At 72.0% G+C, this 48,898-nt stretch carries 39 protein-coding genes; 23 read left to right on the forward strand and 16 right to left on the reverse strand.

The features are described 5' to 3' along the window. Nucleotides 1–288: 288 nt before the first annotated feature. The 3 genes from IMZ11_RS33070 to IMZ11_RS33080 all read right to left on the reverse strand — a co-directional run bounded on the left by IMZ11_RS33070 (nucleotide 289) and on the right by IMZ11_RS33080 (nucleotide 5,342). Nucleotides 289–687, reverse strand: a complete 399-nt coding sequence (locus IMZ11_RS33070; RefSeq protein WP_228646335.1) for a hypothetical protein — start codon at nucleotides 685–687, stop codon at nucleotides 289–291. Nucleotides 688–994: 307 nt separating this feature from the next. After that, nucleotides 995–3,388 carry an LCP family protein gene (locus IMZ11_RS33075; protein WP_228646336.1) on the reverse strand — a complete coding sequence of 798 codons (2,394 nt, stop codon included), beginning with the start codon at nucleotides 3,386–3,388 and terminating at the stop codon, nucleotides 995–997. 400 nt (nucleotides 3,389–3,788) lie between these two features. Continuing rightward, nucleotides 3,789–5,342: a phospholipid carrier-dependent glycosyltransferase gene (locus IMZ11_RS33080; RefSeq protein WP_228646337.1), complete on the reverse strand. Its 1,554-nt coding sequence runs from the start codon at nucleotides 5,340–5,342 to the stop codon at nucleotides 3,789–3,791. A 162-nt stretch (nucleotides 5,343–5,504) separates the two neighbouring features. Between IMZ11_RS33080 and IMZ11_RS33085 the strand changes: the two genes are divergently transcribed. The 5 genes from IMZ11_RS33085 (at nucleotide 5,505) to IMZ11_RS33105 (ending at nucleotide 11,701) form a co-directional block, all read left to right on the forward strand. Further along, entirely contained in the window at nucleotides 5,505–7,664 is a 2,160-nt protein-coding gene (locus IMZ11_RS33085) for a hypothetical protein (RefSeq protein ID WP_228646338.1), read from the forward strand. Nucleotides 7,665–7,673: 9 nt separating this feature from the next. Next, nucleotides 7,674–8,573 carry a permease-like cell division protein FtsX gene (locus tag IMZ11_RS33090; RefSeq protein WP_228646339.1) on the forward strand — a complete coding sequence of 300 codons (900 nt, stop codon included), beginning with the start codon at nucleotides 7,674–7,676 and terminating at the stop codon, nucleotides 8,571–8,573. Between the two features lie 253 nt (nucleotides 8,574–8,826). After that, on the forward strand, nucleotides 8,827–9,621 hold the full coding sequence (locus IMZ11_RS46445) for a permease-like cell division protein FtsX (RefSeq protein ID WP_228646340.1): 795 nt from the start codon (nucleotides 8,827–8,829) through the stop codon (nucleotides 9,619–9,621). A 69-nt stretch (nucleotides 9,622–9,690) separates the two neighbouring features. Further along, nucleotides 9,691–10,620: a glycosyltransferase family 2 protein gene (locus IMZ11_RS33100; protein ID WP_228646341.1), complete on the forward strand. Its 930-nt coding sequence runs from the start codon at nucleotides 9,691–9,693 to the stop codon at nucleotides 10,618–10,620. A gap of 4 nt (nucleotides 10,621–10,624) precedes the next feature. After that, the gene (locus tag IMZ11_RS33105; protein ID WP_228646342.1) at nucleotides 10,625–11,701 is read left to right on the forward strand and encodes a glycosyltransferase family 4 protein; all 1,077 of its coding nucleotides are present in this window, start codon (nucleotides 10,625–10,627) and stop codon (nucleotides 11,699–11,701) included. Here the strand turns inward: IMZ11_RS33105 and IMZ11_RS33110 are convergent. Next, on the reverse strand, nucleotides 11,671–12,618 hold the full coding sequence (locus IMZ11_RS33110; RefSeq protein ID WP_228646343.1) for a lysylphosphatidylglycerol synthase domain-containing protein: 948 nt from the start codon (nucleotides 12,616–12,618) through the stop codon (nucleotides 11,671–11,673). The genes IMZ11_RS33105 and IMZ11_RS33110 overlap by 31 nt on opposite strands. Before the next feature lie 155 nt (nucleotides 12,619–12,773). Here IMZ11_RS33110 and IMZ11_RS33115 point away from each other — a divergent pair, with 155 nt between their 5' ends. The 6 genes from IMZ11_RS33115 to IMZ11_RS33140 all read left to right on the forward strand — a co-directional run bounded on the left by IMZ11_RS33115 (nucleotide 12,774) and on the right by IMZ11_RS33140 (nucleotide 21,821). Continuing rightward, nucleotides 12,774–13,619 carry a class I SAM-dependent methyltransferase gene (locus tag IMZ11_RS33115; protein ID WP_228646344.1) on the forward strand — a complete coding sequence of 282 codons (846 nt, stop codon included), beginning with the start codon at nucleotides 12,774–12,776 and terminating at the stop codon, nucleotides 13,617–13,619. Between the two features lie 58 nt (nucleotides 13,620–13,677). Then, on the forward strand, nucleotides 13,678–14,700 hold the full coding sequence (locus tag IMZ11_RS33120; RefSeq protein WP_228646345.1) for a lysylphosphatidylglycerol synthase transmembrane domain-containing protein: 1,023 nt from the start codon (nucleotides 13,678–13,680) through the stop codon (nucleotides 14,698–14,700). Nucleotides 14,701–14,862: 162 nt separating this feature from the next. After that, a complete protein-coding gene (locus IMZ11_RS33125; RefSeq protein ID WP_061253432.1) occupies nucleotides 14,863–15,951 on the forward strand; it encodes an NDP-sugar synthase in 1,089 nt (362 codons plus the stop codon). A gap of 86 nt (nucleotides 15,952–16,037) precedes the next feature. Beyond that, the gene (locus IMZ11_RS33130; RefSeq protein ID WP_228646346.1) at nucleotides 16,038–17,018 is read left to right on the forward strand and encodes a DNA-3-methyladenine glycosylase; all 981 of its coding nucleotides are present in this window, start codon (nucleotides 16,038–16,040) and stop codon (nucleotides 17,016–17,018) included. 315 nt (nucleotides 17,019–17,333) lie between these two features. Next, nucleotides 17,334–19,961, forward strand: coding sequence for a bifunctional FO biosynthesis protein CofGH (locus IMZ11_RS33135; RefSeq protein ID WP_255707451.1), 2,628 nt, complete (start codon nucleotides 17,334–17,336; stop codon nucleotides 19,959–19,961). A gap of 96 nt (nucleotides 19,962–20,057) precedes the next feature. Beyond that, entirely contained in the window at nucleotides 20,058–21,821 is a 1,764-nt protein-coding gene (locus tag IMZ11_RS33140) for a substrate-binding and VWA domain-containing protein (RefSeq protein WP_228646348.1), read from the forward strand. Nucleotides 21,822–21,839: 18 nt separating this feature from the next. Here the strand turns inward: IMZ11_RS33140 and IMZ11_RS33145 are convergent, their stop codons facing one another. Together IMZ11_RS33145 and cofD are read right to left on the reverse strand one after the other, a co-directional pair. Further along, nucleotides 21,840–23,123 (reverse strand): coenzyme F420-0:L-glutamate ligase, encoded by a 1,284-nt coding sequence (locus IMZ11_RS33145; RefSeq protein ID WP_228646349.1) that lies wholly within the window; start codon nucleotides 23,121–23,123, stop codon nucleotides 21,840–21,842. Nucleotides 23,124–23,143: 20 nt separating this feature from the next. Continuing rightward, nucleotides 23,144–24,094 (reverse strand): 2-phospho-L-lactate transferase, encoded by a 951-nt coding sequence (cofD, locus tag IMZ11_RS33150; protein ID WP_061253437.1) that lies wholly within the window; start codon nucleotides 24,092–24,094, stop codon nucleotides 23,144–23,146. A 170-nt stretch (nucleotides 24,095–24,264) separates the two neighbouring features. On the opposite strand from cofD, the gene IMZ11_RS33155 reads away from it, so the two are divergent. The 4 genes from IMZ11_RS33155 to IMZ11_RS33170 all read left to right on the forward strand — a co-directional run bounded on the left by IMZ11_RS33155 (nucleotide 24,265) and on the right by IMZ11_RS33170 (nucleotide 31,220). Further along, nucleotides 24,265–26,310 carry a hypothetical protein gene (locus tag IMZ11_RS33155; RefSeq protein ID WP_228646350.1) on the forward strand — a complete coding sequence of 682 codons (2,046 nt, stop codon included), beginning with the start codon at nucleotides 24,265–24,267 and terminating at the stop codon, nucleotides 26,308–26,310. Between the two features lie 192 nt (nucleotides 26,311–26,502). After that, nucleotides 26,503–26,760 carry a WhiB family transcriptional regulator gene (locus IMZ11_RS33160; protein WP_061253439.1) on the forward strand — a complete coding sequence of 86 codons (258 nt, stop codon included), beginning with the start codon at nucleotides 26,503–26,505 and terminating at the stop codon, nucleotides 26,758–26,760. 165 nt (nucleotides 26,761–26,925) lie between these two features. Beyond that, a complete protein-coding gene (locus tag IMZ11_RS33165; protein ID WP_228646351.1) occupies nucleotides 26,926–29,766 on the forward strand; it encodes a glycosyltransferase in 2,841 nt (946 codons plus the stop codon). Further along, nucleotides 29,763–31,220 (forward strand): DUF5719 family protein, encoded by a 1,458-nt coding sequence (locus IMZ11_RS33170; RefSeq protein WP_228646352.1) that lies wholly within the window; start codon nucleotides 29,763–29,765, stop codon nucleotides 31,218–31,220. The genes IMZ11_RS33165 and IMZ11_RS33170 overlap by 4 nt, the downstream gene beginning before the upstream one ends. A 24-nt stretch (nucleotides 31,221–31,244) precedes the next feature. On the opposite strand, the gene IMZ11_RS33175 is transcribed toward IMZ11_RS33170, so the two are convergent. Next, nucleotides 31,245–31,703 (reverse strand): metallopeptidase family protein, encoded by a 459-nt coding sequence (locus tag IMZ11_RS33175; protein WP_228646353.1) that lies wholly within the window; start codon nucleotides 31,701–31,703, stop codon nucleotides 31,245–31,247. 125 nt (nucleotides 31,704–31,828) lie between these two features. Between IMZ11_RS33175 and IMZ11_RS33180 the strand changes: the two genes are divergently transcribed. From IMZ11_RS33180 to IMZ11_RS33200, 5 genes are all read left to right on the forward strand, one after another. Continuing rightward, nucleotides 31,829–32,194 (forward strand): DUF3499 domain-containing protein, encoded by a 366-nt coding sequence (locus IMZ11_RS33180; protein WP_061253443.1) that lies wholly within the window; start codon nucleotides 31,829–31,831, stop codon nucleotides 32,192–32,194. 102 nt (nucleotides 32,195–32,296) lie between these two features. After that, nucleotides 32,297–33,652, forward strand: a complete 1,356-nt coding sequence (locus tag IMZ11_RS33185) for a phosphomannomutase/phosphoglucomutase (protein ID WP_228646354.1) — start codon at nucleotides 32,297–32,299, stop codon at nucleotides 33,650–33,652. Nucleotides 33,653–33,659: 7 nt separating this feature from the next. Then, entirely contained in the window at nucleotides 33,660–33,833 is a 174-nt protein-coding gene (locus tag IMZ11_RS33190; protein WP_082776566.1) for a Trm112 family protein, read from the forward strand. Between the two features lie 76 nt (nucleotides 33,834–33,909). Then, complete coding sequence (locus IMZ11_RS33195; RefSeq protein ID WP_228646355.1) at nucleotides 33,910–35,067, forward strand: SIS domain-containing protein; 1,158 nt, start codon at nucleotides 33,910–33,912, stop codon at nucleotides 35,065–35,067. A gap of 32 nt (nucleotides 35,068–35,099) precedes the next feature. Beyond that, on the forward strand, nucleotides 35,100–36,029 hold the full coding sequence (locus tag IMZ11_RS33200; protein ID WP_228646356.1) for a cation diffusion facilitator family transporter: 930 nt from the start codon (nucleotides 35,100–35,102) through the stop codon (nucleotides 36,027–36,029). Here the strand turns inward: IMZ11_RS33200 and IMZ11_RS33205 are convergent. From IMZ11_RS33205 to IMZ11_RS33215, 3 genes are all read right to left on the reverse strand, one after another. Then, the gene (locus IMZ11_RS33205) at nucleotides 35,977–36,693 is read right to left on the reverse strand and encodes a response regulator transcription factor (RefSeq protein ID WP_228646357.1); all 717 of its coding nucleotides are present in this window, start codon (nucleotides 36,691–36,693) and stop codon (nucleotides 35,977–35,979) included. The genes IMZ11_RS33200 and IMZ11_RS33205 overlap by 53 nt on opposite strands. Before the next feature lie 32 nt (nucleotides 36,694–36,725). Then, nucleotides 36,726–37,913, reverse strand: coding sequence for a sensor histidine kinase (locus IMZ11_RS33210; RefSeq protein WP_228646358.1), 1,188 nt, complete (start codon nucleotides 37,911–37,913; stop codon nucleotides 36,726–36,728). An 86-nt stretch (nucleotides 37,914–37,999) separates the two neighbouring features. Continuing rightward, entirely contained in the window at nucleotides 38,000–38,332 is a 333-nt protein-coding gene (locus tag IMZ11_RS33215) for a MerR family transcriptional regulator (RefSeq protein WP_228646359.1), read from the reverse strand. A gap of 178 nt (nucleotides 38,333–38,510) precedes the next feature. Between IMZ11_RS33215 and ahcY the strand changes: the two genes are divergently transcribed. Further along, nucleotides 38,511–39,938 (forward strand): adenosylhomocysteinase, encoded by a 1,428-nt coding sequence (gene ahcY, locus IMZ11_RS33220; protein ID WP_228646360.1) that lies wholly within the window; start codon nucleotides 38,511–38,513, stop codon nucleotides 39,936–39,938. 37 nt (nucleotides 39,939–39,975) lie between these two features. Beyond that, a complete protein-coding gene (locus tag IMZ11_RS33225; RefSeq protein ID WP_228646361.1) occupies nucleotides 39,976–41,223 on the forward strand; it encodes an adenosylhomocysteinase in 1,248 nt (415 codons plus the stop codon). Between the two features lie 153 nt (nucleotides 41,224–41,376). Here the strand turns inward: IMZ11_RS33225 and IMZ11_RS33230 are convergent, their stop codons facing one another. Continuing rightward, nucleotides 41,377–42,312 (reverse strand): RDD family protein, encoded by a 936-nt coding sequence (locus tag IMZ11_RS33230; RefSeq protein ID WP_228646362.1) that lies wholly within the window; start codon nucleotides 42,310–42,312, stop codon nucleotides 41,377–41,379. A gap of 45 nt (nucleotides 42,313–42,357) precedes the next feature. Here IMZ11_RS33230 and IMZ11_RS33235 point away from each other — a divergent pair, with 45 nt between their 5' ends. Then, nucleotides 42,358–43,350 carry a stage II sporulation protein M gene (locus IMZ11_RS33235; protein ID WP_228646363.1) on the forward strand — a complete coding sequence of 331 codons (993 nt, stop codon included), beginning with the start codon at nucleotides 42,358–42,360 and terminating at the stop codon, nucleotides 43,348–43,350. 61 nt (nucleotides 43,351–43,411) lie between these two features. Here IMZ11_RS33235 and IMZ11_RS33240 read toward each other — a convergent pair whose 3' ends face one another. The 5 genes from IMZ11_RS33240 to IMZ11_RS33260 form a co-directional block, all read right to left on the reverse strand. Then, nucleotides 43,412–44,770, reverse strand: a complete 1,359-nt coding sequence (locus IMZ11_RS33240) for a DUF58 domain-containing protein (RefSeq protein ID WP_228646364.1) — start codon at nucleotides 44,768–44,770, stop codon at nucleotides 43,412–43,414. Nucleotides 44,771–44,822: 52 nt separating this feature from the next. After that, on the reverse strand, nucleotides 44,823–45,797 hold the full coding sequence (locus IMZ11_RS33245; protein ID WP_228646365.1) for a MoxR family ATPase: 975 nt from the start codon (nucleotides 45,795–45,797) through the stop codon (nucleotides 44,823–44,825). After that, nucleotides 45,794–46,960, reverse strand: a complete 1,167-nt coding sequence (locus IMZ11_RS33250; protein ID WP_228646366.1) for a DUF4350 domain-containing protein — start codon at nucleotides 46,958–46,960, stop codon at nucleotides 45,794–45,796. Before IMZ11_RS33250 ends, IMZ11_RS33245 begins: the two co-directional genes overlap by 4 nt. Then, complete coding sequence (locus tag IMZ11_RS33255; RefSeq protein ID WP_228646367.1) at nucleotides 46,957–47,619, reverse strand: DUF4129 domain-containing protein; 663 nt, start codon at nucleotides 47,617–47,619, stop codon at nucleotides 46,957–46,959. The genes IMZ11_RS33250 and IMZ11_RS33255 overlap by 4 nt, the downstream gene beginning before the upstream one ends. Next, on the reverse strand, nucleotides 47,616–48,898 hold a 1,283-nt coding region (locus IMZ11_RS33260), incomplete at its 5' end, for a glycerophosphoryl diester phosphodiesterase membrane domain-containing protein (RefSeq protein WP_228646368.1). The genes IMZ11_RS33260 and IMZ11_RS33255, both read right to left, overlap by 4 nt.

Raw genomic sequence — 48,898 nt, forward strand, 5'->3', positions numbered from 1 at the left:
GGCGTGGTGGCGTGGGGGTGCTGCGGCGAGCCGGTGAAGGGGCTCTGCGGGGCGGCCGGGCCGAGAGGGTCGGACGTGGGCGCGGGGCCGGAGTCCGCGCGCGGCGTGGAGAAGTAGTCGAACCCCTGGGGGGCCGCCTCGGGCTTCCCCGTCTCAGGGCCGCCGGCTCGCGGCGTGCGCGGTTGGCGCTTGGGCAGCGGCCGGTGCTCGGGATCCGATCCGGCGGACGCGGTGCCGGACGCCGCCGATCCTCCGGATGCCGGAGATCCCCCGGACGTCGCGGATCCTTCAGAGGTGGCGGAGCCTGGTGCTCCCGAGATCCTTGCTTGCCCCGATGTTCCCGATGGGGGTGCCGACGGAGCCGGCGCCCGGGTTTCCGCCGCCGCTGACGCGGGCGGCGCCGATGAAGCCACTCCTGGCGGCACGGATCCCGCCGCCGGTCCCGCCGCCGTCCCGGCCGCAGACCCCGTCGCCGGTCCTGCTCCCGGCCCCGCTGCGGGGGCGGGAGCGGACGGGGTGCCGAAGGACGCGAAGTGCCCTGTGGAGGGCGGAGAGCCCTGCGGTGCCCCGAAGCCGCTCCCCGCGGGCGGGGCCGCCCACGCCTGCCGTACGGGCGGCTCGCCCTCCGGAGCCGGAGCGGCGCCGGTGGGCGCACCGCCGCCGGGAGCGGCGGACGGCGGCGGCCACTCGCCGGTGATGCGGCCGATCACGCCGGTGGGTGCGTCCTCGGAGGGATCGTGCGGTTCACCCGGGTTCGCTCCCGGAACGTGAGGGGTTGGGCGAGTGTCAGTCACGGGAGGAAACTCTCAAGGTTCGCCGAGCGGGGGCCGGTGGCTCATTCGAGACGGAGCCTGCGTTCTAGACGCTAGCGCGGACGTCCCGTGCGGTCAGGCGAACGTGGAAGCACGGAATGCGTCCGCTCCGCCCAACCTTAACGCAAGTCTCAACGATCACTCCTGTAACGGACATCAATAATTGCTGTGAACGGCGGACCTCAGCCCTTGCAGATGTCCGTCTCGGAGGTCACGGCGTCGTCGCCCACGTTCAGCGCGACCTTGACGCCCTTCCAGTCGGCGCCGACCACGAGCTGGATGATCGGGCCCGCGACCCGTCCGGGCTTGGCCGGGGTCGAGGCGGACGTGAAGGGCGTCGCCGGGCCGGTGGCCAGCTTGCCGGTCTCCGGCTTGATCGTGTTCTCCAGCTTTCCGCTGAGGATCTTGGCCTGGTCCCAGCCCTGCCCGGTGTAGCGGATCATGGTCGTCGGCTGGTCGCTGCCGTCGGGCTTGCGCGCGTCACCGACTCCGACCACCCGGAAGCCTTCGGCGGCCAGCGCCTCGGCGACCTCCTTGGCCTTCCCGCCGGTGTTGGTGCCGTTGAACACCTGGACCTTGACCTGCTCCGGCTTGGTGACGGTCGGGGCGGCGGGCTTGGTGCCGCCGGAGGAGGAGGCGGCGGGGCTCGGCGACGCGGTGACCTCCACGTCGCCGCGGATGCCGGCGAACAGTTTGTCGGCATCCGGCTGCTTCCACTGGACGCGGTTCTTGTCCGCGACGTACGGCTCCCAGGGCACCTTGGTGCCCTTGAACCCCTTGGCGCTGAGCTTGGAGGCGCTCTTCGCGATATCGAGGAGCGCGTCGCCGTTGAGCTTGTCGTCCATCGTGACGGAGTCGGCCGTGGCGTCGATGAACTTCTGCAGTTTGTTCCAGTCGGTGAGCAGCCCGCTGCTGGTGGCCTTCTTCACCACCTGGGAGATGAAGACCTGCTGGCGTTCGATCCGGCTGATGTCGCCGCCGTCGCCGAGGGCGTAGCGGGCCCGTACGTAGGCGAGGGCGGTCTCGCCCTTGACGATGTGCTTGCCCTTGGTCAGGACCAGCTTGGCCTTCTTGTCGTTGACGTCCTTCGGCAGGCAGATCTCGATGCCGTCCAGGGCGTTCACGATGTTCTTGAATCCGGTGAAGTCGACCTTCACGTAGTGGTCGATGGGGATCTGGGTGAGCGTCTCGATGGTCCGGCGGGTGCAGATCATGCCGCCGGAGGAGAACGCCGAGTTGATCATGCCGAGGTGCTGCGGGACGATCGCCTTGGTCTTCACGTCGCGGCATTCGGGGATCAGGACCATGGAGTCGCGGGGGAAGCTGATCAGGGTCGCGCCGTCCCTGTTCGGGGCGACGTGCAGCAGCATGATCGTGTCGGTGCGCTCGCCGTCGTTCTCCATGTGCTGGCCGTACTTCTTGTTGTCCCCGGTGCGGGTGTCTGATCCGACCAGCAGGACGTTGATCGCACCCGTCGCGTTCTCGGGGCGGTTCGTGTCCAGGTCGTCGTCGGATTGACCGACATGGAACTTTTCGAAGGTGTCCCGGTAGATCTTGTACCCGGTGAGTGTGCCGGCGACCATGACGGTGGTCATGGCGATGCTGGCCCAGCCGAGCACGCCCAGGCCCCGCTTGCCATCGCCCGAGCCGCCGCGGCGGCGTGACTGCGGCCCGCCGCCGGGAGGGCTGGTCGGAGGGCCGGTCAGTGGGCCGCTCGGGGGGCCGTCGCCGTTCCGGCTCGTGGCCCGGCGGGACCCCCGGCGCGAGGCGGTGGTGGCGGCGTCGCCGTACGCGTCGTCCCTGGCCATCTCGTAGTGGTCGTCGCGGCGGGCGCCGTGCCCGTTCCCCTGGGCATTGCCCTGCGCATGTCCCTGAGCATGACCACGCCCGTCACGCTGGGGGTGGACCTGACCGCCGGCGGGCTCGCCGTCGTGGCCGTCGTCGAACGCGGCCTCGTTCTCGGCGTCGTTCCCGGCGTCGTTCCCGGACTTGCGCCGGCCCCAGAGCTTCTTGCGCGGTTCCTCGTCGTCCGGTTCGTCCCAGGGGTCGACGTTCGAGCGCCGGCCCCAGCGCCGCTTCGGCGGGTCGTCGAGGTAGTCGTCGTCGGGCTCGCGCTCGCCCCAGGGCCCGCGCTCGGGCTCGGGCTCGTCGTACTCGTCCTGCGGGTATCCGTGCTGCTGGTGCCCGGGGTCCTGGTAGCCCTGCTGGTACGCCTGGTCCTGATAGCCCTGGTCCTGACGGGAGCGGCCCTGGTGACCCTGTTCCTGGTAGCCCTGCTCCTGGCGGTCGGCGGGCCCGGCGGCTCTGGCACCGCCCCTGCGGCGGCCGCGCGGAGCGTCCTGGGCGTCCTGGTAAGCGTCCCGGCGCTGGTCCTGGTAGCCGTCCTGGCGCGGGGCGCGGCCCTCGGGCCCGCGCCGATCGCCTGAATAACGGCCCTGCGGGTCGTACTGGCCGTGACGGTCGGGCTGCCCCTGACGGTCGGGGCCGCCGTAGCGGGCTCCCGACTCCTCGCGGCCCCAGACGCGCTGTCCGGGCTGCTCGGGCGTCCCCGGAGGCTGGCGGCGGCGGTCACTCATGCGCCCCTCCTCGTCGCGGGACGCGCTGGACGTGTGGGCGAACAGCCGGGCTGACTACTGCTTCGCACGCACACGTGTCCTCCTTGCTTTACGGTCCATTGACCGAGAGCATGACTGCTCATCGCCGAGGCTAGGTCACGTACGCGCGGGCGGGCGCCGTGATCGCTGATTTTGGACGTGACCAGTCTTTTGCATCGACAGGGGTGATCCAGCCGGAAGCATACTCAAACATAGATATTTCGGGGTATGTCAAATAGCTGAACAATGCCCGACTCTCAGGAACCGTCCAGGTCCAGGGCCCTCTGGTGTACGGAAAGTCGATGAAGCCGGACATGAGTTCGATATGGCGCCGATGCGGCGGCCGGGATGCCGGGATGTGATCGGGATGCCGGGATAAGGATCAACGCCGGGAACGCGGCCGCACCATGAGCGCGGCGGCCAAGCAGGCCAGCGGAGTCGCGGGCAGCACGTATCGATAGTCGAACTCCGCCGTCGCGGCCGGGATGAACAGCAACAGGCCCGCGACCGCCCAGGGCACCGCCCATGCCGCGCGCCACGCCTCCGCCCTGCGGGATCCGGCCCCCGTGCCCTTCGACGGAGCCAGGCGCCGTACGGCGAAGCGCGCGACGGCGACCAGCGGGGGAAAGAGCAGAACGGGCAGGAGCAGCACGCCGGGCAGGAAGGCCACGCTCTGGTAGGCCCGCATCACGCCCGCGTACGGCTCGACGACCCGGGTGCCGATGGGGCCCCGCTCGTACTGCTCCGCGAACCGGGTGCCGACGATCGCCGGATGGCGCCCCGGCGGGCCGGGGGTGTCCGCGGGGAACTCGTAGTACCCGTACGTCTCGGCGTCGGGATAGACCGGCCGCCCCCACACGAACGACCGGGCGAGCTCGTCCATGGTGGTCGCGACGTAGTCGAGCGGCTGGCTGCGGATGGCCAGCCAGGCGAACCGCCCGGCCAGCGCGTCGGTCTCGCGGAGGAACGTGATGCCGGGCAGCCGGACCAGGGGCGCGTCCGGATCCCAGATGTACTCCTGCGACGGGGGCCTGCGGGCCGGGGGCCGGTCGTCGCACAGCACCGCGAGGTCGGCCGGAGGCCGCATGACCGCGCAGTCCGCGAACGACATGGTCCGCGCGTACAGGAAGACCCCGTTCGCGCCGATGAGCCCCACCCGGTGGTGGGCGGCCCAGAACCAGCCGCCGTAGGCCGCGACCGGCACCAGCGCCGCCGCCAGGAACACCCCGGTCACCCGCCACGGCAACCGGCCGCGCCGTACCCGCCCGCTCGCTCTCCCGGTGGCGGCCCCGGTGCCGCCGTCGGCCGCGCCGCCGGCCGTGCCGTTGCCCGCTCGGGCGGCGCGGGAGCCGAACCACAACAGGAGGATCCCGAAGGCGGCGATCAGTGGGAGGGCCACGGTCCTGGTCAGCGTCGCGGCGGCCAGGAGGAGACCGGTGGCGAGGGCCGTACGCCAGGTCAGGGGGCGCAGCGTCAGGCAGACCGCGGCGACGATCAGGAACGTGAACAGCGAGTCGGAGACGAGCAGGTGTTCCAGCTGGATCTGGTACGCGTCGAGCAGGACGGGGGCCGACGCCAGGGCGCCCACCCAGCGCGGCCTGCGCCGGCGCACCACGGCGAGATAGATCATCACGCCGGTCAGCAGGCCGAGCAGGTGCTGGGCGAGCGTGACGAACCCGAAGCCGTGCAGAGGCTCGAACAGCCGCAGGAACATCGAATAGCCCGCCGGACGGACCAGATCGGGCTTGGGCCGCATCGCGGTCACGACGTAGCTGTAGGAGTCCGGGAACCAGAGGGCGGGCCGGTATCCCAGCATGGTCACGACGCGTAGCGCGGTCCCGAGCGCGAGCACGCCCAGGAACCACCTGTGGCGGCGAGCCCACGGCGCGACGCGCCCCACCATCGACACCCTGACTCCCCGTCCCCCGGCGTTCATCCCGGCGTACGCTACCGGCCGGCCACGACACATCGTGCCGCGCCGCGTACGGCGCCGAGGCGCGTGGGACGGTCAGCCGCGGGAGGCCGTTACGCTCGGCTCATCCCAACGCACTGGTTTGGCCGGCTCCGGCCGCGAACGACATGGCCCTCGGCGGGCCGGGTGCTCGCCGTCTGCTCCGCCGTGCCCGCGCTCGCCCTCGCCGGGTGGCTGCTCGCCGGGTTGCCGCTGCTCCTGCTCGGCTGGTTCCGGCCGCTGCCCATGGCGCTGCTCGGCGTGGGGACGGCCGTCGTCCTGTGCTGGTGGGGCCTGCGCCGCCTGCCCGAGACCGTGGACGCCCTGGCGTCGCACACGGCGGCGGTGATCGGCATCGCCCTCGGATCCGGCCTGTTCAACGGGTTCCTGCGGGCCGAGCAGCTCTTCGTGCGGCGGGACCCCGCGACGTACGCGCAGTACGCGATCTGGCTGGCCCGGCACGGGTCGCTGCCCATTCCCTACGGCGACTTCGGCGGCCCCGATCCCGCGCTGCGGTTCGACAGCATGGGGTTCTACGACTTCCACGGCGCGATCGTGCCCCAGTTCATGCCGGGCCCCCCGATGCTGGACGCCGTCGGCTACTGGCTCGGCGGCGTGCCCGGTCTCCTGCTGGTTCCGCCGGTGCTGGGTGCGCTCGCGGTGCTCGTCTTCGCCGGAACGGTCGCCCGCCTGGCCGGAGGCCGCTGGGCGCCGCTCGCGGCACTGGTCTTCGCGGTCAGCATGCCGATCATCTACACGTCGCGGACGACGTTCAGCGAGATGCCGTCCCTGATCCTGCTGTTCGGCGGCATGGCGCTGCTGCTCGACGCCCGGCACCGGCTCCGGGCCGGCCACGGCGCGCTGCTCGGGGCGGGGCTGGCCGGGCTCGTCTTCGGACTCGCCCTGCTCGTGCGGATCGACGGCCTGCGTGACGTGCTCCCCGTCCTGGCGTACGCCGGGCTGTTGATCGCGCTGCGCCGCATCTCCGGACCGCCGCCCGAAAGCCCGCCGCCGGCGGCGGGCGGTGCCGCGCGTCCCGAACCGGCCCGGCGATTTCCGGACGGCCGGTTGGGTGTGCCGCTCCTGGCCGGGCTGGCGTTGGGCGGGTTCTGCGGGTTCGCCGCCTGCTACCTGCTGGCCCGCCCCTATCTGGAGTACCTCTCGGGGTCGTTGCTGCCGCTGCTCGCGATCTGCGCCGTCGTCGTCCTGGTCACCCTCGCCGGTACGGCCCTCGCCCCTCGGATCGCTGCCCGGATCGCTGCCCGGACCGGCTCCGGGCGGGGACCGGCGGGCCCCGGGCGGCTCGGCCGGGCGCCTCGGTGGCTGCCCGGGATGCCCGGCTCGGCCGCCGCGCTGGTCGTGCTCGTCATGGCCGGCCTCGCCGTACGCCCCTGGTTGCAGACCGTGCGCCGTGTGGCGGTGACCCCGGAGGACCTGCTCACCGCCGACTTCATCCAGCAGGTCCAGCGCGCCAACCATCTCCCGGTGGACGGCACCCGGCTCTACTACGAGCACTCCCTCTACTGGGTGATCTGGTACGTCGGGGTTCCGGTCGTCGTCCTGGCCACGCTCGCCGCCGCCGTTCTCGTGCGGCGCCTGGCCCGGGGGCGGGGGCTGGCGTGGCTGCTGCCGCTGGCGATCATCGGCTGGACGACCGCCACCACGCTCTGGCGCCCCGCGATCACCCCGGACCATCCGTTCGCGGCGCGCCGGCTGGTGCCCGTCGTGATCCCCGGGCTGATCCTGCTCGCGGTCTTCGGCCTGCGGTGGGTGCGCGACCGCCTCGGGCGCGCGGGGTACGGCTCCCGCCTCGCGGTGGCCGCGGGCGCCCTCCTGCTGGTGGTCCCCCCTGCCGTCACCTCGATCGGGACCGCGTTCTCGCCCGTCGAGCGGGGCGAGGCCGCCGCCGTCGCCCGGATGTGCGCGGCGATCCCCCGCGACGCGTCCGTACTGATCGTGGAGAGGGTCACCGGCGACAGGTTCACCCAGCTCGTGCGTGGTCAGTGCGGCGTCCCGGCCGCGCGGATCAGGAACCCCAAGGGGTCGAGCGTGGCGCTGGAGACCGACGTCCGCAGGCTGATCGACCGGGTGCGGGCCACCGGCCGCCGTCCCGTGCTGCTCGCCGCCGAGCAGCCCCAGCTCATGCGGTACGGCAAAGCCACGCAGGTGCTGCGGCTGCGCACGCATCAGGACGAGCGGTCACTCGCCAGTCCTCCCGACGCCGTCTGGTCCCTCGCGGTCGACGTCTGGATGGCCATACCCGTGTGTCACGGCCGGTGGCGGGAAATGTCATGTTTATCGGGTTAAGGTCGGCGGATGGAGTGGCGATCCGAGCCCACCGAAGCCGAGGAATTGTCCTTCGGGGGCGACACCGACCGCGAGCCACGGCTGTCCGCCTGGGTGCGGTCACACACGAGGGCGGTCGTCGTCGCGGTGTCGTCCGTCGTCCTCCTGGCCGCGCTGGGTGCGGGCGGCTGGTTCCTCTACCGCCAGTCGCGGCTTCCTGAGGACCCGCCCGCGGGCCCCTGGCCCCGGCAGGTGAAGTTCGTCGTCGACATGTGCGGTGGCAGGCGGCCCTACGGATCCTGCCCGGACGGCGATCCCGCCACCACGCGGCAGGTCCGGGCGGTCGAGGAGAAGCTCCGAACCCTCCCCGATGTCACCGGGGTGATGTTCATCGGCAAGGACGAGGCGTACGCGAAGGTCGTGGCCTTCTACCGGGCCGAGGGCGAGGCGGTGGACATCATCAACAAGGAGGCGTTCGCGGATTCCTTCGAGGGCGAGATGAGAAGCCCGGAGGTCTTCGCCCGGGTGGCCCACGAGGTGGGCTCCCTCCCCGGCGTGGGCATCGTACGCCGCGTGCCGATCAGCTTCTGGCTGGGCAAGGCCGACGTCTCCGTCGAGTTCTGCACCTCGACCCTGCTGAACGAGAACTGCGGTGAAGGCCCGGCCGGCGAGCGGCAGAAACAGGCCGTGCTGGACCGCCTGCACGATCTGGCAGGGGTACGGACCGTCTACTTCGCCGATCGTGCGCATGGGCTCAAGGAACGACGGGCGTACGTCGCGGGCGGACCGGAGGACGGGGCCGCCATGCGCGAGGAGGACGTCCCCGAGTGCTTCTACGTGAAGCTCGACGACCCGGGGCAGGTGAGGGGCATCCAGAAGGCGCTGGAAAAGATGCCCGGAGTTCTCGCCGTCTGGCCGGTCTCCATGTGATCGTCGCCGGTTCCCATGTGATCGTCGTTCGCCGTGGGTGCGCGCGGCTTCGTGTGGAACCGGCGGTGGAGGAACACGCCCTGTCAGGGAACGATCATGGCGCTAAGGTCTGCGCATGGATTTATCGGCGGATATCCCGGAAACCGAGGAGTTGTCTTTCGGCCCGGACTCCGTTCGGGAGCCGGGACCGGCCACCGGGGGTCTGCGGGGCCTCGGTTCCCGCCTGAGGGCGTCGCGGGTGGGGAAACCGGGGGTGTGGAAGCCGATCGCGGCGGCCGCGTCGATGGGCCTCCTCATCGCCGGAGTCGTGGCCGACACCGCCAGATATCAGGTGCCGCTGCTGCCGCCCCCCGACGGCCCCTGGCCCGAGACCGGCACCTTCTTCCTCTATCTCTGCGAGGACGACAGGGCGTGGGCAGGGTGTGCGGGCCGTGGCGCCGTCACGGTCGGGGAGCTGCGAGGCATCGAGCGGGCGCTCGCGTCGCTCCCGGAGATCACGTCGTACCGGCGCCGGACGCGTGAGGAGGCGTTGGCCATCGCGCGTCAGGATTACCGGATCGGTGCCATCCTCACCGTGGACTTCATGCCCCACATCACCTACGGCGGCACCCTCGCGCGAGGGGACTGGCGCGCGCTGCTCGGCGAGTTGGCCGACCTTCCCGGGGTGGGCGCCTCGGGCGCCTACCGGGACAACTTCTGGTGGGGGAAGGCGGACGTCTCGGTCATGCTGTGCCCGAAAGACGCCGTACACCGGTCCGCGAAGCGATGTGAAGGACGCGGACGGGCCACCGAAGCCGAGAAGGAGGCCGTTCTCGACCGGATCCGCGCGGTCCGGGGCATCGAGAAGATCTATCTTGAGGACCCGGCACACGCGGCGAAGGCCCGTGACCACGTCGAGTGGCTGATGTCGTTCGGAGGCGGCGATCTCGACGAGCTGCCGGAGACCTTCTATCTCACGCTCGCGGACCCCTCGGCGGTCGCGCGTATCGAGAAGTCGCTCACCGGCATGGCGGGCGTGGCGCAAGTGACGCCGGTGGTCCGGCCGTAGCGGGCCGGGGACCCTACGAGATCGGGATGTGGGGTCGGGGGTCGCCGGGGCAGAGTACCCTTGCCGGACGTGAGCACGCCCGATACCTCTGGAAGCGCCGTGATCCCCGCCGAAACCCCATACGTGACGATCGTCCTGCCCTGTTACAACGAGCAGGATCACGTGATCGACGAGGTCGAGCGCATCTGCGCGGCCATGGACGCCAGCGGTTACACCTACGAGCTGCTCGCCGTGGACGACTGCTCCAGCGACGAGACGCTCGCGCGGCTCCAGGAGGCGGCGCCGCGTTTCCCGCACATGCGGATCAAGGCGTTCCACCGCAACGGCGGATCGGGCACGGTGCGCAGGATCGGCTCCCAGGAGGCCCGGGGCGAGATCGTCGTGTGGACCGACGCCGACATGACCTACCCCAACGAGCGCATCCCCGAGCTGGTCGGCATCCTGGAGAAGGACTCGACCGTCGACCAGGTGGTCGGCGCGCGGACCACCGAGGAAGGCTCGCACAAGTTCCTGCGGGTGCCCGCCAAGTGGTTCATCCGCAAGGTCGCGGAGCGGCTCGCCGGGCAGAAGATCCCCGACCTCAACTCCGGCCTGCGGGCGTTCCGCAAGTCGGTCGCCAAGCCGTACCTCCGGCTGCTGCCGCCCGGGTTCTCCTGCGTCACGACGATCACGCTGTCGTTCCTGTCGAACCAGCACGACGTCTACTACCTGCCGATCGAGTACAGCAAGCGGGCCGGGAAGTCGAAGTTCAGCTTCATCTCCGATGCCTACCGCTACATCCTGCAGGTGCTGCGGATGGTGATGTACTTCAATCCGCTCAAGGTGCTCATGCCGCCCGCGCTCTGGCTGGTCGGCATCGGCCTGGTGAAGGGGGTCTACGACAACATCAAGACCCCGTTCTACCTGGCCGGCAACACGACCGTGATCTTCATTTCCGGCCTGCTGATCGGGTCGCTGGCACTGCTCGCCGACCTGATCGTCCGCTCGCGGGCCGAGTGACGCGATGAGGATCGCGATCGTCGGCCCGACCTACCCCTACAAGGGCGGCGGCGCCCAGCACACCACCGAGTTGGCCCACCGGCTGCGGGCGCGTGGCCACGACGTGGTGATCGAGTCGTGGAAGGCGCAGTACCCCTCCTTCCTGTATCCCGGACAGCAGACGATCGACACGCCGGAGGGCGAGCCGTACCCCGAGACGCGCCGCGAGCTCGACTGGCGGCGGCCCGACGGCTGGGTCCGCCGCGGACGGCGGCTGCGCGGCGCCGACCTCGTGATCCTGGCCGTCCTCAGCCCCGTGCAGGTGCCCGCCTACCTCGGCATCCTGTACGGCCTGCGCCGCCGGACCCGGGTGGTGGCGCTGTGCCACAACGTGCTTCCGCACGAGAGCAAGCCGTACGACCGGCCATTGATGAAGGCGCTGCTCGCGCGGGTCGACGCGGTCCTGGCGCATTCGGAGCAGCAGGCGGAGCTGGCCAGGGGACTCACCGGGGTCCCGGTGGGGGTGTCCGCGCTCGCGCCGCATCTGCCCGCGCGCGGCCTCCCGGCCTCGCGGGAGCGCGAGCCGGGGCGCGAGCTGCTCTTCTTCGGCATCGTCCGGCCGTACAAGGGGCTCGACCTGCTGCTGCGGGCGCTCGCCCGGGTGCCTGACGTGCGCCTCACGGTCGCGGGCGAGTTCTGGGGCGGCTGGGAGGAGACCAGGGCGCTCATCGGCGAGCTCGGGCTGGACGACCGGGTCGAGCTGCGGCCGGGGTACGTCGCGGCCGACGACGTGCCCGGCCTGTTCGCGCGGGCCGACGCCCTCGTGCTCCCGTACCGCTCGGCGACGGCGAGCCAGAACGTGTGGCTCGGTCATGAGCACGGTGTCCCGGTCATCGCGACCAGGGTCGGCGCGCTTCCCGACAACGTGACCGACGACGTGGACGGCCTGCTCGTCGAGCCGGGCTCCGTGGACACGCTCGCGGACGCGATCACGCGCTTCTACGAGCCGGGTACGGCACGGCGGCTGGCCGAAGGGGTCAAGGCCGTCGATCCCGAGCCCTTCTGGGACACCTACGTCGACACGCTGCTCGGCCTTTCCTGACCGAGCGGGAGGGCGGGACGCGGCAGGGTGCGGGCGAGGAGGAAGCCGAGCCCGGCCCAGGCCGCGTCGCCCAGCGTGAACGCCACCCGCGACACGACGGCGACCACCAGGGCCCTCGGAGTGTCCAGGACGGGCGCGAGCGCGACGACCATCGCCCCTTCGCGTACGCCGATGCCCGCGGGGACCACGACCGTCAGGATGCCGGTCGCCCAGGCCAGTGCGTACGCCCCGGCGGCGACGGCGTAGAGCGTGAGCCCGCCGGACCGCATGTCGGCGACCAGGACCCACAGGTGAACGCCGTAGCAGAGCCAGCCGATCATCGTCCAGGTGGCCGCCCTGAGCATGTCCGCACCGCTCAGCACCCGGTCGAGGGGCTCCTTGCGGGCGATCCTGAGGGCGAGGTTCAGGCCCCAGGTCAGTACGCGGGGGTGCAGGCCGACGAGGATGAGCGGGATCAGCGCCAGCAGGTACCACGCCTGACCGGCGATCTGCCGGGAGAGGGTGGCCGCGGCGAGGGTGAGCGCGCAGCCGAGCGACGTGACCAGGGCGAGCGCCGTGGCGCTGAACGTGCGCCGAGGGGGCGCTCCGTGGTCGCGGGCCAGCTCCATCATGGCCGCGAACGCCCACACCGAGCCGGGGATGTACTTGCCGAGTTGCCCCACGTAGAGCACGCGCGCGGCCACCCGGAAGGGCAGCCGCGAGCCGAGCCCGCCCAGGACGGCCATCCAGGCGAGCAGCATGAAGGCGTAGCTGATGAGCACGGCGGCGAGGCATCCGGCCAGCGACCACCACGACAGCCGGACAAGCGCGGCCGAAGTGTCGGTCCAGTTCCTGGCCAGGCCGTACCCGAGGAAGGCCAGCGCGACCAGGGCCAGGAGGCCCCTGAGCAGTCGGCTCGACCGCAGGCGGCTCAGCATCCGCCAAGAGTACGACCCGAAGCTACCGTTTGGTAGGGGTGAGTTGTCCACAAGGTGGGCCGAGCCCGCCCCGGCGCGCCGGTACTGTTGGGCGGCGTGGGAAGCGGAGGAGTGGTGAGAGGGCCGATGAGCGGCCGGGGAGTGGTGAGCGACCGGTGAGCAGGCAACGCGCCGCCCAGCTGGAGTACTCCGAGTTCCAGGCGGCGATGCTGGACGAGGAGAAGCGCCGCCGCAAGGCCGCCAAGATCATCGCTGTGCTCGGGCACTTCCTCGGCGCCGAGGATCCCGCCCGCCCGCTGGCCGGGCTGACCGTCGCCGACATCGGCTGTTCCGCCGGGTTCATCGCCGACGAGCTCGCCGGCGCGGGAGCGAGCCGCACGTTCGGGGTGGACATCGACGTCCCCGGTCTGCGGAAGGCGGCGGAGCGGTTCGGCGAGCGGGTCGAGTTCGTGTGCGCCGACGGTGGCGCGCTGCCGTTCCCCGACGGCTCGGTCGACGTGCTGGTGTTCAACCACATCTACGAGCACGTGGTGGACCCCGACGCGGTGATCAAGGACATGCACCGGGTGCTCGCCGACGACGGCGTGCTCTACCTGGGCCTCGGCAACCGGCTCGGCGTCATGGAGCCGCACTACAAGCTGCCGTTCCTGTCCTACCTGCCGCCCGCCGCCGCCGACCGCTATGTGCGGGCGTTCGGCCGGGCGGACAACTACTACGAGCGCTTCCGCACCCGGGGCGGCCTGCGCAGGATGCTCAGGGACTTCCACGTGTGGGACTACACGTTCCCGGTGCTGGCCTCGCCCGAGCGGTTCGCCGGCGGCGAGCTGTTCCCCGGCGCGGTGGGCCGGGTCGCCAAGAGCACCCTGGAGCGGGCGCCGCGCGAGGCGCTCCGGGCCCTGCTGCCGATCGTGCCGACGTACCTGTGGGTCGCGACCAGGACGCCGCGCCGCCCGCGCGGACCCGTGCTTCCGCAACCACCCGAGCCGGTGCGCACACCATGACCGGCGCGCGACGCCGAGAGCCGGGCGGGGCGGCGGCGGGGGAGCGGGTGGTGCGCCGGTGACCGGGCGCAAGGCCCTCCGGCTGCTCTTCCTGGCCGTCGCGCTGGGCTTCGGCGGGTGGGCGGTCGCGAGCCGGTGGACCGAGGTGTCGGCGGGCTTCGCGCGGCTGTCCTGGCCGGAGCTCGGCGGTTCCCTGCTCGCCGTGGTCGCGGCGCTGGTCTGCGGCATGATGATGTGGCGGGCCCTGCTCGCCGACCTCGGCTCGCCGCTGGCGTTCCGGGACGCCGCGAAGATCTTCTTCATCGGCCAGCTCGGGAAGTACATCCCCGGATCGCTCTGGCCGGTGCTGGCCCAGATGGAGATGGGCCGTGACCACGCCATCCCGAGATCGCGCAGCGCGGCGGCGTACTTCCTGACCTATCCCGTCTATCTGGGCAGCGGGCTGCTGACGGCGGCCGTGACGCTGCCGGTGCTCGCGGGCGGCTCGGTGGCGCGGTTCGCCTGGCTGCTGCTGCTGATCCCGGTGCTCGCGGCCGCCCTGCATCCCTCCGTGGTCAACTGGGGCATCAATCTCGGGCTCAGGCTGCTGCGCAAGCCGCCGCTGGAGCGGCCCCTGAGCCGACGTGGCGTGCTCGTCGCGTGCGGCTGGGCCTTCGCCGGTTGGGCCGCGTACGGCACGCACCTCGCCCTGATCGTCCACGGCCTCGGCGCGACGGGGCCGAGGGCGGCGCTGTTGAGCGTCGGCGCGTTCGCGCTGGCCTGGTGCCTGGGCTTCATCGTGGTGATCGCCCCCGCGGGCGCGGGGGTGCGCGAGGTCGCGATGGTCGCGGCACTGGCGCCCGTGCTCAGCCAGGACGCCGCGATCGCCGCGACGATCTGCTCCCGGCTGATCGTCTCGGTGGGCGATCTCGTGTGCGCGGCCCTCGCCGGGATCTCCGCGCGGCGGGCGGCACCCGTGGCGGTCGGGAGATCCGGGATCTCCGGGGCCGTCTCCCCGACCGCGTCCGAGAGCACGCCCGGGAGCACGTCCGGGAGCACGTCGGACGTCACGCCGGGGCCGGAGGATTCGCGGCGGGAATAGCGTGCGATCGAGGACACACCGGCGGCCGATGGTTTTGCGTGATTCACGGCATTTGCCAGGTCAGCGGAATTTTCCGGGCAGGTCTCAGGTCGGGCACATCTGGTTTCCTCACGGCGTCCTGCGGATCGTTAGGCTAACCTCGCCAATGTGAGGAAGAGCTGTTTGCCGGAGTCAGCCCATTATGAGGCGATTCTTCTGGTTGGTGGTCAAGGAACGCGTTTGCGGCCTTTGACGCTTTTTACGCCGAAGCCGTTGCTGCCGACGGCAGGGGTTCCGTTCCTCGCGCACCAACTGGCCAAGGCCCGCTCGTTCGGGGTCCGGCGGATCGTGTTCGCCACCTCCTACCGGGCGTCGATGTTCGCCGACGCCTTCGGTGACGGTTCGTCCCTGGGGCTCGACATCGTCTACATGACGGAGGAGACGCCGCTGGGCACCGGCGGCGCGATCCGCAACGCGGCCGAGGCGCTCACCTGCGGCCCGGACGCCCCCGTGCTGGTGCTGAACGGCGACATCCTCTCCGGACACGACATAGCCGACCAGATCAGGGTGCACGTCGAGCGCGGCGCCTCGGCCACGCTCCATCTGACCGAGGTCGACGATCCGTCCAGGTTCGGCTGCGTGCCGACGTCTCCCGACGGCCGTGTCACGGCGTTCCTGGAGAAGACCCCCAATCCGGTGACGAACCGGATCAACGCCGGGTGCTACGTGTTCCAGCGCTCGGTGATCGACTCGATCCCGGCCGGCCAGGTCGTGTCGGTGGAGCGGGAGACCTTCCCCGGGCTGATCGAGGCCGGGGAACTGGTGCTCGGCTACTCCGACGCCTCGTACTGGCTCGACGTGGGCACCCCGGCCGCCTTCGTGCGGGGTTCGGCCGACCTCGTGCTCGGCAAGCTGGAGTCGCACGCCCTGCCGGGGCCGGTGGGCGAGTTCCTCCTGCTGGACGGCGCGACGGTCTCGCCCGAGGCCAAGGTCGGCGGGGGGACGGTCGTCGGCGCCGGCGTCTCCGTGGAGGCGGGCGCCAGCGTTCAGGGAAGCGTCCTCGGCGACGGCGCCGTGGTGGAGCCGGGCGCCACCGTGGTCGACTCGATCGTCGGCACGGGAGCCCGGATCGCGACCGGCGCGGTGCTGCGCGACGTGGTCGTGGGAGACGGCGCCGTCATCGGCCCGGGCAACGAGCTCGCCGCCGGTGCGCGCGTCTGGCCCGGCGTCACGCTGCGCGAGTGCTCGGTCCGCTTCTCCAGCGACGTCTAGCAGAGGTCCGGCGACATCCGGCGACATACAGCGACATTTGGTGCCGCTCCGGCCGAGTACGTTGAGATGGTGTGGTGGCAGGAGCGATGACGCCGACAGGCGCGGCGGAGAGGGCACGGGAACGCCGGTGGCGGCCCGCCGGGGCCCTCGACCTGGTCCTGACGCTGTCGCCGCACCAGCACGGGGGCGGGGACCCCACCTGGCGGCGCACGCCCGACGGCGCGTTCTGGCGGACCTCACGCACTCCGGACGGTCCCGGCACGCTGCGGATCACCGCCGCGGCCGGCGAGGTGTTCGGTCAGGCGTGGGGTCCGGGGGCCGAGTGGCTGCTGGAGACCCTGCCCGCCCTGCTCGGAGCGGATGACGATATTTCGGCGTTCGCGGACACGCTGGCGCGGGCGGCCGCCTCAGGAGCCGCGCGTACCGCCGCCTTCGTCGGTGAGCTGGCCGCCCGGCATCCGGGCCTGCGCGTCGGACGGTCGTCCCGCGTCTTCGAGGCGCTGGTCCCCGCCGTGCTGGAGCAGAAAGTCGTCGGGATGGAGGCGTGGCGAGCCTGGCGCCACCTTCTGCGTACGTACGGCGACGCCGCCCCAGGGCCCGCACCCGAGGGCATGATCGTCATCCCGTCGCCCGAAATCTGGCGGCGGATCCCCTCCTGGGACTGGCATCGGGCCGGGGCGGAGGCCGTACGCGCGCGGACGATCATCAACGCGGCCGCCCACGCCGTGAAGCTGGAGGCGACCGTGCCGCCGCCGTCAGGTGCGGCCGGCTGCGCGGAGGCGGATCGCCTGCTGCGGGCGCTGCCGGGGATCGGGGTCTGGACGTCGGCGGAGGTCCGCCAGCGTGCCCACGGAGATCCCGACGCGCCCAGCGTGGGGGACTTTCACCTGTCGGGCCTGGTGGGCTACGCGCTGACCGGGCGGAAGGTGGACGACGCCGCCATGCTGGAGCTCCTCGAACCGTTCAGGGGCCAGCGCCACCGGGTGGCGTGGCTGATCACGCTCAGTGGCCGCAGGCCACCGGCGCGCGGCCCGCGGATGTCCGTTCGCGACTACCGGTCGTTCTGACCTCGCGCCGCTCCGGGGTCCGGCGTGATCGGAACCGCCGGGTGCCGCCGCCCGAGGGACTCCGGGGCGTGTCAGCGGGTGTCCAGTCGCGACCGTCACGCGTGTCCGTGCCGAAGAGCGGGGCGAGGACCGCGACGACGATCAGGAAGGTGACGACGAGCCAGGTCATGGTGACCTCCGTGGTGGCAGTGGGTGATGCCTCCAGTATGTTTGCGTGCATCTATTTACGTCTATTGAATTCTTTTGAGGTCATCTCTTAAGAAACTCTGAATTGATGAGCCGACCCCGCCGAGGACCCGCCGTACGCCGCGACGTATGGTGCAGCCCATGAGCGCGAACCCCACAGACGCCGCGCTGCGGCGGGCACTGGCTCGGGCACGCGACGGCAAGGCCCTCGATGTCACCGAGGCCGTCGTCCTGCTGCACGCCCGAGGCGATCACCTGGAGACCTTGCTCGACCACGCCTCACGGGTCAGGGACGCCGGGCTGGACGCGGTGGGCCGGACGGGGATCGTCACCTACAGCAGGAAGGTCTTCATCCCGCTGACGCGGCTGTGCCGGGACCGGTGCGGCTACTGCACGTTCGCGACCGCGCCGCACAAGCTCGACAGCCCCTTCCTGCCGCCGGACGAGGTCCTGGAGATCGCCCGCCAGGGAGCGGCGATGGGCTGCAAGGAGGCCCTGTTCACGCTGGGTGACCGCCCCGAGGACCGGTGGCACCAGGCCCGCGAGTGGCTGGACGCCCACGGGTACGACGACACCCTGTCCTACGTCCGGGCCATGGCCGTACGGGTGCTGGAGGAGACCGGCCTGCTGCCGCACCTCAACCCCGGCGTGATGACGTGGCGCGACCTCCAGCGGCTCAAGCCGGTCTCGCCGTCGATGGGCATGATGCTGGAGACCACGTCCGAGCGGCTCTTCACCGAGAAGGGCCAGGCGCACTACGGCTCGCCCGACAAGGACCCGGCCGTACGGCTGCGCGTGCTGGAGGACGCCGGACGCACGAGCGTGCCGTTCACCACCGGCATCCTGATCGGCATCGGGGAGACCGTCCAGGACCGCGCCGAGGCGATCTTCGCGATCCGCCGCGTGGCCCGGGAGTACGGAGGCATCCAGGAGGTGATCGTCCAGAACTTCCGCGCCAAGCCGGACACGGCGATGCGCGGCATGCCGGACGCCGACCTCCAGGAGCTCGCCGTGACGATCGCGGTGGCCAGGCTCGTGCTCGGGCCCAAGGTGCGGATCCAGGCGCCGCCGAATCTGGTCGACGACGAGTTCACCCTGATGATCCGCGCGGGTATCGACGACTGGGGCGGCGTCTCACCGCTCACGCCTGACCACGTGAACCCCGAGCGCCCGTGGCCGCAGATCGACGACCTCGCCGCCCGCACGGCCGCCGCCGGGTTCGAGCTGCGGGAACGCCTGACGATATATCCGGAATACGTGTTGGCCGGGGAACCGTGGCTCGACCCCCGGCTGCGCGAGCACGTCGCCGCCCTGGCCGATCCCCGTACCGGCCTGGCCCGGGAGGACGCGACGCCGGTCGGGCGGCCGTGGCAGGAGCCCGACGGCGGCTTCCAGGCGCAGGCGGACGCCGCGCCGCGGACCACGGGCCGCGCCGACCTGCACATCGCGATCGACTCCGAGGGCCGGACAGCCGACCGCCGGGCCGACTTCGACAGCGTCTACGGCGACTGGGACGCCCTCCGCGAGCGGCTGCCCCACACCGCGGGCGCCGGCGGGGGCACCACCTCGGAGGTCCGGGAGGCGCTGCGCGTCGCGGAGACCGCCCCGGCGACGCTCACCGACGAGCAGGCCCTGGCGCTGCTCGGCCTGGCCGGGGACCAGAACGGCGTGGGCGCCGACGACGCGGGCCTCGACGAACTGGCCCGGATCGCCGACGGGCTGCGCCGTGAGGCGGTGGGCGACGACGTCACCTACGTCGTCAACAGGAACATCAACTTCACCAACGTCTGCTACACCGGCTGCCGGTTCTGCGCGTTCGCGCAGCGCCGCACCGACGCCGACGCCTTCACGCTCTCGCTCTCCGAGGTGGCCGACCGGGCGCGGGAGGCGTGGGACGCGGGTGCCACCGAGGTCTGCATGCAGGGCGGGATCCACCCCGACCTGCCGGGAACGGCCTACTTCGACATCGCCCGCGCGGTCAAGGAACGCTGCCCGGACATGCACGTGCACGCGTTCTCGCCGATGGAGGTCATCAACGGCGCCAGCCGTACGAACCTGTCCATAGCGGAATGGCTGCACGCGGCCAAGGAGGCCGGGGTCGACTCGCTGCCGGGCACGGCCGCCGAGATCCTCGACGACGACGTCCGCTGGGTGCTGACCAAGGGCAAGCTCCCGGCGAAGGAGTGGATCGAGGTGATCACCACCGCGCACAAGGTGGGCATCCCGACGACCTCGACCATGATGTACGGGCACGTCGACACGCACGCGCACTGGGTCCGCCACATCCGGCTCATCCGCAGGATCCAGGAGGAGACGGGCGGGTTCCGCGAGTTCGTGCTGCTGCCGTTCGTGCACCACAGCGCCCCGATCTACCTCGCGGGGGTGGCGCGTCCCGGGCCGACCGCGCGCGAGAACCGCGCCGTGCACGCCCTGGCGCGGATCATGCTGCACGGTGCGATCCCGAACATCCAGTGCTCGTGGGTCAAGCTCCGTGACGACCTCTGCCGCGCCGTGCTCGACGGAGGCGTGAACGACCTCGGCGGCACGCTGATGGAGGAGACCATCAGCCGGATGGCCGGGTCGGAGAACGGCTCCTACAAGACGATCAGCGAGATCGCCGCCATGGTGGCCCCCATCGGGCGGCCGCTGCGCCAGCGCACCACGTCGTACGAGGCGCCGAGCGCCGAGCGGATCGCCGCGGCGGAGCGGAGCGACGGCGTCTGCCAGAGCGTCAGGAGGACCCTGCCCATCGCGTGACGTGGTTATAACAAGTTCTACATATTCGCCGTCGAGGTACTTGCGTCCTGTGCGGGGCCCGTTGGCACAATCGTGATCCCTTGACCGAGAGGGGTCATGCCCGTGCCGTACGGTCGTCACCGCGCCGCGACACCCGCTGACCAGCCGCGCCTTCCGGTACGGAGAAGTGTCATCGTCGTGGCGTCGGCGGTGGTGCTCCTGCTGGCCGCGGGGGCGGTCCGCGTCATGGGGGCGGGTCTGGGAACGTGTTCTGCCCGCGATCCGATCCTGGTCGGTGTGGCCGCCGCGGTGGACATCGCGCCGCCCGTCATGGAGGCCGCCCGGCGGTTCAACGAATCCGAGGCCGGAGTCGACGGGCGGTGCGTCAAGGTCCAGGTCGCCGAGCAGCCCCCCGCGCCCGTGCTGCGCACGCTGATCGGCGACCGCGCGGGCGCCCTGCCGCAGCGGCCTGACGGCTGGATCGCGGACTCCTCCGCCTGGGTGCGCCTCGCCCGCAAGCAGGGCGCGCAGGACGTCGCCTCGGACGAGACGGTCGTCGCGACGTCCCCGCTGGTGTTCGCGACGAGCCGGTCCCTCGCCCAGCGCTTCGCGGCCGGTCGTACGGCCATGAGCTGGGACATGGTCTTCCCCGCCACCGTACGGGGCCGGCTGGAGCCCACGGACCGTGAGCCGGACGTGGTCCGCGTTCCTGACCCCTCGGTGTCCGGCGCGGGCATCGCCACGGTCGCGGCGGCGCGGGACATCGTCGGGACCGGCCCGGACGCGAGCAAGGAGCTGACCGCGTTCGTCCGGATGGCGCAGGCCGGTTCCGCGCCCGACTACCGCGGCATGCTCGCCGCCATCGACGCCCCCGGCTTCTGGACGCGCCCGGTCGTGGTCGTCCCCGAGCAGTCGGTGTGGGCTCACAACCAGGGGGCGGGCGTGGCGCCCGTGGTCGCCCTCCACCCCAAGGAGGGGACGATCAACCTCGACTATCCGTACGTCGTGACCTCGGCCGACCCCGACCGGGCGGCCGGGTCACGGCTGTTCGCGGGCTGGCTGCGCTCGGCCGAGACGCAGGAGGCCGTGCGCCGCGACGGGTTCCGCACGGCCGACGGCCGGGAGCCGCCGTTCCCCGTGGGACCCGACATCCCGGCGGACGCGCCGGAGGCACGCCCCTCCATCACGCCCGAGGTCATCGACGAGGCGCTGGAGGCGTGGAGCAGGCTGGCGCCGCCGACCAGGATCCTGGTCCTCGCCGACGTCTCCAAGGAGACGGCCGAGCCGATCAGGCCGGGCGGCGAGACCCGGCTCGACGTCGCGATAGAGGCGGCCAAGATCGGCATCAAGATGTTCCCGGACGAGACCGCCATCGGCGTCTGGGAGTTCGCGAGGAAGCTCCAGGGCGGCGCGGACCAGCGCAGGCTCGTCGGCCTCGGCTCGATCACCGAGCCGGACTCCGGCCAGGAGATCCGCAGGACCAGCCTGTTCCGCATCGCGGACGGCATCAAGGCGTTCCCCGGCAGGACCAGCTCGCTGTACGACTCGATCCTCGCGGGCTTCCGCGACGTGTCCAAGGACTACGACCCGCTGATGAGCAACTCGCTGCTCCTGCTCACCGCCGGCGAGGACGACGGCAGGGGCGTGTCCCGCGCGGAGCTCGTCAAGGCGCTCCGCGCGGAGTGGGACCCCGAGCGGCCGGTCCAGATCATCGTGGTCGCGTTCGGGACCGGCGCCGACAGGAACGCCCTGAACGAGATCGTCTCGGTCACCAACGGGCAGCTCTACGTGGCCGAGCAGCCCGGACAGATCATCGACGTCTTCCTTTCGGCGCTGGCGCGGCGGTTGTGCCACCCGACCTGCCCGGGTTCGGCGGGTTGACGGAGCCGTCGGGCGCCGTCAGCGGGTGACCACGAAGTCTGCGGCGTCCCTGGGCGACCGGTCCCGGGGCGGCGCGGCGGCGTGGCCGATCGCGACCGCGCCCATCGGGTCCCAGCTCTCGGGGAGGTCGAGCACGTTCCGCACCGTGTCGCGGCAGAACATGGTGGACGACACCCACGCCGAGCCGAGCCCCTCCACCGCGAGTTGGACCAGGAAGTTCTGCACGCCCGCGCCGGTCGCGACGACGAACATCTCGCGCTCCGCGGCGTTCCTCCGGTCGTCCCGGTACGTGTGCGACCCGTCCATCACCAGGCAAGGGACGGCCAGGTAGGGGGCGTTCCGCAGCACGTCGCCCCGCCTGACCCGCTTCCCGATCGACTCCTCGGAGAAGCCGTCGCCGCGCAGGTCCGCGATCCAGGCGTCCCGCATCGCGTCGAGCAGTGCCGTACGGGCCGCGGGGGTCTCCAGGAGAACGAACCGCCACGGGGTCGTGTGGTGCGGCGCGGGGGCGGCGACGGCCGCGGCCACGGCCCGGCGCACCGCCGCGGGATCGACCGGCGCGCCGGAGAACTCCCGGATCGTCCGGCGGGCGAAGACGACGTCGGCGGAGCCGTACCGGAACATGTCCTCGTCGGCGGGCCGGACGAGGACGCGCGCGCCGGGGCCGTCCTCGCTGGTGACGAGGTCGCCGAGCCCGCGCACGACGGCCACCGGCACCCCGGCCAGCTTGCCCTTGGCCAACTCGGCCGCCGCCGCGATCTCGTCGATCAGCGCGGTCACCGTCGCCCGCAGCGGGTTCCCGTACGCGTCGGTCTTGCCGCGGAAGTCGTCCAGGGGCCGCACTCCCGCGGCGCCGATCGCCACGTCGGTCAGGCCGTGCCGCCAGGGACGCCCGAAGGTGTCGGAGACGATCACGCCCACGTCGGCGCCGGTCCGGGCCCGCACGCCCTTCCTGATCCGCCGCGCGGAGGCGTCGGAGTCCTCCGGCAGCAGCAGGACCGTGCCGGGCTCGGTGTTCGACGCGTCCACCCCGGCGGCGGCCATGACGAACCCGTGCCGGGTCTGGGCGATCACGGTGTCGCCGCGTCGCGCGACCACGCGCGCGGTCTCGTCCATGATCGCCTCGGTACGGCTGTCGCCGGGCCGGGCCCTGCCCTCCGCCTTGCTCACGATCTTCGAGGTCACGACGAGGATGTCGCCGTCGGAGAGGTCGGGTGCGGCGTCCGCCACCAGGGCGGCGATGTCGTCGCCCGGCCGGATCTCGGGCAGGCCGGGGACGCCGGTGATGCTGATGAGGGTCAACGGTACGTCCTCTCGCGGGGTCACGAGGTGAGGGTGCGGGCGAGGGTGAGCGCGGCGGCGGCGAGGTCCCGGGTGGCCTCGGGGGAGTCCATGAGGAGGGGGCGGGCCTCGACGGTCACCCCGTAGAGGGAGACGGCCTTGTCCTCCTCGGCCACGAGCCAGCCGTCGATGAGGTCCGAGCCGTACAGCTCCAGGACCGCCTGGGCGCTCGTCTCGACGCCGATGGCGCTCAGGCAGGCGTCGGCCATGCCGCGCACCGGCGCGCCGCCGATGATGGGGGAGACGCCGACCACGGTCTTCTCGCAGAGCGCGGAACGGATGCCGGGGATCTGGAGGATCGTGCCGATGCTCACCACCGGGTTCGACGGCGGCAGGATCACGAAGTCCGCCTCGCGGACGGCCTCCAGCACGCCGGGCGCCGGGCTCGCCTCGTCCGCGCCCACGAGGGCGATCTGCTCGGCGGGGAGAGAGGCGCGCAGCCGCACCCACCACTCCTGGAAGTGGATGGCGCGCCTGCCCTGGCCGTCGTCGACGACGACGTGGGTCTCGGTCCGGTCGTCGGACATGGGAAGCAGCCGGACGCCGGGCTGCCAGCGCGCGCAGAGCGCCTCCGTGACCTGGGACAGGGGATAACCCGCGGCCAGCATCTGGGTGCGCACGATGTGCGTGGCGACGTCGCGGTCGCCCAGCCCGAACCACTGGGGCTCCATGCCGTAGGCGGCCAACTCGTCCTTGACGGTGAACGTCTCGTCGGTGCGGCCCCAACCCTGGTCCTCGTTGATGCCGCCGCCGAGGGTGTACATCACGGTGTCGAGATCGGGGCAGACCCGGAGGCCGAACAGGGTGATGTCGTCCCCGGTGTTACCGATGACGGTGATCTCGGCGGGCTCTTCCGAGGCGGCACAGGCCGCTTTGAGGCCGCGCAGGAAACGGGCGCCGCCGATCCCGCCGGCGAGGCAAACGATGCGCATGCCGCCAGTCTCGCACCCGGCTTCCAGCGGACGGCACGCGCCTCATATGCGATAAATGTGAGGTAGGAAACAGTTGTAATGGCATGAGGTTGTTGGGTCTACCGACACCAAAGTCGCTCTTGTGCGAAACTTCCCCGAGTGTCTTTTGGAAGGCGTTGGGGGTAGCAGTGGTGGTCAAGGTTGATTCCGGACGGCTGCGCGAGCCTGCCGCGTGGATCATGCTGACGGTGGTCGCCACGGGCGTTCTCCTCGGCGCCATCCGTCTGCTGTTCGGAGCGGGGTCGTTCACGGGCCGCGCCGCCGTCACCCTGTCGAGTTTCGTGAGTCCCGTCTCCACGGCGCTCGCCGTGGGCGCGGTCCTGCTGGTCACGCGGTTCGGCGATCCGACCCCGCGAGCCCGGTTGGTCAACCTCGGGACCATGGCGACGCTCGGTCTGGCCACGCTCCTCGGCCTGGTCAGCACGCTTGCCGGGATCTTCGCCGACGGGTCCATGGGCGACAAGCTCGAATATCTGGTGATGGCACTGCCCATGGTCGCCCTCGCCGCCGTCGGCCTGGTCTTCGCCCGGAGCTCCATCGGCGCGGACGTGCCGCGCAGCAAGCCGGGCCGCGCGGACGACCGGTTCTTCGGCTTTCCCGACGACAATTTCGCCGGGTACAACCCGCAGCAGGCACAGCCGGTTCAGGCTGTCCCCCCGGTTCAGCCGATCTCCGCGGTTCAGCCGGTCTCTCCCGTCCAGCCGGTTCAGCCCGTGCAGCCGGCGCAGGCCGCCGGAACGCCCTCCTTCGCTCCTACGCAGGTGGAGCCCGCCTACGTGCCCGGCCAGGCCGAGCCCGCCTACGGCCAGGCCGAGCCCGCCTACGGCCAGGCCCAGAGCGAGCAGTCCTTCGGCTCCGGCCAGCAGGAGCACGGGTACGGCCAGTCCCAGCAGGAGCAGGGGTACGGCCAGCCTCAGCAGGAGCCCGCGTACGGCCAGCCGCAGCCGGAGCCGTCCTTCATGTCCGGCCAGGCCGAGCAGCCGTACGCCGCCTCGCCCGCCGAGCCGTACGCGCCCGCCCAGGGTTTCCAGGAGGGGTACGCGCCGGCGCCCCAGCCGGTGAACCAGGGCTACCCCCAGCAGGAGCAGCAGCCCGCCGGTCACTTCGCGCCCCAGGGATACGCCCCCGAATCCCAGGGGTACGCCTCCGAGCCGCAGGGCTACGCTCCTGAGCCGCAGGCCGCCGCCGTGGTGCCGTTCGGCCAGCAGCCCGCCCAGCTTCCCTCGCCGGCGGCCCAGCACCCCATGCAGCCCACGCCGCAGCCGGTACAGCCCGTGCAGCAGCCCGCCCCCCAGGCGTTCCCCCAGTCGACCGGTGGTTACCCGCAGCCTCCGCAGGGCCCCATGTTCGACCAGCACGGCTACGCGGGCCAGCAGGGCGACGCCTCCGGTTACGGAGCCTTCGGGAGCCAGCAGGACAACTCCCCGTTCCCGCCGGCCCCGCAGATCGAGGCGGTCGGCTACGCCCAGCAGGGCTACGCCGACCAGGGGTTCGGCCAGGCGGCCTACCCCGCCGCCGAGCAGGCGCAGCCGTACGCGCAGCAGCAGGAGACGTACGGCCGGCCGCAGGCGGAGCCCTATGGCCAGCAGAGCCAGCAGAGCCACCAGAGCCACCAGAGCCAGCAGGATTCGTACGGGCAGCAGGACTACGGGCAGCAGGGGTCCTCGTCGTTCTCCGGCTACTCGGGTGCGCAGTTCGGCCACCAGGCGGCAGAGCAGGCTCCCTCGTTCGAGCAGCCCGCCCAGCACCAGGTCCAGCCCGCCCAGGGGTTCGACCCGTCCCGCCCGTACGAGCAGGCCGTGGACCCGAGGGAGCAGCAGCTCGCCGCCGCCTACCAGCAGGCGCAGAGCTACCAGCAGCACGCGCAGCCGGTCGACTACGCCGGATCCCAGACGGCGCCCCAGGACTACCCCGACTACTACGACAACCCGCTCGGCCACGCCCAGACGCCCGAGCCCGCCCGGTACGCCGCCCCGAGCGACCAGACCATGCGCTTCGACGCGAACCTCTACCAGGGCGACCCGCTGAGCGGTCCGTCGCGTCGACAGGACACCATAGACCCGACCGCGATCTACGCCCCCGAGCGGTCGCAGGCAAAGCTTGAGGAAGGTGTGAGCACAGAACAGGCAGGTCACGGAGCTGATCCGCAGGCCCCCTGGTACGGTTCCCAACGCTGATACGGCTGAACACAAGGGTTACGAACCGGGGCAAGCTGGTCTTTCCCCGGGTATCGGTATGCCGCTTGACGCCACACGCGGCACGCGCGTGTAATTACAGACATGTTGTTACGCCTTCCAATAGCTGGGTAACCAGGAAGGCGTTCCATGGGGGGCTCCATTGTGGGCTGGCGAGCGACAGGGAGGTGTGCAATGGCCGACCAGGTCATGGCACAGGCGCTCGACGGTGAGGATCTTGGGTGGCAAGAGCGTGCGCTGTGCGCTCAGACCGACCCGGAGGCGTTCTTTCCGGAGAAGGGTGGCTCGACCCGAGAGGCCAAGAAGGTGTGCCGCTCGTGCGAGGTGAGAGCGGAGTGCCTTGAGTACGCGCTCGAACACGACGAGCGGTTCGGCATCTGGGGTGGGCTGTCAGAGCGGGAACGGCGCAGAATCAAGCGCCAGGCGGTGTGAGATGGCGGGGTCGCGCGGACGACGCGCGACCCCGCCGACCGATTCGGCTCTCCCGTGATCGAGTGAGCCGCGGGTGCCGTAGGGTTGTCGCGCGTTAGGCCGATATCTCCCGCGATCTCGGATATTTGCTGAGATTGTGGGGGCAACCCCCGAGGACTCATCCACGTGCACTCCGTCACCGCGATAGTCGTCGCTCACGACGGCGCCCGCTGGCTCAAGGAGACGCTCGAAGCGGTGCTCCGGCAGTCCCGGCCACTCGACCGTGTCGCGGGCGTCGACAACGGCAGCCGTGACGGCAGCGGCCGGATCCTGACCGAGGCGTTCGGACCGAGCAGCGTGCTGAGCATGTCCAGGTCCACCGGATTCGGCGAGGCCGTGCACGAGGTCGTACGACGGCTCCCGCGCGCGTCCGGCCAGGAGTGGTTGTGGCTGCTCCACGACGACTGCGCGCCCGACGCGCACGCCCTGCGGGCGCTGCTCCACGCCGCGGACCAGAACCCCAAGGCCGCGATCCTCGGCCCGAAGCTCCGTGACTGGCTCGACCGTCGTGTCCTGCTCGAGATCGGTGTCACCGTCGGACGCTCCGGACGCAGGGACACCGGCCTGGAACCCCGCGAATACGACCAGGGGCAGCACGACGGGACGCACGGCGTGCTCGACGTCCTCTCGGTCTCCACCGCGGGAATGCTGATCCGCCGTGACGTGTGGGAGGAACTCGCCGGGCTCGACCCGCGCCTCCCGCTGTTCCGCGACGACCTGGACCTGTGCTGGCGGGCCAGGGTCGCCGGGCATCGCGTGCTCAACGTGACCGACGCCGTCGCCTGGCACGCCGAGGCGGCGTCCCGGCGCCGGAGGCGCATCGCCGCCAGCGAGGACCACCCGCGTCGCATCGACCGGCGCAACGCCCTGTTCGTGGTCATGGCGAACCTGCCCTTCTGGGCGCTGGTCCGTTCCGTGTTCCGCAACATCACCGGCTCGCTGGTCCGCACGGTCCTGTTCGTCCTCGCCAAGCAACCGGCGAACGCCCTGGACGAGATCGCCGCACTCGGCTCCGTACTCGGCCATCCCGGACGGCTGTTCAAGGCGCGCAGGGAACGGAAGAAGGGCAGGAAACAGGGCTATCCGGCGGTCGCGCGGCTGTTCACCCCGCCCGGCGCGACCTGGCGACGGCTGGCCGACATGTTCCAGCGCTACCTGGCGGGCGAGGGGCCCGTCGACTCGGCCGGACGGCACCACGCCGCGGCCGCCTCCTCCGAAGACGAGGGCGACGAGCTGCTCACGGACTCCGGGCTGTTCCAGCGGATGTCCTCCAGCCCCGGCGTGTGGCTCTGCGTCCTGCTCCTCGCGGTCACCTTGGCCGCCGAGTGGTCGCTGTTCGCGGGCGGGCTGCTGGGAGGAGGCACCCTCGTGCCGGTCACCGGCGGCGCCTCGGACCTGTGGCGGCTCTACGTCGAGAACCACCACTCCGCCGGCCTCGGCTCGGACACCTGGGCCCCGCCGTACGTGGCGGTCCTCGCGGCCCTTTCCACGATCTTCTTCGGCAAGACCTGGCTGGCCGTGTCCGTCCTGCTGCTCGGGTGCGTGCCGCTCGCCGGGCTCTCGGCGTACGTCGCGACGAGACGGATGATCACCTACACGCCCGCCCGGGTGTGGCTGGCCGCGACGTACGCGCTGCTTCCGGTGGCGACCGGGGTGGTCGCGAGCGGCCGGGTGGGCACCGCGCTGGTATTCGTCCTGATCCCGGTCTACGCGGCCCTCGCCACCCGGGTCGTCGCGGGGTCACGCCGGGCCGCGTGGGGCTTCGGCCTGCTCCTCGCGATCGGCACGGCCTTCGCCCCTCTCGTCTACGTCGTGGTGGCGATCCTGGGCGGGCTCGCCGCCGTGTCCTTCGGCGGCATCCGGCGCGGCGTCGGGGTGTCCCTGGCGATCGGCCTGGGAACGCCGATCGTCCTGCTGTTCCCCTGGCTGGCCGAGATCGTGCGGGAACCGCGCCGCATCCTGCTCGAATCAGGTCTGGCCGATCCCTCCCTCGCCGATCCGAGGCTGGGCGCCGACGCGCTGCTCATGCTCAACCCGGGCGGCCCCGGAACGCCGCCCGTCTGGGTCACCGCTGGGCTGGTCGCCGTCGCGCTCGGCGCGCTGCTGCTCCGCCGCCACCAGACGGTGGTCGCGATCGGCTGGGGCGTCACGCTGTTCGGCGTGCTGCTCGCGGTCGTGGTCAGCCGGTTGGCCGAGTGGCCCGGCGTCCCGCTCGCCTTCGCCGCCACCGGCCTGCTCGTCGCGACCGCCCTCACCGCGCACCGGATCACCGAGTTCCGCGCGGCGGGTGGCCTGCGCAGGGCGGGTGCCCTGCTGATCGTGATCGTCGCGTTCGCCACGCCGCTGGCCGCGGCCGGTCTGTGGATCGTCGGCGGTGCGGGCGGCCCGCTGCGCGGCGACCTGCGCGACCCCGTGCCGCCGCTCAGCGCCGCCTGGTCGCCGAACGGCGAGCGCACGCTGCTCATGCGCCCGGAGGGCGGCCGCCTCGCGTACACGCTCCTGTCCGGGCGCGCCCCGTTCATCGGGGAGTCCGATTTGCGCGCCCCGGCGGCCGACACCGCGCGCGTCGGGACCGCGGTCGCGGGCCTGGCCTCCGGCCGGGGCGGCGGTGACGTCCAGATCCTGGCGGCGTACGGCGTCCAGTTCGTCACCGTGCCCGGCCCCGTCGACGTCGCGCTGCAACGCGCGCTGGACTCGGAACCCGCCCTGGTACGGGTGAGCCTCTCGGAGACCGGCGGGTTGTGGCGGGTGGCCGGGACCGTCACCGTGCCGAAGCCGCCCTCCGGAGGCGACGGCTGGCACCGGACCTGGTTGTGGGCGCAGGCGGCGCTCGTCGCGCTCGTGCTGGTCCTGGCCTCGCCCGGAGCCCGTACGGCGGAGCAGCAGGAAGACTACGGCGACGCCCCGGCACCGGCCCGGTCCTCCCGGAGGCGTCCGAAGAACCCCGAGGAGCAGGTGCCGGCATGAAGGGGCTGATCGAGAACCGCTTCGGGCTGCTCGCCCTGGTGCTGCTCGCCCTCGGGGCGCTGTACGGCGTGGCCTTCGTCAGCCGTCCCGCGCCCGCGGCCCAGAAGCCCGCCCAGCAGGTCAAGGTGGCGGTCGAGTCCGTGTCCATGGTCTGCCCCGACCCCGGTGGCGGCAGGATGACCGCCGTCACGCCCCTGGGCGGACCGAGCGGGCAGGGCGGCGCCGCCACGGTCGCCGAGATGAAGGGCGCCAAGCCGCTGGCCACGCTCGACCAGGTGGGCACCCTGTGGCGGAAGGACGTCCCGGTGCGCACCCGGCCGGTCACGGTCGCGGGGATGGGCGCGATGGCCGCGGGCCTGGAGGCGGCGCAGACCACCCAGGTGACGTCGGGAGCCCAGCGCGGACTCTCGGGGGTGCGCTGCGTCGAACCCGGCGCGGAGGCATGGTTCGTCGGTCCGGGACCCGCCGCGGCCGACGTCACCCTCCATCTGGCCAACTCCGACGAGGCTCCGGCCTACGTCGGCATCATGATCTACGCGGGTGAGGGGCCGGTGCTCGCCGACCGCGGAAACGGGATGGTCGTCAAGCCGGGCGAATACCGCGAGGTCAAGCTGCGCGAGCTGGCGCCTTCGCCCCTGGTGATGGCCGTCCAGGTGAGCACCAGCGGCGGCAGGGTGGCGGCCGCGATCAGGGCGTCCCTCGGCGAGGGCAAGGGAGTGGACTGGCTCCCCGTCTCCGCTCCGCCGTCCACCCGGGTCGTCGTGCCCGGCCTCCCGGGAAGCGCGGGCCAGCGCGAGCTGTACATCGCCACACCTGGTGAGCGGGACACGGTCGTCCAGGTGAAGGCGGTGCTGAAGGACGGCTCCTACGCGCTGAAGAACAAGGAGTCCGTCGAGGTGCCCGCGGGTTCCACGACCACGATCGACCTGACCACCGGGGTCGGCGGCCAGCCCGGCGCCCTGGTCCTGACCTCGGACGAGCCCATCGTCGCCGGGATGAGGATGACGGGGACGGGCGACATGCGGGACGCGGCCTTCACGGCGGGGGCGGTGCCGATCGACCTCGGCAGCGTGGTGGCGGACGGCGGCCCCGGCAAGAAGTCCGCGAAGGGGAGCGGCAAACGGGAGTCCCGCCTGGTGCTCTCCGCGCCGTTCACCGCCGCCACGGTGCGGATCCAGCTGCTGCCCCAGCGCGGCACCCCGGCCGAGCCCGTCGAGGTGAAGCTGCCCGCGGCCCGCAGCAAGGAGATCAAGCTCACTCCGCCGGCCGGCGCGGGTTCCGGCTTCGCCATCCACATCGTGCCGGTCGCCGGATCGGGTCCCGTGTACGGCGCGCGCGTGCTGAGCGAGGACACCCCTCAGGGTGTGCTGCTCACCACGCAGCCGCTGGCGCCGGCCAGAACATGGGCGATCGTGCCGGCCACCGTCGACTCGCCCGGCGCCGTCCTGCCCTAGCGCGGGGCGGCCGCCCCCGGGGCCTCAGTGCCGGTCGTCGTAGCCGGGGTCGATCGTCTCCGGGGTGAGCCCGAGCAGGCTGGCCACCTGTTCCACGACGACGTCGCTCACCATCGCGCCGAGCTGGTCGCGGTCGCGCGCCCTGGCCTCGAGAGGGCGGCGGTAGACGACCACGACCGCGGGCTCCGAGCCCGCCGCCGTCTGCGCCCTGCCGAAGGGGATCGGATCGGGGTCGAGCCGCGCCGGGCCGTCGATCAGCTCGCTCGGCGGCGGCACCTCCTCGACCGCGAACTCCATCGTCGCGAGTTGCCGTCCCCATCGGGGCTTGAGCCGGTCGACCGCGTCGAGGACCAGGTCGTCGAAGCGTTCGCCGCGCGACTTCGCGATCGGGACGTGCGAGGGCGCCAGTGGACCGCGCATCCCGCGACCATGCCGGTCGCGCCGCCGCACCCGCCGCCGGGGATCTCCGCTTCGCTCGCTCACGCGGCCAGCTTAAAGGAGCGGGCGCACGTCGTACGGGGGGCAGGCGGTGTCCGGATTGTGGCGACACGCGCGTTCAGAGCGGCGGGGTGGTGGCAATGTGAACGCGGACCGGATACGGTCCCTCCGTGAGCCCCGTCCGCAGCTGTTCCCGTACCGCCTGCAGGCAGCCTGCCGTCTTCACACTCACGTATGTCTACGCCGACTCGACCGCGGTTCTCGGCCCTCTCGCGACGTACGTCGAGCCGCACTGCTACGACCTGTGCGCCGAGCACGCGGAACGGCTCACCGCCCCCCGTGGGTGGGAGGTCGTGCGACTCCCGTCAGAAGCGGGTTCCCCGAGCGGGGACGATCTTGAGGCGCTCGCCAACGCGGTCCGCGAGGCCGCGCGTCCCGCGCCCGCCGCGGGCGAACCCATCGGCCAGGCCGTCGAGGTCGGCCGGCGCGGCCATCTCCGGGTGCTCAAGTCCGCGCAGCCCAACCGCGACCGGTGACGTCACCCCGGGCCGGGGTGCGGGCGGCAGTGGATCACACGCGCCGTGGCGGTGGCGCCTTGTAGGCTCGGGCCCGGCATACCAAACGATCGGGGAGCTGCGGTGGGCGACCTCACCAGGATCTTCAAGGCGTACGACGTCCGCGGCGTCGTGCCGCAGGAGCTCGACGAGCGGACCGCGGAGGCGGTCGGGGCGGCCTTCGCCGAGGTGACGGGGGCGCGTTCGCTGGTGATCGCGCACGACATGCGCGCGTCGTCGGGTCCGCTGGCCGCCGCATTCGCGCGTGGCGCGACCTCGCGCGGGGCCGACGTGGTGAACGCGGGCCTCGGCTCGACCGACCTGCTCTACTACGCCAGCGGCAGCCTCGGCCTGCCCGGCGTGATGTTCACCGCCAGCCACAACCCCGCCGAATACAACGGCATGAAGATGTGCCGCGCGGGCGCGGTGCCCATCGGCGGTGAGACCGGCCTCATCGAGATCCGCGACCGCGCCGCCGAACTGCTCGACTCGGGCCTCGGTGGTACGCCGGGCCGGGGGAGCGTCACCGAGCGGGACCTGCTGGCCGGATACGCCGGCCATCTCAAGACGCTCGTCGACCTCTCCGGCATCCGGCCGCTCAAGGTGGTCGTCGACGCGGGCAACGGCATGGGCGGCTACACGGTCCCCGAGGTGTTCGACGGCCTGCCCGTCGACCTGACACCCCTCTACTTCGAGCTCGACGGGAGCTTCCCCAACCACGAGGCCAACCCGATCGAGCCGGCGAACCTGGTCGACCTGCAGAAGGCCGTCATCGAGCGGGGCGCCGACATCGGCATCGCGTTCGACGGCGACGCCGACCGGTGCTGGGTGATCGACGAGCGGGGTGAGTCCGTCTCCCCGTCCACGATCACCGCACTCGTCGCCGTACGCGAGCTGGCCAGGCATCCGGGCGCCACGATCATCCACAACCTGATCACCTCCAGGGGCGTTCCGGAGATCGTGCGCGAGCACGGGGGCGTCCCGGTCCGCACCCGCGTCGGGCACTCGTTCATCAAGGCGGAGATGGCCCGCACGGGCGCGGTCTTCGGCGGCGAGCACTCCGCGCACTACTACTTCCGCGACTTCTGGTACGCCGATTCGGGCATGCTGGCGGCGCTGCACGTGCTCGCCGCTCTCGGCGGTCAGGACCGGCCGCTGTCCCAGGTCCTGGAGCGGTACGCCCGGTACGCCGCGTCCGGCGAGATCAACAGCACGGTCGCGGATCAGGCGGCCGCTCTGGAGACGGTGCGCGGGGCTTTCACGGGTCGCGAGGGTGTTACCTTCGACGAGTTGGACGGCCTCACAGTGAGCGGCCGGGACTGGTGGTTCAATCTGCGCCCGTCCAACACCGAGCCGCTGCTGCGACTGAACGCCGAGGCGGCCGACGAGCGGAAGATGGCGGCCGTGCGGGACGAGGCCCTCGCCGCCCTAAGGAGCTGACACGGATTTGAAGATCGACGACTGGCTGCTGGACGTCCTCGCCTGCCCGGCGTGCAAGTCCCCGCTGCGCGCGTCCACGGACGCCGACGAGCTGGCGTGCACCTCCGAGTCCTGCGGGCTGGTTTATCCGGTCCGGGATGACATCCCCGTCCTGCTCGTGGACGAGGCGCGCAAGGCGTGAGCGAGCGTAGCGAGCGAACCGTCGGGCGCGGCGCCCGTGGCGAACGCGACTCCGAGCCGTCAGGCGAGGAGAAGGCATGAGCCGCTCCGGAGGGGCACCCGTCCTGCGGTTCGACCCGAGCAGGCTCGACGACCAGACGCGGCTGTCCGACGGCGACCCGTCGGGCATGTTGCGGACTGTGGCTTCCTCCGCCGCCCAGGTTCGCACCGCGTACCGCGCCGCCGTGGAGGCGGGCGCGGCGAGAGTGGCCGAGCAGGGCCGGCCGCGGGCCGTGGTCGTGGCGGGCGTGGGCGCCGCCGGGATCGCGGGCGAGGTGCTCGACGCGGTCTGCGGGCCGGGCACGCCCGTGCCCGTCGTGACGGTGCGCGGCTACCGGCTTCCCGGCTGGGTCGGCGCGGCCGACCTGGTCATGGTGGTGTCCTTCACCGGGCGCGGCGACGAGGCCCTGTCCGTGGGCGCGGAGGCGGCGCGCCGCGGATGCACGCTCCTCGCGGTGGGCGCGCCGGACACGCCGCTCAGCGAGCTCGCGGCCCGGGCCGGAGCGCCCTTCGTGCCGATCTCGACCGTGGCGGGCCAGCCGCGGGCGACCATGTGGGGCCTGGCGGTTCCGCTGCTCGTCGCCGCGGCCGCGCTCGGCCTGAGCGACGTGGGCGAACCGGTCTTCGAGGCCGCGGCGGCGCGCCTGGAGGACATCGCGCACCGGTGCCGGCCGACGAGCGACTCGTTCATCAATCCCGGCAAGACACTGGCCACGGAGCTCGCCGACGGCATCCCGATGATCTGGGGATCCTCGCCGATCGCGGCCGTGGCGGCGCACCGGATGGCGGAGCAGCTCGCCGAGCACGCCGGGTATCCCGCCCTCTGGGGAGAGCTCCCGGAGGCCGCGCACAACCAGGCGGGCGTCTTCGACGGCCCCCTGGCCACCCGGGACATCTTCCAGGACTTCGGGGACGACGAGTCCTCCGGCCCGCAGGCGCGGATGCGGTTGTTCGTGCTGCGCGACACCGACGAGCATCCGCGGGTGGCCGAGCGCCGCCAGGCGTCCATACGGCTCGCCCAGGACCGCGGCGTCCCGGCTTCGGAGATCGCGGCCGAGGGGGACCATCCGTTCGAGCGGCTGGCCACGCTGATCTGCCTGGGGGATTTCGCCGGCGTCTACCTGGCCCTGGGCCACGGTCTCGATCCCGCGCCGATGTCGGCCATCACCGAACTTCGGGCCAGGATTTCCCAATAGGATCCCTCTGGTCGATTTATGAGGAGTGATCTGTGAGCGCGGGTGGCGGTACCAAGGCGATCATCGCGGCGTTGAGCGCCAACCTCGCGATCGCCGTCGCGAAGTTCGTGGCGTTCCTGTTCACGGGGTCCTCCTCCATGCTGGCGGAGTCCGTCCACTCGGTGGCCGACTCGGGCAATCAGGCGTTGCTCCTGGTCGGTGGCAAGCGGGCGGAGCGGAAGCGGACGCGGGCCCATCCGTTCGGGTTCGGGCGCGAGCGCTACTTCTACGCCTTCGTGGTCGCGGTCGTACTGTTCACGATCGGAGCCCTGTTCTCCCTCTACGAGGGCTGGCACAAGATCTCCGATCCCAAGGCGGTGGAGTCGCCCCAGTGGGCCTTCGCCGTGCTGATCTTCGCGATCGTCGCCGAGGGTTTCTCGTTCCGTACGGCCATCAAGGAGTCGCGGCCCCTCAAGGGCGAGCACTCGTGGTTCTCGTTCATCCGGAGGGCGAAGGCGCCCGAGCTGCCCGTCGTCCTCCTGGAGGACCTGGGCGCCCTGCTCGGTCTGGTCTTCGCGCTGTTCGGCGTGGCCATGGCCGTGGTCACCGGCGACGGCGTCTGGGACGGCGTCGGCACGATGATGATCGGCGTGCTGCTGGCCGCCATCGCGGTCGTCCTGGCGCTGGAGACCAAGTCGCTGCTGATCGGCGAGAGCGCGGCCCCCGAGATCGAGGAGCGGATCTGCTCGGCGCTGGAGGGCGCTCCGGAGGTCACCAAGGTCATCCACATGCGGACGCTGCACCTTGGCCCCGAGGAGCTTCTGGTCGCGGCGAAGATCGCGGTTGAGCACGACGACACGGCGGCGCAGGTCGCCCAGGGCATCGACGACGCCGAGCGGCGCATCCGCGAGGCCGTGCCGATGGCCCGGGTCATCTACCTGGAGCCCGACCTCTACCGCTCCAACAACGCTCCGGTGAGCTGAGGCCCCCGTTCCCCGCCGCGTCGCCGGCCTGGACCAGCCCCGTCTCGTACGCGTACACGACCGCCTGGGTGCGATCCCTGAGGCCCAGCTTGGCCAGCAGCCGGGCCACATGCGTCTTCACGGTGTGCTCGGTCACGACCAGCCTCGTCGCGATCTCGGCGTTCGACAGGCCGCGGGCGATCAGCAGCAGCACCTCGGACTCGCGCGGTGTGAGTGGCACGGCGTCCGCGACGGATGCCGTGCGGCGCTGTCGCGCGAACTCGGCGATCAGTCGCCGGGTCACCTTGGGCGCGAGCAGCGCCTCTCCCCGGGCGACGATCCGGACCGCCTCCACCAGAGCCGCGGCCGTGACGTCCTTGAGCAGGAACCCGCTGGCCCCTGCCGCGAGCGCGTCGTAGACGTAGTCGTCCAGATCGAACGTCGTGATCATGATGGCTCGGGTGGGAAGGTCCGCGGCGATGCGGCGGACCGCCTCGATGCCGTCCATCTCGGGCATCCGGATGTCCATCAGCGCGACGTCCGGCCGGACCTCGCGGGCGAGCCGTACCGCCTCGGCCCCGTCGGAGGCGGTCCCGGCGACGCTGAGGTCCGGCTGGGCGTCGAGCATCGCGGCGAAGCCGCGCCGTACCACGGGCTGGTCGTCGGCGACGATGACGGTGGTCATGCCGCTGGTGATTCCACTGGTGGCTCCGGAGGTCATTCCGTCGGCAGTCCCGCCCGGACGAGGAAGCCGCCGTTGGGCCCCGGCTCCGCGCTGAACCAGCCGCCGAGGGCGAGGGCGCGTTCCCGCATACCGATCAGCCCGTGCCCGCCCACGTCGGCTTGCGCCGGATCGTTCGGCGCCCCCGCCTGTGCCGGGCCGGGGCCGTTGTCGGCCACCCTGATGATCAGCAGGTTCGGCCGGTAGGCCAGCTCGATCGAGACCCGGGCGCCGGGCGCGTGCGCGCGGGCGTTGGCCAGGGCCTCCTGGACGATCCGGTAGGCCGAGACGTCCACGGCCTGTGGCAGCGGCCGTTCCTCGCCGACGATGTCGAGGTCCACCTCGCCGCCGTGCCGCGTGGTGAGGTCGCGCACTCGCCGCAGCCCCGGTTGTGGAGCGAGTGCGGTCTCCGCCCCGCCGTCGGCCCGCAGCACGCCGAGCAGCCTGCGCATCTCGCTCAGCGACTCACGAGCGGCCGTGGCGATCTCGGCGAACTCGGCCTTCGCCGGGTCGGTGAGGTCCTTGAGCGTGTACGGCGCGGCCTCGGCCCGCACCGCGATCAGCGAGATCGAGTGGGCGACGACGTCGTGCATCTCGCGGGCGATCCTGGCCCGCTCGCCCATCGCGGCCTGCTCGCGCAGTGCCTCCATGTTGTCGGCTTGGGCCTGCCGTACCTCGGTCCGGCTGCGCCGTACGTCGGCGAGGAACGCGACGGCGGCCAGCGCGGCCGCTCCGGTCAGCGCGAAATCCATCCTGTACGGATACAGGTACCAGGTGCCCATGATGACGGCGGCGATCGCGGCTCCTCCGATGAGCCAGGAGGTCTTCCGGCTCACCGTGCGGAAGACCGTGTAGGCGGACAGCAACCCTGAGGCGTAGATGGCCGCGGTCAAGCCGAAGATGTTGCCGCGTCCCAGGTAGAGCGAGACGAGAGCACCGAGGGCGGTCAAGGCCACCGCCGCGAAGGGGATGCGACGGCGCAGGACGTGCGGCAGGGTGGCGAGTCCGGCCGCGAGCGTTCCGACGAGGCCGAGGTAGCCGAGGAACGCTCCGAGCTGGTCCAGCGCGAGGAGGAAGAGCCCGATGCCGATGCCGATGTCGAGGAGGGGGGACTCGATGATTCTCCGGAGATCGAGGCTCGCCACCTCCCGCTCGATCTTGTCGAGCTTCGCGGTGAGGTCCATGGGTGAATTGTGGCGTCTGGCCTGATTCCAGGTCGTCACTCTTCCGAGTGAACCCGCCCGGACCTTCCGCTCCGCGATCCCGCGGCTCAGCGGTTCCTGAGCAGGCGCAGGGCCTTCTCCTTCTCGAAGTCCAGCGCCCGGCGCGGGGCCTGGATGCGGCCGATCCGCACGCCCAACTCGCGTACGGCCTGCGCCACGGAGGGGTCGGACAACGCGCGGAGGGCGAAGGCCAGTTCCGCCGGCGAGACGTCGAACCGGCGCTCCAACTCCATGGCCTGGCCGACGGCGGCCAGCTCCTCGGGGCCGAACCTGCGGTGCGCGCCCCTGTCCCGAACGGGCGGCAGCAGGCCCAGCGCCTCCCTGTACCGCAGCATGCGAGGCGACATGCCCAGCTGCCTGGCCGCCTCTGTGATCCGCATCGAGGTCTCTCCGCTCCGTACCTGGTCCTCCCGGTAACGGTAGACACATCGGCACTCGTTTGGCAGCCCCGAAAGTCGGATCCTTACATTCTTGTGTCAAGTTAACGCGTCCCGGCGTGCGCCGTGCCGTACGGGACGCCTAAACTCGCAGGCGACCGATACCGGAGGGACACACGACATGGACTTCAAGGTCGCCGACCTTTCACTTGCGGAGTTCGGCCGCAAGGAGATCCGCCTCGCCGAGCACGAGATGCCGGGCCTGATGGCGACCCGCAGGGAGTACGCCGCCGCGCAGCCGCTCAAGGGCGCGAAGATCATGGGCTCGCTGCACATGACGATCCAGACGGCCGTGCTCATCGAGACCCTGGTCGCGCTCGGCGCCGACGTGCGCTGGGTGAGCTGCAACATCTTCTCCACGCAGGACCACGCCGCCGCCGCGGTCGTCGTCGGCCCGAACGGTACGACCGACGCCCCGGCCGGCGTACCGGTCTTCGCTTGGAAGGGCGAGACCCTGGAGGAGTACTGGTGGTGCACCGAGCAGGCGCTCGCGTGGCCTGACGGCACCGGCCCGAACATGATCCTCGACGACGGCGGCGACGCCACGCTCCTGGTCCACAAGGGCGCCGAGTTCGAGAAGGCGGGCGCCGTGCCGGCCGCGGGCGAGGACGACCCCGAGGAGTGGGGCATCATCCTCGACACGCTCCGCCGCACGGTCGGAGACGACAAGCGCTGGACCCGGATCGCCGAGGAGATCAAGGGCGTCACCGAGGAGACCACCACCGGCGTGCACCGCCTGTACGAGATGCACAAGTCCGGCCAGCTCCTCTTCCCGGCGATCAACGTCAACGACTCGGTGACCAAGTCGAAGTTCGACAACAAGTACGGCTGCCGCCACTCGGTCATCGACGGCCTCAACCGCGCCACCGACGTGCTGATCGGCGGCAAGGTGGCCGTGGTCTGCGGCTACGGCGACGTGGGCAAGGGCTGCGCCGACGCGCTGCGCGGTCAGGGCGCCCGCGTGATCGTCACCGAGATCGACCCGATCTGCGCGCTGCAGGCGGCCATGGACGGCTTCCAGGTGACCACGCTGGAGGAGGTCGTCGGCATCGCGGACATCTTCGTCACGACGACCGGCAACTTCGGCATCATCACCGCCGACCACATGTCGCGGATGAAGCACCAGGCGATCGTGTCCAACATCGGCCACTTCGACAACGAGATCGACATGGCCGGTCTGGGCCGCATCCCCGGCATCGTCAAGAACAACATCAAGCCGCAGGTCGACGAGTGGGTCTTCCCGGACGGCCGCTCGATCATCGTGCTCGCCGAGGGCCGCCTGATGAACCTGGGCTGCGCGACGGGCCACCCGTCCTTCGTGATGTCGAACTCGTTCACCAACCAGGTGATCGCGCAGATCGAGCTGTTCACCAAGACCGAGCAGTACCCCGTCGGCGTCTACGTGCTGCCCAAGCACCTGGACGAGAAGGTGGCCCGGCTCCACCTCGACGCTCTCGGCGTCAAGCTGACCACGCTGACGAAGAAGCAGGCGGAGTACATCGGCGTCGACGTCGAGGGTCCGTACAAGCCGGACCACTACCGCTACTGAGCGGCACACCGGGCGCAACCGGCCACGAGCGGGAACGATGACGGCGCGAGATCTGACGGATCTGACCGAGGCGGGCGAGCGGCGGATCGGGTGGGCACGACGGTCGATGCCGGTGCTCACCGCGATCGCCGCCCGCTTCGCCGACGAGAGGCCGCTGGACGGCCTGCGCGTCGCCGCGTGCCTGCACGTGACGGCGGAGACGGCCGTCCTGATGGGCGCGCTCAGGGCGGGCGGCGCGGAGATCGCGCTGGCCGCCTCGAACCCGCTGTCCACTCAGGACGACGTCGCCGCCGCGCTCGGCGCGTACGGCATCGCGGTGCACGCCCGTGCCGGTGTGGACATGGAGACCTACTACCGGCACATCCATCAGGCGCTGGACATCTCCCCGGCCATCGTGCTCGACGACGGATGCGACCTGGTCAACATCCTGCACACCGAGCGTCCCGATCTCACTGTGGCGGGCGGGTGCGAGGAGACCACGACCGGGATCATCCGGCTGCGCCAGATGGCCGCGGAGGGCGCGCTGAGGTTCCCGGTGGTCGCGGTCAACGACACCCGCACCAAGCGGATGTTCGACAACAGGTACGGCACCGGCCAGTCCACCCTCGACGGCATCATGCGCGCCACGAACGCGCTGCTCGCCGGGCGTACCGTCGTGGTCGCCGGGTTCGGCTTCTGCGGCCGCGGTGTGGCGGAACGCGCCAAGGGGCTCGGCGCGCGGGTGATCGTGACCGAGATCGACCCGGTGAAGGCCCTCGACGCCGCGCTCCAGGGCTACGAGGTGCTGCCGATGGGGCAGGCCGCGCGGGTGGGCGACGTGTTCGTCACCGTCACGGGCAACCGCGACGTCATCCGGGGCGAGCACCTGGCCGCGATGAAGGACGGCGTCATCCTGGCCAACGCGGGGCACTTCGATGTCGAGATCGACGTCCGCGCCCTGGAAGGTCTGGCGGAGTCGGTGAATTTCGGGGTTCGCCCCAACGTGGATGAGTACGTCCTGGCGGACGGGAGGCGGCTCCTCCTCCTCGCCGAGGGCCGTCTCGTCAACCTGACCGCGGCTGAGGGGCACCCGGCGGCCGTCATGGACATGTCCTTCTCCGCGCAGGCGCTGGCCGTCGCCTGGCTCGCCACCGAGGCCGTACGGCTGCCGCCCGGCGTGTACGACGTCCCGGCGGACATCGACGCCGAGGTGGCCAGGCTCAAGCTCGCCGCGACGGGGATCGCGATAGACGAGCTCACCGCGGACCAGGAGGACTACCTGCACTCCTGGCGCTCCGGGTCCTGAGCGGAGTCAGGTGGAGCCCGGCCGGGCGAAGTCGGGTGGAGACGGCCGGCTGACTCTGTCCCTCTGCGCCGGCCGTCTCCACCCTGCCCCCTTGCAGGCATGCCCCATAGCCTGCAGATCGTCTCTTGTGCCCCGCTTTGGGGTGTCTACACCTCAGCTTGGGGGGACAAATCCTCCCGGGGTCGGCCCGGCGGGGTTCGACGGAGGCTGCGGTTCCCACCCCGACGGTTCCCGCCCCGACGGTTCCCACCTCGACGCAACCGGTGGCTCCGGCTGTGGTGCGGGCGGAGCGCCCCCGTACGGCGCGCCCGGGTACGGAGGGCCACCGTAAGGCGTGGCGGCGGCTCTCACCTGTGCGAGCCGTACCTCCTCGCGGCGGCGCCGCTCCGCCAGGACGGCGGCGAGGTAGGTGTGCGGCGGCAGTCCCGGAGGCGGCGGGGGAGCCACGCGGGCGGCCACCTGGCTCGCGATCCTGACGCCCATCTGGTGCCGCGCGTCGGGGGAGAGCTGGTGCCAGCGCGTCAGGTACTGCCTGGCGGTGTCGGCCAGATCGACCGACAGCTGCGACAACTCCAGGGAGCTCGCCCACGGCGCGAGCTGCGGCGGCATCTCGGGCGGCGGCTCCTGGCGCGGCCCCCGCTCGCCGATGACGATCGTGCCCGCGAAGACGTCCCCGAGCCGCTTGCCCCGCTGGTTCACCAGCGACGTGATGAGCGCGGGCGCGCCGAAGAACATCCAGAACTCCAGGAAGCCCGCGAGACCGCGGAACAACGCCTGGCGGAACCGCTCGGGCCCGCCGTCGTCGCTGACCACGCGCAGGCCCATGGCCAGCTTGCCGAGGCTGCGCCCCCGACCGGCCGTCTCGAACACGACGGGGTAGCCCACGATCACGAGCACGGTGAGCAGGATCATCAACCCCGCAGTCATGGCCGTGTCCGTGACGAACGACGCGGTCCCCAGCAGGATGTACATCACGATGAGGATGATCCACTGGATGATCCAGTCGATGAGATACGCGACGCCCCGGCTGGGGAGCTGCGCGATCCGCACCTCGACGACGACGGCCTCGCCGGTCACAACATCGGCCACATATCGCACCCTACTGGGGTATTACCGCTCGATAGAGTTCGGTCCGTGGACATCGATGCGTTCGTCGCCGCCCACCGGCCGACGTGGGACCGGTTGGACGACCTGGTGCGGCGGCGCCATCGACTCGACGGCGCCGAGGTGGACGAGCTCGTCGAGCTCTACCAGCGGGCCGCGACCCACCTGTCCGTCGTCCGCTCCGCCTCGACCGACGCGGTCCTGGTCGGCCGCCTCTCCTCGCTGGTCGCGCGCGCCCGCTCCGCCGTCACGGGGGCGCACACACCCGCCTGGCGGGAGGTCGTCCGGTTCTTCACCGTGTCCTTCCCCGTCGTGGCCTACGGCGCCCGCCGCTGGTGGCTCGGCGCCACCCTCGCCTCCCTCGCGGTCGCGTACGTGATGGGGGTGTGGGTCGCGGGCGATCCGGCCGTGCAGGCCGTCGTCGGCACCCCGGAGGAGATCAAGCAGCTGGTCGAGCACGACTTCGCCGACTACTACTCGGAGAACCCGGCCGCCTCGTTCGCCGGCCAGGTGTGGATCAACAACGCCTGGGTGTCGGCGCAGGTCATCATCTCGGCCATCGTCCTCGGGCTGCCGATCCCGTACATCCTGTGGCAGAACGCGGCCAACGTGGGCGTCATCGGCGGGCTGATGACGGCGCACGGCAAGGCCGACGTCTTCTGGGGACTGATCCTCCCGCACGGCCTCCTGGAGCTCACCGCGGTGTTCCTCGCCGCCGGTGTCGGTCTGCGGCTCGGCTGGACGGTCATCGACCCCGGGCCGCGACGGCGCGGCGAGGCCCTCGCCGAGCAGGGACGCGCGGTGATGAGCGTCGCGCTCGGCCTCGTCGTCGTGCTGTTGCTCTCCGGCCTGATCGAGGCGGGCGTCACGCCGTCCGGCCTGCCGACCTGGGCCCGGATCGGCATCGGCGCGGCGGCCGAGGTCCTCTTCCTGGTCTACGTGGCGGTGTTCGGCCGCCGGGCGGCCCGCGCGGGCGAGACCGGCGACATCGAACAGGCCCCCGACCTCGCTCCTACCGTCTGATGGTTCGGTGCCTGGTGGCCGCCGAGCACCATCAATCGCCACGGTGCCCCACTAGACACAGCTACAAGCGTCCGGCCGCCTTCAGCGCCAGATAGGCGTCGGCGAGCGCGGGGGCGATGTCCTCCGGGAGGGCGTCGACCACCTCGACCCCCTGGCCGCGCAGGCGGGCGGTGATCCTGCGCCGCTCGCCCCGAAGCCGCTCGGCCGCGGCGGCGTCGTAGACCTGCTCCGCCGTACCCCGCCCGGACGCCATGGCGGCGACCCGCGGATCGGCGACGGCGGCGACCAGCACCGTGTGGCGGGACGACAGCCGGGGCAGCACCGGCAGCAGCCCCTCCTCCATCGCGGCCGCGTTGACGTCGGTCAACAGCACCACCAGGCAGCGGCGCTTGGCCCTGGCCAGGACGGCGGCGACCATGCCCGGCGAATCGGCCTCCACCAGCTCCGCCTCGATCGGCGCCATCGCGTTGACCAGCGACGACAGCAGGTCCGTACGGGACGCCCCGGACAGCCAGGCGCGCACCGTCCGGTCGTAGGCCAGGAAGTCCACCCGGTCACCCGCCCGCGACGCGAGGGCGGCGAGCAGCAGCGCGGCGTCCATCGACCAGTCGAGCCTGGGCCACCCGGACGCCTGGCCGGGCAGCGGAGCCACACCAGGGGCGACACCCGAAGCCGCACCCGGCGCCACGCCGACGCGGCCCGCGGACGTGCGGCCCGTGTCGAGGACGATCAGCACCCGCCGGTCGCGCTCGGGGCGCCACGTGCGCACCACGACGTCGCTGCGCCGGGCGCTGGCCCGCCAGTCGATGGACCTGACGTCGTCACCGACCACGTATTCGCGGAGCGAGTCGAACTCGGTGCCCTGGCCCCGTACGAGCGCCGGGTGACGGCCGTCCAACTCCCGGAGCCGCGCCAGCTTGCCCGGCAGATGCTTGCGGCTGAGGAAGGGCGGCAGCACCCGCACCGACCACGGGACCACGTGCGACCCCTGGCGCGCGGCCAGTCCGAGCGGGCCGAGCGACCGCACGGTCACCGTCACCGCCTCGCGGTCGCCCCGCCTCGTCGGGGTCAGGGTGGTGACCAGGCGGCGCCGCTGCCCGGAGGGGACGTCCACGCGGAGGTGGCGCGGCGCGGACCCCGCCGATGGCGGCCAGGCGTCGCGCACCACCCCCCTGACCCGGCGGCGGCCCGGATTCTCCACGACCAGTCCCACGGTGACCGACTCGCCGAGCCGCACCAGTCGCTCGCCGTCCCGGTGGAAGCGCAGCCCGCGCACTCCGCCCGCGAAGAGCAGGTCGATCACGACGAGTGCGGCGAGGAGCAGCGCGACACCCAGGACGGCCATGGGCGGGTCGGGGGCGGCGAGCACCACGAGGGCGCCGAGAGCCGCGAGCAGTCCCGCTCGTCCCGTCAGCGCCACCGCGTCGTCTCCGCGTTCATCGCATCCCACATATCGGTTGCCCCGGGCCGGATCAACGGGGGACGGGGACGCCGGCGAGGATGCCGTCCAGGATGCCGTCCGGCGTCGCACCCTCCAGTTCGGCCTCGGGACGGAGCTGGACGCGATGCCGCAGGGCGGGCCGGGCGAGCGCCTTCACGTCGTCCGGGGTCACGTAGGCCCGGCCGGACAGCCAGCCCCACGCCCGCGCGGCCGCGAGCAGCGCCGTCGCGCCGCGCGGCGACACCCCGAGCTGCAGCGAGGGCGACTGCCGGGTGGCGCGGGCCAGGTCGACGACGTAGCCGAGCACCTCCGGCGCCACGTGGACCTGCTTCACGGCCTCACGGCCCGCCTCCAGGTCGGCGGCGGACGCCACGGCCGCGATCGAGGACAGGTCACGGGGGTCGAAGCCGAGCGCGTGCCGTTCCAGCACGGCGATCTCCTGCTCGCGCGGCGGCAGCGGCACGGTCAGCTTGAGCAGGAACCGGTCCAGCTGGGCCTCGGGAAGCTGGTAGGTGCCCTCGTACTCGATCGGGTTCTGCGTCGCCACGACGATGAACGGGTCGGGCAGCTTGCGCGCGGCGCCGTCGACGCTGACCTGGCGTTCCTCCATCGCCTCCAGCAGGGCGGCCTGGGTCTTCGGAGGCGTCCGGTTGATCTCGTCGGCGAGCAGCAGGTTGGTGAACACCGGCCCCTCGCGGAACTCGAACTCGGCCGTCCTGGCGTCGTAGACGAGCGAGCCGGTCACGTCGCCCGGCATCAGGTCGGGGGTGAACTGCACCCGCTTGAAGTCGAGCGACAACGTCGCGGCCAGCGTACGGACCAGCAGGGTCTTGGCCACCCCGGGGACGCCTTCGAGCAGCACGTGCCCCCGGCACAGCAGTGCGATCACCAGCCCGGTGACGACCGAGTCCTGTCCCACCACCGCCTTGGCGACCTCGGCGCGCAACGTGGCGAGCGCCTCGCGGGCCGCGTCCGCCCCCGGGGACCCGGGTGAAGATGTGGTCAAGAGTCTCGTACCTGCCTTTCCAGTGTGTCGAGGTATCCGGCCAGGGCCACCAGCCCGCCGTCGTCCGCGGGCACGGCGCCGTACAGCGTGGCCCGCACCTCCCGCGCGTCCAGCCCGGTCCGTGCGGCCGTCGCGGCGACGACCTCGTCGGGCGCGGCCGTCGGTGGCAGCCCCAGGCGCGGAGCCAGCCGGTCGATCGCGGCGGCGCGCAGCGCCAGCGCGGCGCGGTCTCTGGCCCGTCGTGCCCGGTAGAGCCGGCCGCGTCCCTCCACGGTCTCGGCCGCCCGGACGACGACCGGCAGCCGTTCGGCGACGACCGGTCCGAGGCGGCGTCCCCGCCAGAGGGCCACCACGCCCACCGCGACGGCGAGCTGCACGACCGCCCAGCCGACGCCGGACGGGATGAGCTCGCCCAAGCTCTTGCCCTCGGGCCCGGCCAGGGCGGGATCCCACTGCTCGGGGGCGACCAGCCAGATCAGCCGGGGCTTGGCCCCGGCCAGGTTCATCGCGAGCGCGGCGTTGCCGTCCTCCGCGAGGCGCAGGTTCGTCATGAACGCGCCGTCGCCGACCACGGTGACCGTCCGTCCGCCGGTCGTGTACCGCACGAGCGTCGGGTGCCCGGCGGCCGGATAGCAGCCGGCTCCACCGGTGGGGGCGGTGAAGGAGACGCCGCCCAGGTGGGCGCTGCCCGCCCCGGTCGCCGCCCGGAGGTCGCAGCGCGGCTCCCGGGACCTGCTCCGCACACGCTCCTTGACGAGGAGTCCTCCGGCCAGGACGTCGAGGTGCGGTACCGCGCCGACGAGCAGCCTGTCCTGCCCCGATCCGGCGATCCTGCGCGCGTCGTTCTCGCTGAGGAAGTCGGTGTCGCCGATGAGGAGCTGGCTGTCGGGGCCCGCGGCGTTGATGAGGGCGGAGACGCTGTCGACGCGTTCGACGGACACGCCCCGGCCGCCGAGCAGCTGCGCGAGTGCCTTGGCGCCCACGTCCGAGGAATCGCCGGGGTCGAGCGGGCGGCCTTCCGTTCCCGGCGACGACAGCAGCACGGGGACGAGCGCGGTGACCAGCACCAGCAGCCCGACCAGGAGGATGCCGCGGCCGCCCCGCCACATGCTCCGGGTCGTCGGGGACGTGGAGGCCGACGACGGCGCGGTCACCGTGCTCACGCGTCCGCCCGCAGGCACACGCGGGCCGCCGCGAGGCGCCGGTCCAGCTCGGCCAGGCTCGCGTAGCCCTCCGCGGTGCCCGGGGACTCGCCGTACGTGACGTCGTCGAAGAGGCGCGCGGCGGCGCCCAGCCCGGCGGCGTGGTCGGGCAGCGCCCGGCCGGCGTCCGCGGCCAGCTCGGCGGCGGTACGGCCGGGCATGGGACTGACGATGGCCCGCTCCTCCAGATCGCGGGCGATCGCCCGGAGCCGTTCCCTGATCGCCTCCGCCCAGCTTCCCGCGGTCGCCAGCCGTTCGGCCTCGGTGCGGTGCTCGGCGGCCGTGCGCTCCCGGCCGTCGAAGATCGCCTCATCCTCGGCGCGCCGGCCGCGGGACATCCGCCGCAGGGACCACACCAGCAGCGCCGCCAGGAGCACGATGATCGCCACGATGAGGAACAGCGCCCAGAGGCCGCTGCCCGGCCCTCCGGTCGTGGAGTCGAGCAGGTCACCGAGGAGCTGCGTGAGGTGCCGCCACAACCGGTCGACCAGCGGCTCCTGGTGGTACCTCGAGCGCAGCAGCTCCTCGGCGGCCTCGCGCCGGGCCTCCTCGCGGCCGATGTCGACGGGCGGGTCCAGCGCCGCCAGGGCCGCTGTCCATGGGAAGGCGGGCAGGGTCACGACCCTGGACCGAAGGGGTGTGTGCCGGACGTGCCCTGTGCGCCGCCGGTGTCGTGGGCGCCGTACGCCGACGCGCCCGAGCCGGCGGCCGCGGCGTTGGACGGATCCCACAGGTCGTCGACCGAGGCGTGCACCCAGCCCTGCGTCTGGTTCTGCGCCGCCGCCGACCGCAGCACCAGGTCGAACGCCTCCGCCCGCATCCGCCGGTCGGCGTACAGCAGGCCGTTCACGCCGGCCTGGAAGGGATAGGTGATCATCGAGCTCAGTGTGCCGCCGATGGTCGTGAGGATGGTGACGATCACAGCGGTCCCCGCCGACGACCCGGCCGCGACGCCGAGGATCGTCCCCGCGAACGAGAACGGGAAGGAGAGCACGGACCCGATGATCCCGACGAGCAGGCCGGTCAGCAGCAGGATGCCGAGGACCCGCCACGAGTCGCCCTTGACCAGCCGCCACGAACGGGACATGGCGTCCGTCGGGCCGCGTCCCTCCAGCACCACGGCCGGCGCCGCCAGCGCGAACCTGGTCGTGAAGAACAGCGCGTACGGGATGTAGATGACGATGAACAGCACCATGAGGCCGAAGAACGCGCCCAGGGCGCCCGTGGAGGAACCCGCTGTCCCGTCCAGGGCCCCCGAGGCGCCCAGCGCGACGACCAGACCGACGATGAGCAGCGCGGGCACGATGAGGATCAGGCTCTCCAGGACCACGAGGCCGAACAGGGCGGGAACCCGCCTCCTGGTCAGCCGCCAGGCCTCGCCGACGGTGATCCGCCCGCCGAACACCGCGCGGCCGAGCACCCGGGTCAGGACGCCGGTCAGGATCGTGGTCGCCACGAAGGTCAGCGCCAGCGAGATCAGCGTGCCCACGAGTTGCGCGGCCATCCCGCCCAGTGCGGAGGACGGATCCGCCATCTCGGGATCGGTGATGGCGTCGCCGAAGGACCGGATATAGATCGCCTGCCCCACGGAGACCGGCAGCGTGGTGATCGCCGCGACGATCGCCGACAGGCCGAGGGTGGCCTTCGGGTTCGAGCGGACCATCTTGATCGTGCCGTCGAGGATGTCGCCGAGCGCGAGCGGCCGCAGCGGGATGATGCCGGGGCGCGGGGCCTGCGGCGGCGGGCGGAACCCCTGCGGTCCTGGCCCGTACGGCTGTCCGTACGGCTGCCCATATGGCGGCCCGTACTGCTGCTGCCCGTACTGCTGGCCTCCGTACTGCTGGCCTCCGGGGTGCTGTCCTCCCGGGTGCTGCCCGTACGGCGGTGGCGGGGGAGGCG

The organism is Microtetraspora sp. AC03309 (genome assembly GCF_020826795.1).
GTDB lineage: Bacteria > Actinomycetota > Actinomycetes > Streptosporangiales > Streptosporangiaceae > Microtetraspora > Microtetraspora glauca.

Excerpts from the sequence above, each read along its gene's own strand:
- IMZ11_RS33075 (WP_228646336.1), bottom strand. The coding sequence starts at position 3,388 with ATGAGTGACCGCCGCCGCCAGCCTCCGGGGACGCCCGAGCAGCCCGGA.
- IMZ11_RS33080 (WP_228646337.1), bottom strand. The coding sequence starts at position 5,342 with ATGAACGCCGGGGGACGGGGAGTCAGGGTGTCGATGGTGGGGCGCGTC.
- IMZ11_RS33090 (WP_228646339.1), top strand. The coding sequence starts at position 7,674 with ATGGAGTGGCGATCCGAGCCCACCGAAGCCGAGGAATTGTCCTTCGGG.
- IMZ11_RS33105 (WP_228646342.1), top strand. The coding sequence starts at position 10,625 with ATGAGGATCGCGATCGTCGGCCCGACCTACCCCTACAAGGGCGGCGGC.
- IMZ11_RS33110 (WP_228646343.1), bottom strand. The coding sequence starts at position 12,618 with ATGCTGAGCCGCCTGCGGTCGAGCCGACTGCTCAGGGGCCTCCTGGCC.
- IMZ11_RS33130 (WP_228646346.1), top strand. The coding sequence starts at position 16,038 with ATGACGCCGACAGGCGCGGCGGAGAGGGCACGGGAACGCCGGTGGCGG.
- IMZ11_RS33135 (WP_255707451.1), top strand. The coding sequence starts at position 17,334 with ATGGTGCAGCCCATGAGCGCGAACCCCACAGACGCCGCGCTGCGGCGG.
- IMZ11_RS33140 (WP_228646348.1), top strand. The coding sequence starts at position 20,058 with ATGCCCGTGCCGTACGGTCGTCACCGCGCCGCGACACCCGCTGACCAG.
- cofD (WP_061253437.1), bottom strand. The coding sequence starts at position 24,094 with ATGCGCATCGTTTGCCTCGCCGGCGGGATCGGCGGCGCCCGTTTCCTG.
- IMZ11_RS33160 (WP_061253439.1), top strand. The coding sequence starts at position 26,503 with ATGGCCGACCAGGTCATGGCACAGGCGCTCGACGGTGAGGATCTTGGG.
- IMZ11_RS33170 (WP_228646352.1), top strand. The coding sequence starts at position 29,763 with ATGAAGGGGCTGATCGAGAACCGCTTCGGGCTGCTCGCCCTGGTGCTG.
- IMZ11_RS33195 (WP_228646355.1), top strand. The coding sequence starts at position 33,910 with ATGAGCCGCTCCGGAGGGGCACCCGTCCTGCGGTTCGACCCGAGCAGG.
- IMZ11_RS33205 (WP_228646357.1), bottom strand. The coding sequence starts at position 36,693 with ATGACCACCGTCATCGTCGCCGACGACCAGCCCGTGGTACGGCGCGGC.
- IMZ11_RS33210 (WP_228646358.1), bottom strand. The coding sequence starts at position 37,913 with ATGGACCTCACCGCGAAGCTCGACAAGATCGAGCGGGAGGTGGCGAGC.
- IMZ11_RS33215 (WP_228646359.1), bottom strand. The coding sequence starts at position 38,332 with ATGCGGATCACAGAGGCGGCCAGGCAGCTGGGCATGTCGCCTCGCATG.
- ahcY (WP_228646360.1), top strand. The coding sequence starts at position 38,511 with ATGGACTTCAAGGTCGCCGACCTTTCACTTGCGGAGTTCGGCCGCAAG.
- IMZ11_RS33225 (WP_228646361.1), top strand. The coding sequence starts at position 39,976 with ATGACGGCGCGAGATCTGACGGATCTGACCGAGGCGGGCGAGCGGCGG.